Origin of the sequence: uncultured Duncaniella sp. (genome assembly GCF_910577345.1) — a bacterium.
GTDB lineage: Bacteria > Bacteroidota > Bacteroidia > Bacteroidales > Muribaculaceae > Duncaniella.
Window position 1 is genome coordinate 4,757 of sequence record NZ_CAJTMT010000019.1, and the last position, 56,794, is coordinate 61,550.

General features: G+C 51.6%; 36 protein-coding genes. 19 read left to right on the forward strand and 17 right to left on the reverse strand.

Annotated features, from left to right (window positions below):
* Positions 1 to 368 (forward strand): hypothetical protein (locus tag QZ310_RS09140; protein WP_297072199.1); only part of this gene is annotated, 368 nt, incomplete at its 5' end.
* Between the two features lie 297 nt (positions 369 to 665).
* Here the strand turns inward: QZ310_RS09140 and QZ310_RS09145 are convergent.
* Positions 666 to 839, reverse strand: a complete 174-nt coding sequence (locus tag QZ310_RS09145) for a hypothetical protein (RefSeq protein WP_297072200.1) — start codon at positions 837 to 839, stop codon at positions 666 to 668.
* 93 nt (positions 840 to 932) lie between these two features.
* On the opposite strand from QZ310_RS09145, the gene QZ310_RS09150 reads away from it, so the two are divergent.
* On the forward strand, positions 933 to 2,426 hold the full coding sequence (locus QZ310_RS09150; protein ID WP_297072201.1) for a hypothetical protein: 1,494 nt from the start codon (positions 933 to 935) through the stop codon (positions 2,424 to 2,426).
* A gap of 150 nt (positions 2,427 to 2,576) precedes the next feature.
* Here QZ310_RS09150 and QZ310_RS09155 read toward each other — a convergent pair whose 3' ends face one another.
* Positions 2,577 to 2,765, reverse strand: coding sequence for a hypothetical protein (locus QZ310_RS09155; RefSeq protein ID WP_297072202.1), 189 nt, complete (start codon positions 2,763 to 2,765; stop codon positions 2,577 to 2,579).
* A gap of 132 nt (positions 2,766 to 2,897) precedes the next feature.
* Between QZ310_RS09155 and QZ310_RS09160 the strand changes: the two genes are divergently transcribed.
* The 7 genes from QZ310_RS09160 (at position 2,898) to QZ310_RS09190 (ending at position 13,364) form a co-directional block, all read left to right on the forward strand.
* Entirely contained in the window at positions 2,898 to 4,319 is a 1,422-nt protein-coding gene (locus QZ310_RS09160; protein ID WP_297072203.1) for a hypothetical protein, read from the forward strand.
* A 229-nt stretch (positions 4,320 to 4,548) separates the two neighbouring features.
* Positions 4,549 to 4,887, forward strand: a complete 339-nt coding sequence (locus QZ310_RS09165; protein ID WP_297072204.1) for a hypothetical protein — start codon at positions 4,549 to 4,551, stop codon at positions 4,885 to 4,887.
* A gap of 44 nt (positions 4,888 to 4,931) precedes the next feature.
* Positions 4,932 to 5,978 (forward strand): hypothetical protein, encoded by a 1,047-nt coding sequence (locus QZ310_RS09170; RefSeq protein ID WP_297072205.1) that lies wholly within the window; start codon positions 4,932 to 4,934, stop codon positions 5,976 to 5,978.
* Positions 5,979 to 6,541: 563 nt separating this feature from the next.
* On the forward strand, positions 6,542 to 7,948 hold the full coding sequence (locus QZ310_RS09175; protein WP_297072206.1) for an MATE family efflux transporter: 1,407 nt from the start codon (positions 6,542 to 6,544) through the stop codon (positions 7,946 to 7,948).
* Positions 7,949 to 8,218: 270 nt separating this feature from the next.
* Positions 8,219 to 9,877 carry a putative transporter gene (locus tag QZ310_RS09180; RefSeq protein ID WP_297072207.1) on the forward strand — a complete coding sequence of 553 codons (1,659 nt, stop codon included), beginning with the start codon at positions 8,219 to 8,221 and terminating at the stop codon, positions 9,875 to 9,877.
* Positions 9,878 to 9,993: 116 nt separating this feature from the next.
* Positions 9,994 to 10,938, forward strand: a complete 945-nt coding sequence (locus QZ310_RS09185; protein ID WP_297072208.1) for a ribose-phosphate pyrophosphokinase — start codon at positions 9,994 to 9,996, stop codon at positions 10,936 to 10,938.
* Between the two features lie 221 nt (positions 10,939 to 11,159).
* Positions 11,160 to 13,364 (forward strand): S9 family peptidase, encoded by a 2,205-nt coding sequence (locus QZ310_RS09190; RefSeq protein WP_297072209.1) that lies wholly within the window; start codon positions 11,160 to 11,162, stop codon positions 13,362 to 13,364.
* Positions 13,365 to 13,660: 296 nt separating this feature from the next.
* Here the strand turns inward: QZ310_RS09190 and QZ310_RS09195 are convergent, their stop codons facing one another.
* The 4 genes from QZ310_RS09195 to lgt all read right to left on the reverse strand — a co-directional run bounded on the left by QZ310_RS09195 (position 13,661) and on the right by lgt (position 16,965).
* Entirely contained in the window at positions 13,661 to 14,326 is a 666-nt protein-coding gene (locus tag QZ310_RS09195) for a trimeric intracellular cation channel family protein (protein ID WP_297072210.1), read from the reverse strand.
* On the reverse strand, positions 14,319 to 14,957 hold the full coding sequence (gene nth / locus QZ310_RS09200) for an endonuclease III (protein ID WP_297072211.1): 639 nt from the start codon (positions 14,955 to 14,957) through the stop codon (positions 14,319 to 14,321). The genes QZ310_RS09195 and nth overlap by 8 nt, the downstream gene beginning before the upstream one ends.
* Before the next feature lie 63 nt (positions 14,958 to 15,020).
* A complete protein-coding gene (gene pheS / locus QZ310_RS09205; RefSeq protein WP_297072212.1) occupies positions 15,021 to 16,040 on the reverse strand; it encodes a phenylalanine--tRNA ligase subunit alpha in 1,020 nt (339 codons plus the stop codon).
* Between the two features lie 58 nt (positions 16,041 to 16,098).
* Positions 16,099 to 16,965 (reverse strand): prolipoprotein diacylglyceryl transferase, encoded by an 867-nt coding sequence (gene lgt / locus QZ310_RS09210; RefSeq protein WP_297072213.1) that lies wholly within the window; start codon positions 16,963 to 16,965, stop codon positions 16,099 to 16,101.
* A gap of 319 nt (positions 16,966 to 17,284) precedes the next feature.
* Between lgt and QZ310_RS09215 the strand changes: the two genes are divergently transcribed.
* Positions 17,285 to 17,917: a hypothetical protein gene (locus QZ310_RS09215; protein ID WP_297072214.1), complete on the forward strand. Its 633-nt coding sequence runs from the start codon at positions 17,285 to 17,287 to the stop codon at positions 17,915 to 17,917.
* Positions 17,918 to 18,462: 545 nt separating this feature from the next.
* On the opposite strand, the gene QZ310_RS09220 is transcribed toward QZ310_RS09215, so the two are convergent.
* Positions 18,463 to 19,839, reverse strand: a complete 1,377-nt coding sequence (locus QZ310_RS09220) for a chloride channel protein (RefSeq protein WP_297072215.1) — start codon at positions 19,837 to 19,839, stop codon at positions 18,463 to 18,465.
* 326 nt (positions 19,840 to 20,165) lie between these two features.
* Between QZ310_RS09220 and QZ310_RS09225 the strand changes: the two genes are divergently transcribed.
* The 5 genes from QZ310_RS09225 to QZ310_RS09245 are packed head-to-tail and all read left to right on the forward strand — an operon-like array spanning position 20,166 to position 28,465.
* A complete protein-coding gene (locus QZ310_RS09225; protein WP_297072216.1) occupies positions 20,166 to 23,222 on the forward strand; it encodes a SusC/RagA family TonB-linked outer membrane protein in 3,057 nt (1,018 codons plus the stop codon).
* 42 nt (positions 23,223 to 23,264) lie between these two features.
* The gene (locus tag QZ310_RS09230) at positions 23,265 to 24,719 is read left to right on the forward strand and encodes a RagB/SusD family nutrient uptake outer membrane protein (protein WP_297072217.1); all 1,455 of its coding nucleotides are present in this window, start codon (positions 23,265 to 23,267) and stop codon (positions 24,717 to 24,719) included.
* 28 nt (positions 24,720 to 24,747) lie between these two features.
* Positions 24,748 to 25,515: a DUF4843 domain-containing protein gene (locus QZ310_RS09235; RefSeq protein WP_297072218.1), complete on the forward strand. Its 768-nt coding sequence runs from the start codon at positions 24,748 to 24,750 to the stop codon at positions 25,513 to 25,515.
* Between the two features lie 37 nt (positions 25,516 to 25,552).
* Positions 25,553 to 27,112 carry a hypothetical protein gene (locus QZ310_RS09240; RefSeq protein WP_297072219.1) on the forward strand — a complete coding sequence of 520 codons (1,560 nt, stop codon included), beginning with the start codon at positions 25,553 to 25,555 and terminating at the stop codon, positions 27,110 to 27,112.
* A 6-nt stretch (positions 27,113 to 27,118) separates the two neighbouring features.
* The gene (locus tag QZ310_RS09245) at positions 27,119 to 28,465 is read left to right on the forward strand and encodes a TlpA disulfide reductase family protein (protein ID WP_297072220.1); all 1,347 of its coding nucleotides are present in this window, start codon (positions 27,119 to 27,121) and stop codon (positions 28,463 to 28,465) included.
* Between the two features lie 200 nt (positions 28,466 to 28,665).
* On the opposite strand, the gene QZ310_RS09250 is transcribed toward QZ310_RS09245, so the two are convergent.
* The 5 genes from QZ310_RS09250 to QZ310_RS09270 all read right to left on the reverse strand — a co-directional run bounded on the left by QZ310_RS09250 (position 28,666) and on the right by QZ310_RS09270 (position 40,192).
* Positions 28,666 to 30,411 (reverse strand): cellulase family glycosylhydrolase, encoded by a 1,746-nt coding sequence (locus QZ310_RS09250; RefSeq protein WP_297072221.1) that lies wholly within the window; start codon positions 30,409 to 30,411, stop codon positions 28,666 to 28,668.
* Between the two features lie 109 nt (positions 30,412 to 30,520).
* Positions 30,521 to 33,103: a hypothetical protein gene (locus QZ310_RS09255; protein ID WP_297072222.1), complete on the reverse strand. Its 2,583-nt coding sequence runs from the start codon at positions 33,101 to 33,103 to the stop codon at positions 30,521 to 30,523.
* A 26-nt stretch (positions 33,104 to 33,129) separates the two neighbouring features.
* Positions 33,130 to 35,064, reverse strand: coding sequence for a hypothetical protein (locus tag QZ310_RS09260; RefSeq protein ID WP_297072223.1), 1,935 nt, complete (start codon positions 35,062 to 35,064; stop codon positions 33,130 to 33,132).
* Positions 35,065 to 35,305: 241 nt separating this feature from the next.
* The gene (locus QZ310_RS09265) at positions 35,306 to 36,979 is read right to left on the reverse strand and encodes a RagB/SusD family nutrient uptake outer membrane protein (RefSeq protein WP_297072224.1); all 1,674 of its coding nucleotides are present in this window, start codon (positions 36,977 to 36,979) and stop codon (positions 35,306 to 35,308) included.
* A gap of 33 nt (positions 36,980 to 37,012) precedes the next feature.
* On the reverse strand, positions 37,013 to 40,192 hold the full coding sequence (locus QZ310_RS09270; RefSeq protein ID WP_297072225.1) for a TonB-dependent receptor: 3,180 nt from the start codon (positions 40,190 to 40,192) through the stop codon (positions 37,013 to 37,015).
* A gap of 476 nt (positions 40,193 to 40,668) precedes the next feature.
* Here QZ310_RS09270 and QZ310_RS09275 point away from each other — a divergent pair, with 476 nt between their 5' ends.
* The 4 genes from QZ310_RS09275 to QZ310_RS09290 all read left to right on the forward strand — a co-directional run bounded on the left by QZ310_RS09275 (position 40,669) and on the right by QZ310_RS09290 (position 52,954).
* Positions 40,669 to 44,742 carry a hybrid sensor histidine kinase/response regulator transcription factor gene (locus QZ310_RS09275; RefSeq protein WP_297072226.1) on the forward strand — a complete coding sequence of 1,358 codons (4,074 nt, stop codon included), beginning with the start codon at positions 40,669 to 40,671 and terminating at the stop codon, positions 44,740 to 44,742.
* A 184-nt stretch (positions 44,743 to 44,926) separates the two neighbouring features.
* A complete protein-coding gene (locus tag QZ310_RS09280; protein ID WP_297072227.1) occupies positions 44,927 to 47,803 on the forward strand; it encodes a TIM-barrel domain-containing protein in 2,877 nt (958 codons plus the stop codon).
* A gap of 59 nt (positions 47,804 to 47,862) precedes the next feature.
* Positions 47,863 to 50,391 carry a glycoside hydrolase family 2 TIM barrel-domain containing protein gene (locus QZ310_RS09285; RefSeq protein WP_297072228.1) on the forward strand — a complete coding sequence of 843 codons (2,529 nt, stop codon included), beginning with the start codon at positions 47,863 to 47,865 and terminating at the stop codon, positions 50,389 to 50,391.
* A 349-nt stretch (positions 50,392 to 50,740) separates the two neighbouring features.
* Positions 50,741 to 52,954 carry a glycoside hydrolase family 3 C-terminal domain-containing protein gene (locus QZ310_RS09290; protein ID WP_297072229.1) on the forward strand — a complete coding sequence of 738 codons (2,214 nt, stop codon included), beginning with the start codon at positions 50,741 to 50,743 and terminating at the stop codon, positions 52,952 to 52,954.
* A gap of 220 nt (positions 52,955 to 53,174) precedes the next feature.
* Here QZ310_RS09290 and QZ310_RS09295 read toward each other — a convergent pair whose 3' ends face one another.
* From QZ310_RS09295 to QZ310_RS09315, 5 genes are all read right to left on the reverse strand, one after another.
* On the reverse strand, positions 53,175 to 53,501 hold the full coding sequence (locus QZ310_RS09295; RefSeq protein WP_297072230.1) for a hypothetical protein: 327 nt from the start codon (positions 53,499 to 53,501) through the stop codon (positions 53,175 to 53,177).
* A gap of 10 nt (positions 53,502 to 53,511) precedes the next feature.
* Positions 53,512 to 54,219 (reverse strand): hypothetical protein, encoded by a 708-nt coding sequence (locus QZ310_RS09300; protein WP_297072231.1) that lies wholly within the window; start codon positions 54,217 to 54,219, stop codon positions 53,512 to 53,514.
* A gap of 617 nt (positions 54,220 to 54,836) precedes the next feature.
* Complete coding sequence (locus tag QZ310_RS09305; RefSeq protein ID WP_297072232.1) at positions 54,837 to 55,745, reverse strand: site-specific integrase; 909 nt, start codon at positions 55,743 to 55,745, stop codon at positions 54,837 to 54,839.
* Positions 55,746 to 55,818: 73 nt separating this feature from the next.
* Positions 55,819 to 56,100, reverse strand: a complete 282-nt coding sequence (locus QZ310_RS09310; protein ID WP_297072233.1) for a hypothetical protein — start codon at positions 56,098 to 56,100, stop codon at positions 55,819 to 55,821.
* Positions 56,097 to 56,702 carry a DUF4376 domain-containing protein gene (locus QZ310_RS09315; protein ID WP_297072234.1) on the reverse strand — a complete coding sequence of 202 codons (606 nt, stop codon included), beginning with the start codon at positions 56,700 to 56,702 and terminating at the stop codon, positions 56,097 to 56,099. The genes QZ310_RS09310 and QZ310_RS09315 overlap by 4 nt, the downstream gene beginning before the upstream one ends.
* Between the last annotated feature and the right edge of the window lie 92 nt (positions 56,703 to 56,794).

The following is a 56,794-nucleotide window of genomic DNA, read 5'->3' on the forward strand; positions in this document are numbered from 1 at the left end:
ATCCGAACGCACGCCAACAAACTATCCGAATGGCCGTCAACACATATCCGAACGCACACCAACAAACTATCCAAATGGCCGCCAACACATATCCGAACGCACGCCAACAAACTATCCGAATGGCCGTCAACACATATCCGAACGCACGCCAACAAACTATCCAAATAGCCGTCAACGCATATCCGAACGCACACCAACAAACTATCCAAATGGCTGCCAACACATATCCGAACGCACGCCAACAAACTATCCAAATAGCCGTCAACGCATATCCGAACGCACACCAACAAACTATCCAAATAGCCGTCAACGCATATCCGAACGCCCTATCCGCATGGCCGTTAGCAAGCTGCGGAGCAGCGATGTGATGGTAGCCCCACATCGAGCGACAACGCAATGAAGCCCGTAGGGCGAAATTGCGTGGCGCGAAGGTGTGGGGAAAAAGAATAATTACCCAAAAGGGCATCGAAGATGTCCGATAATCCACTTACCCACCTTTTCAACCACAAAAACCTTTTGACCACTCTGCCTTTACATACCCACCCCATCAAATATTACACAATTTTTCGTAATTTTGCACAATAAGCAACAAATCGGTATATTTTATGCATATTTCGTTTAAATTTGCAACAATTATCACAATTATAATATTCATCTTTCAACTTTCAACCGGATGCGGAGGTGGCGACCGCCTCGACACTTACCTTGACCGTGCCGAACGAATCATGGACGAGGCTCCAGACTCGGCCCATGCAATCCTCGCCGACAGCATAACCACTCAGCTCCTTGCCTCCGCATCCGAAAGGCAAGCGGCCCTCCACGCCCTGCTCCTGACACAAAGCGAGTTCAAAATCTACCAGCCTTCCGACAACGACTCCATCATATCAACAGCCGTCGAATATTTCGAAAATGCCGACGACCGGCCTCACCTGATGAAATCACTATACTATAAAGCAAGAATATGCAACAATAATGAAAACTACTCTGATGCAATGAATTCAGCCATGCGAGCACGCGCTATGGCAAAAATGATTGAAGATAACTTTTGGCAAGCAAGATGCGATGATGTAATCGCTAAATTATTCTCATCTTTCTACCATAGTAAAGAAAGCATTAATTACGGAAAAGAAGCTGCTGAATTATATAAAAAATCAGGAAATATCTTATTTTATATCTATACATTATCTGATCAGGCAATCAGATATAACCATTTAAAGCAATATGAAAACTGTCAAGCGGTAATCGACACTATATTAAATTTATTTCAAAATCCGCAAGTTATATGTGATGAGTTTCGACAATCCATTTTAGCTGATATATCAAGTACTGCACAATTAATGTATAGTACATTAGGAGAATACGAAAAAGCCGAGCAAATGGGCGATTCTGTTTTAAAATATGAGGACCATCTACTAAATACAGCAATAGAACATGCAATTATCGCTGATGTAAAAATTAGATTAGGCCGAATTAATGAAGCAAACGAAATATTAAAAAATACATTCCCTAAATTGAGGACAACCCGTGATTCCATTTTTTATTATAATGCACTCTCCCACTATTATGAAAAAAAAGGAGACACCGAAGCTACACTTAAAGCGACTAAAAAATCACTTGAATTATATAGTCAGATATTCGATATTGTTACAACCCAATCTGTAATGTACGCTCAACGTGACTATTACTCCGAAGAGATGATTCGTATAGCTCAGATTGCGACCAGGAATCGTCTACTATTGATTTTAGCTCTCTTCTCTACTATATTTCTGATCATAACTTCCATACTAATATACCGTAATCGGTTAAGTAAGAAAAATATGGATATCAGCAAGAAAATGACGGAAATCATACTCCTTTCCAAAACTCTTCAACAGACAAATTCTGAAAACGAAACACTCAATAAAAAACTTTCCGAGTTCAATCAACTATCATCTATAATTTCAACACAAAACTCAAAAATCGAGGAACTTTCTGAAAATCTCATTTCCAACAGCAACCGAAACGAAAAACTTAGCTCGATGGTCCAAATACTCCTGCAAGGACGCTTCGCCCAACTCAACACTATCATAACGGAGTATGCCGCTCAGGAAGAAAACGAGACAAACTATCTCGCTTTCTACAAAAACATCAAGCATGAAATCGACAAATTCAAACGTCCGGAGAATATTCAAGAAATCGAACGCATGGTAGACGATTGCCTTGACGGAATCATCTCAAAAATCCGCACGCAGATTCCATCCATGAGAGAGAAAGATGTCACTCTTCTTGCCCTAACTCTCGCCGGCCTCAACGCCCGCGCAATCGGACTTTTCCTCGGCATTCATCCCAACTATACCTACCGACGAAAAAAACAGTTAATCAAAATAATCGCCGATTCTTCCGCCCCAAATGCCCCCGAAATAGTCGAAATCCTATCAAGATACTAAATGCCGGTATCTCACACCTCATACACATCCACTTCCCATCATAATATTCTACACAAATACCACAAGTAACAAATTGACATATCCATGCGTACTTTATTCAAACTCGCAACAGTCATCTCCCTCTTAACATCCATATTTCCCATACTCTCCTCATGTGGAGGTGGCGACCGCCTCGACACTTACCTTGACCGTGCCGAACGAATCATGGACCAGGCTCCCGACTCGGCTCATGCAATCCTCGCCGACAGCATAGCCCCTCAGCTCCTTGCCTCCGCATCCGAAAGGCAAGCGGCACTCTACGCCCTGCTCCTGACACAAAGCGAGTTCAAAATCTACCAACCGTCCGACAACGACTCCCTCATATCAACAGCCGTCGAATATTTCGAAAATGCCGACGACCGGCCTCACCTCATGAAATCCCTATACTACCTTGCTCGAATAAAACATATTGTCGGAGATAATTCTACAGCAATGAGTTCAGTAATGAAATGCCATGAAATAGCTAAAAAATTAAATGATCAGTTTTGGCAAGCACGCGCAGCCGATGTCATTTCGTTAGTATTATCACGCTCCTATTATTATGAAGAAAGTATCGAATATTCTAAAGAAGCAGCTAAATTATATAAAAATAATGGATACGATGGATTTTATCTGTATACAATGGGTGATCTGGCCGCAAGATACAATAGCCTTGGACAATATGATAAATGCGAGACAATTTTAGACTCTCTGCAACCAAAAATTGAAGCATTTCCTACTCTTAAGATTTATCTTCTAGGTATAGGACACTTAATGTATGAAAAAAAAGGTGAATATACCAAAGCAGAAGAATATGGAGATACTCTTCTAAAATACAAAGACATCTTAGAATATCCATCAACAGATTTGGCTGATATCGCTTTTGTTAAAATCGCTGTTGGAAAATTAAAAGAAGCCAAATCACTGCTTACATTTTCGGCTGACAAGATGGAAAGCGTTAATGATTCCATATTTTATTACGATGCCATGGTACAACTGAGTAAGAAAGAAGGAAATTTAGCCCAGGCTTTTGAATATCAAGAAATATTATCCAAATTAGACAACAAAATATTCAAAAATGCAGTAAAACAATCTGCAGTTGCCGGTCAGCGGAATTTTTACTCGGCAGAAGCTGCAAACACAGAAAAAATAGCTCAACGGAACAAACTTTTGTTTATATTTTCTACCATTATAGGTTTACTACTCATTATGATAGGTACTCTTTTATATCATATCCGCCTAAACAGAAAAAATACAGCCATAAGTAAGCAGATGACTGAAATCATACTTTTGTCAAAAAAGATTCAAGAAATAGATTTCGAAAAAGAATCTTTAAGTAAGAAGCTTGCAAAACATGGAGAAGACATTGCCAATCTTTCCACCATTCTTTCTAACAAGAATAATGAAATCCAACTTCTTGCAGCAGACCTTACCCAAAATAAGGGACAGAACGAACTACTGAGTAAAAAAATACAACCACTATTACAAGGCAGATTTTCTCAACTTAACATTATCATAAATGAGTATGCCGCTCAGGAAGAAAACGAGACAAACTATCTCGCTTTCTACAAAAACATCAAGCATGAAATCGACAAATTCAAACGTCCGGAGAATATTCAAGAGATCGAACGCATGGTCGATGACTGCCTTGACGGAATCATCTCAAAAATCCGCACGCAGATTCCATCCATGAGAGAGAAAGATGTCACTCTTCTTGCCCTAACTCTCGCCGGCCTCAACGCCCGCGCAATCGGACTTTTCCTCGGCATTCATCCCAACTACACCTACCGACGAAAAAAACAGTTAATCAAAATAATCGCCGATTCCAACGCATCCGATGCACCCGAAATAGTTGAAATCTTATCAAGATACTAATTTTCAATGCTTTAACCACCATATACATATAAGCATTATCAATAAGTAAGTTAGGCTTAGGTTAAATATCCAAATTTTAACCTAAGCCTAATAGTTTTATATACTGCAACTTACACATAAGCAAGTTTAAATTTATCACATCTTGAAATTCGTCATCTGTTTCCTCGTCGGCCTAACTTTGCATCAGAAAACAAAACCACAATGTTTCTAATAAATTTAAATTATGAATATGAAATTATTATCACTGGTTCTTATTTTTAACTTTACAATTATTAATGGATATGCCAATCCTAATAACAAGAATAAGGATGAGCCCACTCGTCTTGAACTCCCCACAACCCAAAACGAAATCACATGCGAGTACGACAACGGCTACCTTGTCATTTCATTCGAGCATGAATCCGGTCGGACACACTTATCTCTGTCAAAAGTCTCCGACAACTCAATCATCAATGAAATCGAGATTTCGTCAACATGCCAGTTCGTGCATTACATCGGTCAAATCGACGAACCAATAATGGTAAATATTACGACTCCCACCTCCTCCCACTCAGAAATCATATATTAAAGCATATTAATCATCACATTTTATCAATCAAATCCTATCTTATTATGAAAAAAATCTTTTCCATCCTCATGCTCTCGATGCTGATTCTTGCCTCATCATGCACAGAAACCAACGCACCGGATATGCCCGACATCAAACCGGCAGAAGACATTCCCTCAACTGACGACACACTTCCGGCAGACATCTACAACCAAGAACTTTCCACAGTCTTCGCCGCTCTCGACAGCCTCAACTCAACCATCCCCGACAAATCAAGCCGTGGATTTTTAAAAAGATTTGGCACCTTCCTGGCCGATCAGGTAGGCAGGGCGGGAGGCACATACTGCGGTGGGCCGCTTGGAGGAAAACTCGGCTGCGCATTAACCTCGGCAGCCGCTGAATATTTTCTGGAAAAAGTGGAATCAAGAGCCACACCCACCAATTGGATACTGAAATATGACATATCCATCAAGCCATCAGAAATGAGAACCAACTCATCCGGAGGGGACGACCGTCTGCCCGTCGACGATAATAAAATCGCAATTGATTCTTGCGGTCCTATCCGTCCATTGCCGGGACGTGCCCCCGATCTGTCGTCCGCCGATGATGCCATACCCGCCTACGAAACCATCACCGTTGACCTCCTCGGTTACCAGCACAACAATGCCATGTGTGAGATCATGAACAACAGGAATTCCTATCTTGATAACAACACACTTGACATGGATCGTCTCACCAATGACCTCGTGGGCCTCATGGATGCCAACTCTTTGTCACTCATCGAAATCAACCGCATCCAATCTCACGCCAAACAGATTGCAATAATTACCAAGGACTCCGACGATTTCGGCCACACCAACCAAGACCTTATAAATACCTACCACACCTATCTGCAGGACTGCCGTCTGAGCAACGATGAACTGCACATATTCACTGACTTCACCTCAGAAATCGCCCTGAAATGTCTCAACCAGTCAGACGATGCCATCCACAGCTACGCAGCAGAACTCAACGAAATGCTCAAACAGCTCAACATCTCCGAGGATCTCAAGGTCGAACTCGCAATCATTGCCCAGTACACCGTCAACAGCGCCCTCTTCTGGCAGCAATAATCGTCCAAATGAATATAGCAACCCATATACAAATAGATTACATTTCATAACACAGAATACACTTTTCGAAACAATAAATCAAAACTATGTGTACGGGTGATTCCCCTGACGCATGGCTTAAAGCTCCGGCTCGTGAGAGTCGGACTTTGACGCAGACATACATCAACCATCCGTTCCCTCAAAGACATAAAAAACTTCCATTCCTTAAAAGGCATAAAAAACCTCCGTACCTTCATAGACACAAGAACGCCTAACTCTCAAAAAAACATAAAAAACTTCTGTTCCTTCTGACCCTCTGTCTTTGTGTACCCTTCCCGCACAAAATCCTCCTCTATAAAAACTTCTGTTCCTTCTGACCTTCTGTCTTTGTGTACCCTTCCCGCACAAAATCCTCCTCTATAAAAAACTTCTGTTCCTTCTGACCCTCTGTCCTTGTGTACCCTTCCCGCAACCCCTATCCGCCTTATTTGGCCTATTTGACTTATTAGCCCTATTTAATACACTGGTATCATTAAAAATGCCTACCTTTGCAGTCCGAAACCGTTTGAGACTCCTATCAACTTATGAAAACCTCTTCACTCACCCGCAAGGCGGGTTTCTGGAAAGCATACAAGACCGAATACAAAAACCTGTGGCGGCTCGGGCTCCCCGTGCTCATCACACAGGTCGGCATCATCGTCGTCAACTTCGCAGACACCATGATGGTCGGTGCCTACGGCACTGACGAACTTGCCGCAGCAGCCTTCGTCAACTCCATCTTCATGATAGCAACCGTCATGCAGATCGGTTTCGCCTCAGGTATGACCCCGCTCATCGGCGCGCTCTACAGCCGCAAGGAGAACACCGAGGTCGGCATCACCCTCCGCGCCGGACTGCAAATCAACGTGATAGTCTCGCTCTGCTTCACGGCCATAATGGGCACTCTCTACTTCTTCCTCGACCGCTTCGGACAGCCCGAAGAACTCCTCCCGCTCATCCGCAGCTACTATCTAATTGTCCTGGCCACCCTCCTCCCAATGGCCATCTTCAACTGCTGCCAGCAGACAGCCAACGGCACTACCGACACCGCCACACCGATGTGGATGATCCTCTGTGCCAACGCCATAAACATTCTCGGAAACTACACCCTCATCTACGGACACTTCGGCGCCCCACAGCTCGGACTCGTCGGCGCAGGTCTCAGCACCCTCACCGCCCGCTATCTCGCCATGACCGGAATCCTCCTCTTCCTCCTCTTCTCGAAGCGCTACAGCCCCTACATCAAGGGACTGCGTGAAGGCTCAGCAAAGTCGGGCAGTGTCCGCATGAAAGTCTGGACCACCTCCTATCCTGTCATGATACAAAGTGGCGTCGAATGTTTCCTCTGGAGCTTCGGAGCCATCGTCTCAGGCTGGTTCGGCAAGATTCAACTTGCGTCCTACCAGGTGGTCAACACCATCGCCCAGCTCGGTTTCATGACATTCATGAGCTTCGGCGTGGCCACATCGATACGCGTCGCCAACTACACCGGCCTGCGCGACATCAACGGAATGCGCCGTATCACCTCCGCAGGACTCCATCTCAACCTCCTCCTCGCCACCATCGCCTCGCTCGTCTTCCTCATCGGCGGCCGCCATCTCATCCATGCCTTCACCCCCGACCCCGAGGTAATCACCGCTGCCCTCGCCCTGATTGTCCCCCTCATCCTCTATCAGTATGGCGATGCCATCCAGCTCACCTACGCCAACGCCCTGCGCGGCACCTCCCACGTCAAGCCACTGCTCTGGATCTCGATTGTCAGCTACATCATCGTCGGCATACCTCTCCTCCTCTTCCTCGCCAAAGTGCTCGACTGGCACAACATCGGTGTCTACTACAGCTTCTCGGGCGCGCTAATCGTCGCTTCCGTGCTGCTCATCCGCGCCTTCGGAGCTACAGTCAGGAAGAAAGAAGCCGAGTTTGCCGCCCATTTCAGCCGCGATATGAACTGACGGTGCAAAAAAATTGGGCGCATCGTGGAAAAAAGTGTTCATTTTTACACACGCGTTTTGTTAAAAAACGCCAAAAAATTTCTACCTTTGCACTCTCAAAAATCAGATGTGTCATCCGCCGCATGTTTTTCTCCGGCAAACTTGCTACGGGTCACATCCGCCACACGAGGCCGGAACGCTGCCAAATCAAAAACACGGTGTCTGCCGACAGACATCCGTCAATAGCTGAAAAAGATTGTTTAAAATTCATATTGTCAACATTTTTAAGTAATGGAATGGTTATTTGACCTGATCGGTCCGGGCCATACGGAGCTTGCGAGCACCCTTGTGCTCTATTCCTTCGTGATAGCCGCCGGTATCTTCCTCGGGAAGCTGAAAATCGGAGGCATCTCACTCGGTGTCACCTTTGTGCTGTTCGTCGGAATCGTCATGGGCCACTTCGGCTACATTGTAAATGCCGAAGTGCTGAAATTCGTGCGCGAGTTCGGCCTTATCCTATTTATCTTCGCTATCGGTATCCAGGTTGGACCCGGTTTCTTCTCGTCGTTCAAGAAGGGCGGAGTGTTGCTCAACGGTCTCGCGGTGCTCATCATCGCCCTCAACGTTGCAATCACACTCGCCATCTTCTACATTGACGGCAACACCTCCATCTCAGCCCTCGTCGGCGTGATGTCGGGTGCCGTGACCAACACCCCCGGTCTCGCCGCCGCCCAGCAGACAGCCGGAAGCACCGAGGCTATCAACATCATGGCAATGGGTTATGCCGCCGCCTACCCCCTCGGCGTCATCGGCATCATCCTCTCAATGCTCATCGTCAAAGCCATCTTCAAGATCCGCACCGAGGACGAGATCCGCGCCATCGAGGAAGAGATTGAAGCCTCTCAGCAGAAACCCCTCGTGGTTTCCTTCGAGGTGACCAACAAGCTCATCGACGGCAAGACCCTCTTCGAACTCCACCAGATTCTCCACTGCGACTTCGTCGTGTCGCGACTGATGGGTGAGGACGGCAAGGTGATCATCCCGACCTCCAAGACCGAACTCCACGTCGGCGACAAGATTTTCGTAGTACTCGCACCCTCCGACGAAGCTAAGTTCCAGGGCGTCATCGGCCATGAGATTGAAATGAACGAAAGCGACTGGGAAGAGGTACAGAGCAAGATCTTCTCCCGCCGCATCGTCATCACCCAGAGCAAATACAACGGCGTGCCCCTCGGCGACCTCCGCCTCCACACCGCCTACTCGCTCAACTGCACCCGCGTCAACCGTGCAGGTGTCGACCTCCTCGCATCGCCCAACCTCCGCCTGCAGATGGGCGACCGCCTCACAGTGGTCGGCGACCTCAACGACATCGAGCGTCTCGGCGTCCGCCTTGGCAACTCGATGAAGCGCCTCAACCACCCGAACCTCATCACCATCTTCGTCGGTATCCTCTTCGGTATCATCGTCGGCTCTATCAACGTCGGATTCGGCATGAAACTCGGTCTCGCCGGCGGTCCCCTCGTGGTGGCCATCCTTCTCAGCCGTTTCGGCTACAAATTCAAGCTCGTCACCTACACCTCGACCTCGGCATCGCTGCTCATGCGCGAACTCGGCATCTGCCTCTTCCTTGCCTCGGTCGGTATCTCGTCGGGCCGTGGATTTGCCGAAACAGTCTTCAACACCACCGGTATGTGGTGGGTAATCTGGGGCTTCATCATCACCTTCATGCCCCTCCTCATTGTCGGCTGCATCGCCCGCGGAGTCTACAAAATCAACTTCCTCACCATCATGGGTCTTGTTTCGGGCGGCTGCACCGATCCCCCCGCACTCGCCTACGCCAACAACTCGACCGGCTCCGACGCCCCCGCCGTGGCCTACTCGACGGTCTATCCTCTGACCATGTTCCTGCGAGTTGTCGCCGCCCAGGCACTCATACTTTGCCTGTTCTGACACTAACCTTGATTCAAGAATATTGAGGACATCATAAAAATTCCCTCGCTTTTAACATAATAGCCGAGGGAATTTTTGTAATTTTGCACCCAAACTCATCATTATCATACATAATCATGATTGATTCCCTTCCACCAATCAAAGTTTTCTCCGGGACAAAATCTCACTACATGGCAGAAGAAATCTGCCGCGACTTAGGCTGTGAACTCGGCAAGATGAACATCCAGTACTTTGCCGACGGCGAGTTTGAAGTATCGTTCGAGGAATCCATCCGTGGCTGCGAGGTCTATCTCGTCCAGTCCACCTTCCCCAACACCGACAACCTCATGGAACTTCTGCTCATGATCGACGCCGCCAAGCGCGCCTCAGCCGCATCGATCATCGCCGTGATGCCCTACTTCGGATGGGCCCGTCAGGACCGCAAGGACAAGCCCCGTGTGTCAATCGCCGCAAAGCTTGTGGCCGACCTTCTCACGACTGCCGGAGTTGACCGAGTGATCACAATGGACCTCCACGCCGACCAGATTCAGGGATTCTTCGACATCCCCGTCGACCATCTCTATGCGTCGTCCGTGTTCATCCCCTACATCCAGACGCTCAAGCTTGAGAACCTCGTCATCGCATCGCCCGACGTCGGTGGAGCCAAGCGCGCCAACAGCTACGCCAAATACCTCAACGTGCCCCTCGTGCTTTGCCACAAGCAGCGCGCCAAGGCCAACGTGGTAGCCCAGATGACCGTCATCGGCGACGTCAAGGACAAGGATGTGATTCTCATTGATGACATGGTCGATACCGCAGGCACAATCACCAAGGCAGCCGACCTCATGATGGCAAGCGGCGCACGCTCTGTCCGCGCTCTCTGCTCACATGCAATCATGTCGGATCCCGCCTCTGAACGCATCGACAACTGCGCGCTGACCGAGATGATGTTTACCAACTCCATCCCCTTCAACAAGAACTGCAAGAAGGCAACAATCCTCTCTGTCGCACGTCTCTTCGCTGATACAATCCGCCGCGTCCACACCCACGAGTCAATCTCGTCGCAATACCTCATTAAATAAAGGTTGCAAGACCTGAGATACAAAAGAACAAAAGGGCAAACGAAACAGAAGTTTTCAGAGATTGTCTTCAACGCAATCTTTCAACCTCTCAATCCACATCTTGGATTATACGATAAAAAACGTTTGTATCTTTTGTTCTTTTGTGCTTCTGTATCTCCCGCCTTACAACCATCATCTTTCTCCATTCATCACTCATTTCCCCTCACATTTAAACAACCGACATGAATCTAAACCACATCATGGCAACAGTCCTCACGGCAGCTTCGCTCACAGCCTGCTCATCAGGGGGCGAAAATGATGCCGAAATCATCGACAAGCCCGATTTCAAGTCGACAACAGGCATCTTCGACATTGACGCGCTCGAAGCCCTCGGCCGCGTTTCGGCTGTCAGTGTCTCTCCCGAGACCCGCAAGGTCCTTTTCGGTATCTCCTACGAAGACCTTGAGAAGAACCGCTCCAACAATGACCTCTATGTCATGGACCCAGACGGTTCGAACCTCGAACGCATCACCCGCACACCCAAATCGGAAGGCAACTTCACCTGGATCAACCAGGGCAAGCAGATTGCATTCACCTACGCTGACGCCGACGGCAAGAGCCAGCTTTGGGTAATGAACGCCGACGGCAGCGGCCGCAAGCAGGTCAGCAAGCTCGAAAAAGGCGTCGAAGGCTTCCTCTTCTCACCCGATGAGAAGAAAGTCATCCTCATCTCGCCCATCAAGTTCACCCGCGAGGCCAAGGACCTCTATCCCGACCTCCCCGAAGCGACAGGACGTGTCATCGACGACATGATGTATAAGCACTGGGACCACTGGGTGACTGAAATTCCCCACCCCTTCGTCGGTGATTTCGACGGCAACGAGGTGACCAACGTCGAGGACATCATGTCCGACGAACCCATGTATGAAGCCCCCATGCTCCCCTTCGGAGGCATCGAATCGTTCGCATGGGCACCCGACGGTCAGTCGCTCATCTATGTTTCCCGCAAAAAGACAGGCCGCGACTACGCCGTCTCGACCAACTCCGACCTCTATCTCTACTCGCTTGCCGACAAGAGCACCCGCAACCTCACAGAAGGCATGATGGGCTACGACACCAACCCCTCCTACTCGCCCGACGGTAAGTATGTAGCGTGGCTCTCTATGGAGCGCGATGGCTATGAGGCCGACAAGAACCGCATCTTCCTCATGGATGTCACCTCAGGCGAGAAGACCGACCTGACCTCTGACTGGGACTATACCGCCGATGCAATCGCTTGGAATCCCAACGGCAAGTCACTCTACTTCCTCGCTGCCAAGGGTGGCGACATCCCCGTTTTCTCGCTCGACATCGCAAGCAAGGAAATCAAGGTCGTTGCCGACGGAGAGTGTGACTATGCAGCTCTCGCTCCGCTTGACGAGGAATCAATCGTGACACTCCGCCACTCAATGCTCGCCCCCAACGAGGTCTGCATCGCTAAGGCAGGTGAGGTCAAGCAGATTTCCAACGTCAACACCGAGCTCCTCTCGTCGCTCAAAATGCCCCGCGTGGAGCGCAACATGGTTCCGACCACCGACGGTAAGGAAATGCTCGTGTGGGCCGTCTATCCTCAGGATTTCGACTCAACCAAGACATATCCCTCACTTCTCTACTGCCAGGGCGGTCCGCAGCAGGCCGTCAGCCAGTTCTGGAGCTACCGCTGGAACCTCGCCCTCATGGCCGCAAACGGCTATATCGTGATTGCTCCCAACCGTCGCGGTCTGCCCGGCTTCGGCACAGAATGGAACGCCCAGATTTCCGGCGACTACCCCGGACAGAACATGCGTGACTACCTCGCTGCTGTCGACTACATGAAGAAGAATTCCTTCATCGATCCCGCCCGCATCGGCTGCACAGGCGCAAGCTATGGCGGTTTCTCGACCTACTGGCTTGCCGGTAACCACGAGAAGCGTTTCGCCGCCTTCCTCGCCCACGCAGGTATCTTCAACATGGAAGCCCAGTATCTCGAAACCGAGGAAATGTGGTTTGCCAACTGGGATATGGGTGGCGGTGCTGACAAGGCTCCCGCCGATGTCACCACAGCTCCTGACTACGGCGCATTCTGGCGCAAGGACAATCCGACAGCTCAGCGCACATTCGCAATGTCGCCCCATCGCTTCGTCGACAAATGGGACACCCCCATCATGATTACCCACGGTGAGTTTGACTACCGCATCCTTTCATCTCAGGGCGAAATGGCCTTCAACGCCGCCAAGCTCCGCGGTATCCCTGCCGAGATGCTTATCTTCCCCGATGAAAACCACTGGATTCTCAAACCCCAGAACGCAGTGATGTGGCAGCGTCTCTTCTTCCGCTGGTTCGACAAATGGCTCAAACCCGCAGCCGACTCCGCAGCCGCAGCTCCCGCCTCAGCAGCAGCCGCCGATTCCGCAGCCGCAGCAGAGTAAACCACCGCATTATTAATCGGAATATAATCTTATTCAATCGGAATATCATCGCATTTTCGTGAGCGGGATGATTCCCGCTCACGAAAATTACCAAATAAACTGCCCGCAGACCTGAAAACCAGGCTGCGGGCAGTTTATTTGCATTCAACAGACTTGTCTGTCGGACTTGTCTGACTTGTCTGACTTGTCCGACAGGTCCGGCCTGTCCGGCCTTCCGGACAATAGCCGGGCTTATGATCTAATGGTGATTTCACCGCTTATGCGAATATAGACCACCAATTCTCTATAGACGATTCTCAATGATATGAACGGCCGTCGGATTTGCGGCTCTGGCGGAGTTCGGAGAGGGTGCGTTCCTTCATTTCGGGGAGATGCCAGCCATAGCGCAGCGCGCCCCAACGGAGGAAAAGGATGGTCACCACACAGAGTGCCTGCTGCACCCACACAGAACCGCCGAGAAGGGCTGTGAGCCAATAGACAACTCCGCCACCGATACAGGCGGTAGCATAGATGTCCTTGCGGAAAAACAGAGGCTCCTCATTGATGAGCACATCGCGGAGAATACCGCCGAAAGACCCCGTAATCATACCCATTATTATCGCCACCCACATGGGATAGCCCTCAGCGAGAGTCTTCTGGATACCAGTGATGACGAAGAGAGTCAGACCGACGGCATCAAACATGAAAAGCGACTTAGAATCCGACGTCAGAATTCTTGTGAAAACGGCAACTATCAGGAATGACACACCGGTCACGGCAAGATAGAGCCATGTCTGCATCCAGAACACGGGAATATCGAGCAGGATGTCGCGCAGCGTTCCTCCGCCGATAGCCGTGATAACTCCGATTGTATAAGCGCCAAACCAGTCGAAATGCTTCTTGGCGGCAAGGCGGACACCGCTGACTCCGAAAGCCAGCGTCCCGAGGATTTCAATGATGAAAATAAAAGTCGATTCAACCATTCTTCTGATAGTAGCGGCACACGGAGGTCAGCCCGCAGTTCAGACAGTCGGGCCGACGCGCCTTGCACACATATCTGCCATGCAAAATGAGCCAGTGATGGGCTTTCGGGACAAGCTCCTCGGGAATATACTTCACGAGTGTCTTCTCCGTAGCGAGGGGAGTCTTGCTGTTGGTGGTCAAGCCGATACGTTCACTAACGCGGAACACATGGGTATCCACCGCCATTGTCGCACGGTTGTAGACAACCGACAGAATCACATTGGCCGTCTTGCGCCCGACACCCGGCAGGCTCATCAGAGCATCAAGATCCGAGGGGACCTCTCCGCCGAACTCCTCAACTAAGCGCCTGGCCATCCCGCTGAGCGACTTGCTCTTGTTGTTGGGATAGGAGCAGCTCTTGATATATTCGAAAATCTCCTCGACCGAAGCCTTGGCCATCGCCTCGGGGGTCGGAAAAGCCTCGAAGAGCGGAGGCGTGATGATGTTGACCCGCTTGTCAGTGCATTGGGCCGAGAGAATCACGGCCACAAGCAACTGATAGGGGTTTTCGTAGTGGAGTTCCGTCTCAGCCACCGGCATGGCAGCCGAGAACCATTCAATCACGCGTGCGTAGCGTTCCTTAACGGTCACGGTTATAGCTTGTTCTATTTGTTTATGGAGAGAATTATGACAGCGGGGACTGCATGAATGAAATCAATGGGCGGCCTCGAACTGCTCAAGGAAGCGGACATCGTTCTCGGAGAACATGCGGAGGTCCTTCACCTGATACTTGAGGTTGGTGATACGCTCCACACCCATACCGAGGGCGAAACCGGTGTATTCCTTCGAGTCTATGCCGCAGGCTTCGAGGACGTTGGGATCCACCATGCCGCAACCGAGGATTTCCACCCAACCGGTGTGCTTGCAGAAAGAGCAGCCCTTGCCACCGCAGAGGTTGCAGGAGATGTCCATCTCAGCCGAGGGTTCAGTGAAGGGGAAGTAGCTCGGACGCAGACGAATCTTGGTCTCAGGACCAAACATTTCCTGAGCGAAGTAGAGAAGGGTCTGACGAAGGTCGGCAAACGAAACGTTCTTGTCGACATAGAGCGCCTCAACCTGATGGAAGAAGCAGTGTGCGCGTGCCGAGATAGCCTCGTTGCGGTAGACGCGTCCCGGGCAGATGATACGGATCGGCGGCTGTGTCTTCTCCATCACGCGGCTCTGCACCGATGAAGTGTGGGTGCGGAGAAGCACGTCGGGGTTACGCTGGATGAAGAAAGTGTCCTGCATGTCGCGCGCGGGGTGGTCCTCAGCGAAGTTGAGCGACGAGAACACATGCCAGTCATCCTCAATCTCAGGACCTTCGGCAATGGTGAAGCCAAGGCGGGAGAAGATTGAGACAATCTCGTTTTTCACAAGCGAGAGCGGATGACGTGTGCCGAGGGGCATGGGAGCGGCTGTGCGGCTGAGATCGAGCTCGGCAGCGCCGGTGTCGACGCTTTCGAGGGCCTCGCGGAGAGCTGCAAGCTTCTCTGTAGCAAGGTTTTTAAGCTCGTTGAGCTTCTGTCCGAGTTCACGTTTCTGCTCGGGAGCCACATTGCGGAAATCTGCCATGAGTTCCGACACTGCACCCTTCTTGCTGAGATATTTGATGCGGAGTGCCTCCACATCCTGCGGAGTCTTGGCTTCAAGAGCCTCTATTTCAGCCTTAAGCTGATTTATCTTGTCTATCATTTCTGATTGGTTTTTTCTTGATGCAAAATTAGTGATTTTTCAGCAATCCACCGTTGCCTCAACGGCCTTTTTTCGTTGCCGGTTCCTCATCGGCGAAACGGTTGGGGAATGTGATATGCTGACGCGGACGGCTCATGGCGTAGATGATAAGCCCTACTCCGAGGAGGATGAAGGGGACACTGAGCCACTGGCCCATGTTGAGCGTCATGGTCTCCTCGAAAGCCACCTGAGGATTCTTGATGAATTCAATGAGGAAGCGCGGGAGGAAGATTCCGATGAAGAACACTCCGAATATCAGGCCGGGACGTTCCTCGGCATTCTTCTTCCAATACATCCACATCAGGATGCCGAAGAGAATGAAATAGCATAGAGCCTCATAAATCTGCGTCGGGTGACAGGCCTGACCGAAATAGAGCTGATGCCACTCGGCTGAGCGGACAAACATGAAGCCCCAGGGGAGGTCGGTCGCGTGGCCGAAAATCTCGGAATTCATGAGGTTGCCGAGGCGGATGAAGCCGCCGACAAGGGCGATGGGAATGACAAGGCGGTCAAATGTCCAGAGCGGACTGCGCTTGGTGGTGAATATCGAATAGAGAATCACGCAGAGGATAATGCCTATGGTGCCGCCGTGGCTTGCAAGTCCCCCCTCCCAGACATAGAGGATGCTGATGGGGTCCTGCTTGTAGACATCCCACTGATAGAAGAACACATGGCCAAGACGCGCGCCGATGATTGTTCCGGCTATGGTCCAGAGCAACAGGAGGCTGAGCCATTTTTCGGGAGCGCCCTCATGCTTGTAGATGCGCGCTTCGATTTCGTAGCCGACAAGGAAACCCACCATGAAGGCGAGGCTATACCAACGTAGTCCGAAGTTTCCGATATGGAAAAGGAAGGGGTCAGCGTTCCAGGTGATGAAATCTAACATTTTATAAGAGTTGAAGTTACTATGACTGAATGGTCGGGAGCATTAGCGATGGTCACGGATTGGCCTGTGGGCGCTCCTGACGAAATTCCTGCAAAATTACGCAGAATCGCCCTGCAAATCAACCGTCCCAACCGTTTTTACAAAAATTAACGCCCTAACGGGGCTTTTTCGCGACATTTCAGCACCGTGCATTTGCATTATCGCACCTTTTCGGGATAATCAGGGCTGTATATTTGCATCATCAATCAGTTTTTTCAACATTCATCATAAAAACAACCATACCATGACTACTCCTCTCGCCATTTTTCACAGAAAGAATATGAATCAGCAAGCTTCGGCAACCGCTCAATGCACCGGGAAGCAGCAGAAAGGTCAGTGGAAATTTCCGGTGTCGAAGGCATTCTACGAGAAAATACGCATCCGTGGCGAGAGAATCATGGATGAGTTGGGCTATGGTGCAGGGTGGATGAAGCATCTGATGCCGCATATAGAGCGCTATATGCTGACCGGGGAGAAGTTGGGGAATCATTATGCCTACGAGTGTATGCAGATTGTGTTCACCTGTCTGCGTTTTGAGGTAGACCTGGCCATAGAGCGTTCGGCCAAAGCCCGTGCACGCGCCGCAGAACGCCGTGCAATGAAAGCCAAATCCAAGCCCGCGACAGAGGATATGGCCGGTGCGGACAGCACCTCCACCGGAAATGATGATGCAGGGAAAGATATGCCCAAGAAGCACGATGGCGAGAATGGCGCGGACAAAAATCGTGATTTCCAAAATGGCACGGAGGAGAATCGCGAGATAGGGACAGTTGGAATTAAGGATAGTGCAATAGAGAATCGGAGTCCAGAAACAGACAATTTCAAGGAGCAAATATGCAAATGCAGAGATGAAAGTCAAAGACGCAAATACGGATACATAGACGAAAGCCAAGACGCAAATACGGATACATAGACGAAAGCCGAGACGCAAACCACGACCTCCGGACGGCATCTGATACGCTGCGAAGTCCAAATGATGATTCCATCACCAGCTTAAATAAAAATAAAAAAAACGGGTAGTTATATAGCAGCAGCGATGCGGTATTAGCCCCGCATCGAGCGGCGACGCAATGAAGCCCGCAGGGCGAAATTGCGTCACCGCGAAGGTGTGTGGGTACATGGATGTCCTCCCCACCAAGGGCATCGAAGATGTCCGATAATAATCACCGATGGTATGTCTTATTAATCTATTCCTGATTAACAACCAATATAAATCGCATCATGGGAATATTATAGGACGTCTTCGACGCCCGCCATGCAAAATCATCCATCTACCCCGCCACGAGCGGACGGCTACGAGCTTTGACCTTCGGTCATCGCTCGCATCCGTCCGCTCGTGGCGGGGCTACCATCACATCGCTGCTGCTATATAACTACCCATCACTTTTGTTATTTTTATTTAAGCTGGTGATGGAATCATCATTTGGACTTCGCAGCTTTTCAGATGCCGGCCGGGAACTATTTGGCGTCATCGGGCTTGTTGATTTGCGAGAGGAGGCCGTTGGGGCGGTCGGCGTGATGGGAGAAGAAACTGTCGGCAGTGAAGAGACGGACGATGCCAAATGATATGGCGGCCGTGATGGTCAAGGGGAGAAAATAGGAATAAGCCGCTCCCATCTCGCATGTGAGGAATATGGCCATGAGCGGAGCGCGTATCGCTCCGGCCATCACTCCGGCCATCGCATAAAATGCGAAATGACCCACCGGAAGCTGGAGGCCGAAAAGTTCGTTGAGAAGCGAGGCAAAGAAGAAACCGACCATACAGCCTGCAAACAGCGTAGGGGCGAAATTACCACTGACACCACCGCTGTTGTTGGTCGCCGACGTAGCAAAACATTTGGCAAGCATAGTCCCTCCCGCCACGAGAATAAGGGTCCACGCCCCACTGCCGTCAGCAAAAAAGAGACTGTCGTTCAGAAGCGAGGAGAAATTACCGTTGATAACCTTGCCAACTGTGCCATATCCCTCACCGTAGAGAGTGGGAAAAAGAAATACAAGCACCGCAAGCAACGCACCGCCCGCCACATTCCTTACCCACGGATTGGCTATTGCCCGCATCAGCGAGGCAATCCTCTTCATTATAAAGCTATAGTAAAGCGAATAGACCCCGCAGAACACTCCGAGGAGAACGACAAAGGGTATCAATCCCGCATCGAAGGCGATGCTCTGGTCAAATGGGATGTCGAGCGTACAACCCGAAAGGACAAAGGCGGTCATGGCAGCCGTGATGGCCGTCACGAGCAGAACGAGGACCGAGAAAGTAGTCATCGGCATACGCAGAACCTCAAGGGTGAAAAGAGCGCCGCCGAGAGGCGACTTGAAAATACCGGCGATTCCGGCTCCCGCTCCGCAACCCACCATCAGCCTCATCATTCCGGGAGTGAGGCGGAAGAGCCGCGCGAGATTGCTTCCGATAGCCGCACCGGTATAGGCAATCGGGCCTTCCGAACCGGCCGAACCACCGAAACCGAGCGTGATGGAGCTTGCAATAATCGGTGTGAAGGTAATTCGGGCTTTCAGACGGTAGACCTTGTTCCGCAAATCATGAATGAGCTGCGACGTTCCGTTGGCAAGCTTCGCCTTGACAATATAACGGCAGAAAATTCCAGTCAGGACAATGCCTATGACCGGAATGAAAAGCAGGGGCCAATTGGCGGACGAGGAATGGAAATGGGAAGTGAGAAGACGGGAAATCAAGGCCACAAGACGCTTCAGGACGAATGCTCCCGTCCCCGCAAGCAGTCCGACAACGGCTGCGAGAATGAAAACAAAAGCCTGTTGCGAAAGCCGTGAGCAACGCCAGTCGTCTATTTTTCTTATGATATTTCTATACATGGTCAAACGTGAGGTTTCATACATATTTTAACAACAATTATGCACAAGTCATGGTTCTTGCGGAAACAGTGTAGTTAAAACATGTTAATACTGTAAAAATTACAATTTCACATATACCATTTATTATCAATATATTAATAAGCAAATAAATTGTTAAAAATTACGATAAATTCACAGAGAGTACCTAAATCAGTTTGGGATTTAAAATATATTAAGTAAGTTTGGGGTTTCATAGCAAATTGTGTGAATCCGTAAGTTAAGATTCACTTTAAGTTAAAATATATTACAATCCGATATTTTTCCAATCATTATTTTATTACTGTGCAATGAAAGTAAGTAACGTTTCCCTCAGCGGGTCACGACGGTTGATAACGATGCTTGCCCTCTGGCTGGGCTGCATGTTTATCGCAGTCGGGACAGCATCCGCACAAAGCTCCAACGGAGGCACCGTCAGCGGTGTCGTTCTCGATGAAACGGAGCACCTGCCGATGCCCGGAGTCACTGTTGCAGTCATGAAAGGCGGCAAAATGGTCACCGGCACCTCTACAAACCTTGACGGAGAATTCACAATCAAAGTTCCTGCCGGAACAAAGCTGAAATTTTCCTACATCGGTTATGCCCCTCAGGAATTGGCCCCGGTCTTCGGGAAGTCAATGGAAGTCGTCATGGCCGAAGATGCTGAAAAGATGGACGAAGTGGTTGTCAACGGCTACTTCACACGCAAAAAGAACACCTACACCGGTGCTGCAAAAAGCCTTTCGGGCGACGAGCTTCTGAGCGTCTCCCCGACCAATATTCTTCAGGCCATCAGCACACTCGACGCGGGTATCAACATCACCCAGAACAATGCAATGGGTTCAAACCCCAACAACATTCCCGACCTCGTCATCCGAAGCACCACATCGCTTGCGACGGACAATGAAGTCGGCCTCAACTCGCCCCTCATTGTCATCGACGGTGTCGAGAGTACCCTTCAGGCCCTCTACGACATGAACATCCAGGACATCGAGCGCGTCGACATCCTCAAGGATGCTTCGGCAACGGCACTCTACGGTGAAAACGCTGCCAACGGCGTTATCATCATTGAACGCAAGCGCGTCACGCAGGCACCCGTGCGCGTGCGTTACACCTTCACTCCGCAGGCAAGCTTTGCCGACCTCAGCAGCTATGACCTCTGCAACGCCCGCCAGAAACTCGAACTCGAACGCCTCGCAGGTCTCTACAAGAGCACATCCGGCGAGCTCGACCAGAGCTATTTCGACAAACTCGCCATCATCAATGGCGGAACCGACATCGACTGGCTCTCAAAGCCTGTGCGCAACAGTTTCTCCCACACCCACTCGCTCTCAGTGTCGGGCCGCGGTTCAAGCCTCGACTACAACTTCACGGCTGACTATTCAAGCGTGAACGGTGTGATGAAGGGTGACGGACGTAACCGCTACGGATTCGACATCTACCTCAGCTACCGTGTGCAGGACAAACTCATCGTGACCCTGCGCGCTGACCATACCAATCTCCAGACCGACACGTCGCCCTACGGTTCGTTTGACGACTACATCACCGCCAACCCCTACGAATCGCCCTACGACATGCACGGCAACCTCCGCAAGACTCTCAGCTACAGCTACAGCAACCCGCTCTATGAAGCTTCACTGAGCAGTTTCAACAAGACAAACACGAGGACACAGAACGTCTCGCTCGACGTGCGCTACAACTTCAAGCCGAACCTCTACATCACCGCACAGGGAGCCTACTCGACCTCGACAGGCCGCAGCGACGTGTTCAAATCACCCGACTCCAACTACTTTCCCGAAACCACTGCCCTCAACCAGCGAGGAACCTACACACTCGGAAACCTCGGAACTGACAACTGGAGCGGTAAAATCATCGGTAACTGGATTCACAGCTTCGACAAGCAGGGCACCATGTTCACCCTCAACCTCGGTTGGGAAGTGAAGCGCAACAAGTCGACCAGCAGCTACCTCACCGGCAGCGGATTCCTCTCGGACGACCTCAACGACATCTCCTACGCCTCGACCTACTCGTCGAACCAGCTCCCAAGCGGTGGTGAGGACCTCTCGACAAGCATCGGTGGATTCGCCGCAGCCAACTTCATCTGGAAGAACCGCTACGTCGTCGACGGCAGCTACCGTCTGTCAGGCTCGTCGAAATTCGGAGCCGACAAGCGCACCGCCCCCTTCTGGTCGGCCGGTCTCGGCTATAACCTCCACAACGAGAGCTTCATGCGCGACCTCGGATGGGTTGACCTCCTCCGCGTCCGTGGCAGCTACGGTTACACCGGTAGCGTGAAGTTCGACTCCTATCAGGCAATGTCGACCTACTTCTACTCGATTAACTATCTCCACTACGCAGGTGTCGGCGCTGTCCCCATCAGCATGGCGAACCCCGACCTCACATGGCAGACCACCAAGAAATTCAACATCGGTCTGACCTCATCGCTCTTCGGCGACAGATTCAACATCAACCTCGACTACTACCGCGAGAACACTGACGACATGCTCATCGACGTGAGCCTCCCGCCGTCGTCGGGCGCGACATCGGTCAAAAACAACTTCGGAAGCCAGGAAAGCTACGGTCTTGAATTCTCGCTCTGGGGCAAGGTGCTCCAGACCCGCGACTGGGGCTGGACACTTTCGGCCAACGGTCTCCACTCCAAGACCACCATCCTCGAAATCTCCGACGCGCTCAAGCGCAAAAACGAGGCGAACGCCGACAAAAACACCGAGACCTCGCCCCGCATCCAGTATCACGAAGGCGAATCACCGACCACAATCTATGCAGTCCGCTCGGCAGGCATCGACCCGGCCTCCGGTCAGGAAATCTTCATCAAGAAGGACGGCACATACACCTTTGACTACGATACTGACGACCAGGTGGGCTGCGGCGACACCAATCCCAAGATTCAGGGAACATTCTCGTCGCTCCTCACATGGAAAAACCTCTCGCTCAACCTCAACTTCTCGTACCGCTTCGGAGGCAAGATGTATAACGCCACCCGTATGGCCAAGGTCGAGAACATCAACCCGCGCGGCAACGTCGACGTGCGCGCCTTCAGCGAACGTTGGAAGCAGCCGGGCGACCGTGTCCCCTATCTCGCCATCAACCTTCTTGACGACGAAACAGACATCATCACCTACGCCTACACCGACCGATTCATCGAAAAGGACAACGAGCTGTGGCTCTCAAGCGTGATGCTGCAATACAACTTCCCGCAGCCGATGATCAAACCCCTCGGTCTGCAGCGCCTCTACCTCAGCGCAGGTGCCGAAGACCTCTTCCGCATCACAAGCGCGAAATACGAGCGCGGAACCTCCTACCCCTACAGCCGCAGCGTGAACTTCTCGCTCAGCGTGACATTCTAAACTTTTCCAAAGACACTATCAATTACTTTTTTTGACGCTACAATGAAAAAAATATATCTTGCCATCATGGCCGTCGCGGCACTCATGGCAACCTCCTGCAGCGATTTCCTTGACGTCCATCCGAAAGGCGAGAAGGTCGAGGATGACCTTTTCGACAGTTCGAAAGGTTTCGAGGACGCTATCTACGGAGTCTACGGCGCAATGGCCTCCAATTCGGTCTACGGCATGGAGATGGTGTGGGGCATTCCCGAACTCCTCTGCCAGAATTTCGAATGCAAGTCAACATCCGGCAAGGACTTCTCAACATACGACTACACGACAAACTCCACAACCCGCGACCGTCTGAAAAGCGTGTGGACAAGAGCATACGAGGCTATCGGCTACGCCAACAACGTGCTCCAGAACCTCGAAAAGAAATCGCCCGACGCACTTCCGCTCTACAACATGTATAAAGGCGAGATGCTTGCGGCGAGAGCCATGCTCCACTTCGACCTTCTGCGCCTCTTCGCGCCGACCGACCCCTCGAAGCGCGGCATCCCCTACGTCAAGACCTACAATTTCTCGGTGAAACCCTTCTCGACCGTAGGGGAATGCGAGCAATTCATCATCGACGACCTCACTGAAGCCGAAGTGCTTATGAAGGACGGCGAGACTATGGTCTATCCCAGAAACAACGAGGAGTATGACCGTTTCAACTGCTGGCGCGAGAACCACCTGAACCTCTATGCCGTTCAGGCACTCCTTGCGCGTGTCTACTGGTATGTCGGCAACAACGCCAAGGCAGCCGAGTATGCCGAAGCCGTCATCAACAGCAATAGATTCCCCCTGGTTGATGTCACCGAAGTCCAGAACTACCTCGCAGGCGTGCTCTCGCCGAAGGAAACCATCTTCGGTCTCTACTCCACACAGTACATGGAATTCGCCAAGTCGTATCTCTATGACTTCGAGTCATACAAGACATACGAACCCTACGACGACATCAGCGGTTCGAGCCACCTCCTCCCCTGGACGGCGCTCTATCAGCTCGACGTCGACGCGACCATGCAGGATTACCGCAAGACCCACTTCCGCCAGAGCACCTACGGCAAATGCCTGAAGATGGTCGACTATCTGACCATCGAGAATACAAAAGGCGAAAACCCGCGCGCCGACCTCCTCTCGGGCATCTCGCTCATCCACAGCTCGGAGATGTATCTGATTGCAGCCGACGCACTTCTCGAAAGCAACTATGCCAAGGCACTTGAATATTTCAACACCGAAATCAACTCGCGCGGTCTCCCCTCACTCCGTTCCAACGAGACGCTGACGGCAAACCGCATCTTCAACGAATATCACAAGGAGATGTTCTGCGAGGGACAGCACTGGTTCAACATGAAGCGCCTTAACGCCGACATCCAGTCCAACGCCGAAACCCGTGTGATTCCCGGCAACGACGACATCTATGTGCTTCCGATTCCGCAGGAAGAATTCGACTACCGCACGGATGAAACAAAGTAGAAAAAATCCACAAAAACATCCTGACAACATGATAAATCTGAAAAAGACAATAAATATAGCGTTGGGCGCAGTGATTCTCATGGCTGCTGGCTCCTGCACCGAAGAGGACTACATGCTCTACGACACTACGCAGAAGGACTCGGTGTTTTTCGCCTACCGCAATGACCGAAACGAGCTTGTCGACAAGATTGAATATGCCTTCAACTTCGACATTGCCACAACCCACACAATCGAAATTCCGGTGACACTCATGGGTATGCCCAAGGACCATGACCGCACCATCGAAATCGTGGCGGTCGCTGACAGCACCACCATGAAGGAGGGTGTCAACTACACCATCACCAACAATATCATTCCCGCCAACGAAGTCAAAGGAAAGGTCCAAATCAACCTCATCCGCGACCTCGACCCCGAAATTCAGGAAATGAGCAAGCGCGTCATGCTGACCATCGGCGAGAACGATGACCTGAAATCGGTCGGCGAAAACTCAATCACAATCACATATTCCGACATCCGCCCGGAAACCCGTCCAGGCTGGTGGCTGACATGGTCTCCGATACCGGTCTATTCGTTTGAGAATGCACAGCTCTTCTTCCAGTATTTCTATGAGTATGCTCCGAAGGCCGACATCAACCTCTACAATGAGATGATTGAGAGATACGGCGACTATTTCGTCAATGCAGGAAATGTCGGAGGCCCGTTCGCATTCTACGACAGCTTCCTCAGAAACTATGTCTGCATTCCTCTTTACCGTGACCATCCCGAACTCGAATGGCAGAACAATCCCGGATGGTAAAGACACATAATCGAAACATAACGCAAACGACAAGAAAATGAATATCAGATATATACTTCCTGCTATGGTGGCAGCAGTCCTCGGGACGGCAGCCATCTCCTGCACGGACGACAACAGCTCATACGGAGGAGGAGCACTGCCGGCACTGTCGGTGGTCGTCCCCGAGAATGACGATATGCCGGTCTACAATTTCAACTACGGCGACAACTGTGTACTGACCCCTGATGTCAGGTATGACGGCACCGGGGAGCTGCAGTATGAATGGAGCGTCGGCACATATATCGACGGACTGAAGGGCCCGCTTGAAGTTGTCAGCAATGAAAAGACCCTCACCTACTTCTTTCCGCAGGGTGGTAGCTACTACGCACATCTGACGGTGACAGACGGCACCGTGGGCATCGTGCAGGACTATGCCATCAGCATCAACCGCACCTTCGAGCAGGGCTATCTCATCGTCTCCAACAACAATGCCGGCGAAGGAAACCTCGCCTTCATCAAGGACCTCACACGCGAGGAAATCGAGGAGGGACTGCCTCAGACACTGATGGAGAACTGCCTTCAGCGCGTCAACAGCAACATAGGCAAGTCGAAACTCTGCGGCTCAATGATTATCCAGTGGTATGCGTGGACAGGAAACACAGTGTCACCTGTCAACCGCCTTGTCATTGTGACAGAAAACGAAGGACTCTATATCGACCCAAACACCTTCGTGCTGTCGTCGGAAATCAACTATGAGGAGGTGATGCCCGGATTCAAGGGTGATGATTTCATGCTTAGAAACACAAATCCCCTCGTGATGGACATGAAACAGAGGAGGTATCTCAGCCTCAACAGCGACTACATGTTCGGATATGAGGACAGCGAGTGGAAGGATCATTTCTTCGACTATGTCTGCAAAAACACACTCATGGTCGGTGAGAATCAGACCCACTACAACTTTTTCATCAACCGCTCACCCCTTGCCGTAGAAGAAAAGACCTACTACGGCTGGACATCGACACAAGAGCTGAAGGATGCCGACGGCAACACGCTGTTCAACAACGAGGAGCTTGTCTGCGCCTTCCTCGGCGACGGTATCCCCAACAGTTCGGGCACGACCTATCCGGGATGTATCATCAGCCGCAACAAATCGAACGGCAATTACTTCGCAACCACGCTCACCGGTTTCGGTGGCTACTCATTCAACCTCGACATCCACTCGCGCGGCAAAATCGCGGTTGACGCAAGCACTGCGATTCCCGATACCGAGGCGCGCATAGTCACATCGCAGACATATCACCGCACATATTATCCGTGTGACAACAACATCTATGTGATGCTCGCCGACGGCGGAACCATGCAACTTCCGTCGAAAGAAAAAGCTGCCATCAACATCCCGGCAGGCGAGGAGCTGACATTCATGGACATCCACACCATCACAAACGGTGAGGAACTTCTCGTGGCAACCGCCGACAAGTCGACCGGACGCGGCAACGTCTACATCTATGATGTCCGCGATGTGCGCACCGACAATCCGAACCCAAGCCCCAAAGCAAGCTACAAGAATTGCGCTGACCGAATCACATCAATCATGTACAAACCACGAATCGCAAACTGATAAACAATGAAATTCTCCAATCTTATATTTCCGGCAGTCGTATGCCTCGGCCTTCAGGCCGGGGCGCAGACGCTCTACATGAACGTCACGTTCCCGTCAGAGGCAAAATATGAGGGCATGAAGGTCTACGTCAAGCCTGTCAACGCTCAGACTCAGGACGACATCGCAGAACTGCAAGCGACACCGGCCGGAGGCTTGAAAGGCTCTGTCGGAGTCAACCCCGACGGAATCTACTACATCTTCTGCTCGACATCATCGGCCCAAAGCTCCATGCCTATCTATGTCCCGTCGGGAAAAACAAGCGAGAGCTTCGAGTTTTCAATAGGCGACGATTTCACGACCTCGACAACGCTCAACGACGGTGCAAACCGCGCACTTGAAGCATATTCGAAAGCCCTGACCGGAAAGGCAATCGCGCTCGGAAGCAGGATGGACGAACTGACCGATGCCCAGGTGAAGGAGATTCTCGCAAGCTTCATGACTGATGCCGACTCCATCGTAAAGAGCAACACTATCCCGCAGCAGGTCGAGGATTTCATCAGACTGTGGGCCTACACCTCAGCCTCGGATGCCTATTCGCTTGCACTCTATCTGGCAAGCCAGAAGGACAGGGTGATTGAATTCCAGCTTTCCGACCTTCTGCCGGAAGCATCTACCGTGCTCGACACTCCGATGGCTGCATCTTTCCCCTCGTCGGCACAGATTATCATGTCATCGCTTCCCAAGGGGACTGTAGAGGAGCGTCTTGAGGCCCTCTACAGCAACTACAAGACACCCGAAATCAGGAAGAACACCACGGCTTCGCTCATCGACTCATTCCTGACATCGTTTGACTACAAGAATGATTTCAAATCGGGCGAGGAACGTCTGAAAGCCATGACTGAAAAGTATGGTCTGCCCGAAAGCTATCTCGACACTTTCCGTGCGCGCCGTGCGACAGTGACCGGAGCGCCTTTCCCTGAGGTCAGTTTGGTTGACATGCAGGGAAATCCTGTCGATTTCAGCAAGTTCAAAGGAAAATATGTCTATGTTGACCTCTGGGCTTCATGGTGTGGCCCGTGTGTGAGGGAAGTCCCCTATCTACAACAGCTCGAAAAGGATATGGAAGGATCGAACGTGGAATTTGTGTCGATTTCAATCGATTCGACCAAGGCTCCGTGGCTCAAAAAGGCGGAACAGCTCAAACTGCATGGTAATCAGCTCTGGAACAGTGACGAGAATCTGCCGAAGCGACTGAATGTGCGCGGTATCCCGCACTTCATGATTTACGGTCCTGACGGAACTCTCCACACCTATAAGGCAACCCGCCCGAGCGACCCCGCAACCAAAGAACTGCTCCAATCCTTGAAATAAAGATTACCTCAGCATAACCAAGGGCCGGAAAGGTACATAACCAACGGTTGGAAAGGTACATAAAGACAGAAGGTCAGAAGTGACGTGACATAAGTTATTTTCGCTTAGAAAATTAAAAATAAAAACTTATGTTTCTTCTGACCTTCTGTCTTTATGTACCCTTCCTGGCTTTTTTGTGAGCATGGAAGGGTTATTTGGGATTAGAAGGGATATTTGCCTTCGGTTGCGCCTTTGAAGAGGGATTCGAGGACGTAGGCGTTTTTGGATGTACCGTTGGCGCGGTTGATGTCAGAGCCGGTTTCCCAATAGAAGGGTACACAGCCGTGGTTCTTTGCCGAGCGGGTGATGTATTCGGTCCAGTATGCACGGCTTGCCTTCCAAGCATCTACATCGAGGTCGGAGAAGGAGGATGTGGAACGGATCTCAGCACAGTATTCACCCACAATCACCGGAACGCCCTTGGCAACATAGGCATCCTGCATCTTCTTGAACTGGGCATCGACATAGCTTTCCTCGCCCCAAGTGCAGTTGCGGTCAGAACCGGCGATGTGGTTGGCGGCGCCCCAGTAGAATTTCACCTTTGAACCTGCACCCCACTCACCGTCCTTACCCATGAGGGTGAAGTCGGAGGGGTCATAGAAATGGACTTCGACGAGCGCGCGGTCCTTGACGGCATCGTTGGGGAGGGAGTAGTTGGAACTTACGCCCTTGTCGATATTGGTGTAGGGGGTCTGATGGATGAGGCAGCGGGTGGAGTTGTTGCCACCGGTAGCGCGGACGGCATCCACGAAGGTCTGCTGATAAGCCTTGATGGCATCAATCGAAGTATTGTTGACACCACCCTGGTCCTGCTGACCGGGTTCGTTCATACCTGCGAAGAGGAGATGCTCGTCATAGTGGTTGAGTTTGGAAGCTATCTGAGTCCAGTAGTCGCGCTGCTTCTTGTCGACAGCGGCATCGTAGCCTTTCACACATGATTCCTCAAGCCAACCGCCATCCCAATGGATATTGACGATAGCATACATATCCTCACCGACGATATAGCCAACAACTTCATCCACGCGGTCGAGCCATGCGGGATCAATAGTGTTGGTCGAAGCGTCGCTGACATGGCTATCCCATGCGCAGGGGACGCGGACAGCGTTGAAGCCAAGTTGCTTGAGGCCACGGACATATTCCTGAGTGACTTTCGCAGCGCCCCATGTTCCTTCGCCGGACGGCGGCTCCATTGTGTTGCCGATATTGACACCGGCAAACATCTTTGCAGCAAGTTCCTTGGCAGTGCTGTTCATATTGGAAGCCTCGGCATTGGCCTGCGAGACGGTCACTACGACCGAAATGGAGGGATTAGAGGCAAGAGCGATGACGATGTCGCCACCACGGGCCTCACCGCTGTAATTGGCGGAGTAGCGGAACTCCACGCTATTGGTTTCGAGCGAACGGGAGGTGACGGTCGATAGCCACTGCGGAGCGGTCACATTGACATCGCCGGTCGCAGAGTAGGTGACGGTAAGAGTGCCGCCATACTCGTCGAGAGTTTCAGAGGGGGAAACGGAAACGAGCTGCACCGTCTCGGCACCGTATTGGGTGACAGCGACAGTCTTTGTCTCATTGCCGGCCTTTACAGTAAGAGTGGCAGTGCGCGGTTCATAGGCAGAATTCTCATCAGCAGACACCACGCAAGTATAGATAGAAGCGGAAACCGAGCGCTCGATTTCGCTCACACGGAGCCATGCGGCATCGGAAGTCACTACGGGAGTAACAGGCGATTTGATGGTCAATGTCTGTGGCTGAGTGCCGGCAAGAGCCATTGCACTCTTGCTGACTACAAAATCACCGGATACAAATTCAATGTTGGAAACGTCATCATCATCGTTGCAGGAAGTTGCAAAACCGCAAACTCCCAACAGCAACACTGATGCAAAAACAGAATTAAGTATTTTCATTGATTGAACAGAGATAAGATTTTTTGGAGGTTATGAAAGAGGGCCTGTGCCTGCAATCCGGCCAAGAGAACCGAAAACTGCAAACGCAGGCCCTACAATTATTTATAGTTTACCATTCAACAGCAGAGAAGAGACTGCGGAAAGTGAACTGCGCACGCATTGACTGCGAGAACGCAAGACCGGCCACAGTACCGTCGACAGCCTGACCGAAAGCACATCCGGAATTGGCAGTGGTTCCATACTGGTTCCACAGTTCCAGACGATAAGCAGCTCCGTCCATAGCATCGATGACCTTTGAGGAATCGAATGACACACTTGTGCCGTCGAGATAGAGAGCATCAAGGGTGGAATGAGTCTGCGGGAAGTAGTTGTAGAGGTTGTCCACCTGAGCGAAGGTCATGATTGAACCGGCGTTGTAGTCAAGTCCGGCGGTGTTGTTGAGAGTGATGTCGAAAGCAGGATTGTCGAAAGCGAGCTTGGAATTCTCATCGACAACGATGCCGAAGGATGCACCCTGAGTGTAGGCCCAGTCACCGGCCCAGGAGGGAGTGATGGTGATCCATGTCGGAGTGAAGCGGGGCTGAGTGAGAATCACGCAGTCAAACTCAACTTTAGATGCGAAGGCAAAAGCCGGATCGGTATCGGAAGTGACAGCGCTGAAGGGAGAATCGACCTTACCGCCGACAGAACCCTTGCCCCAAATGTTGAAGAGTTCGACACGGAAGTTGCCGTTGTTCTCAATGTCGCCATAGAAGAACTTGTTGGCATCGAACTTTATTGCCTGACCGTCGCAACGAATCTCCTTGATGGAAACAATAGCCTCGGGATAGGCGGCACGGAGACCGGCAATGTCAAGAGTGAAGACCATCGCAGCATTGCAGGAGCCTTCGTAGGTGAATGTGTGGATACCGTCAAGGTCAGCAGGCATAAGGGAAGCCATCTCGCTACCCCATGTACCGTTCCAGTCGCCACCGACACAGAGAAGGTTGACAGCGAAACCATATTTCTTCGACTTCGGAATCATGTTGACCGAAAGGGTGGCAGGTTCGGAGTCGCGGTAGTAGCCGAGCTGAAGTTTATCGGCGTTGAGGGCGAGAATCTTGATGGACGACTTGCGGTTTTCAATCATAGGCGAAACGAAGTTGTCGGGAGCAAGGAGGTCGATGTCGGCCGTGATGGTCTTGTTGGCCTCGTCGATGGTATATTTGCCGGTCTTTTCCTCACCGTTCTGGTTCTTGACAACCACAGTACCATCGGAGTTGAAGGTCATGTAGCCGGTGCAATCACCGAAGGCCCAGGTGTTGGACGCGTCGGCATCCCAAAGCCATGAGTCACCTACAACGGGCTCACCGTTAGAGACGGTGCGCCAAGAGTCGTCAGTTCCATAGAACCATACGGGACCGTTGAACATCACGCATTTTCCGTCATTGTAGTCAATCTCCCAAGTCTTGAAGAGAAGCTCCTTGTCGAAGGCGACATTGCGGGCGGTGGAGACGGGACGGATTGAAAGAGCCTGATAGAGAGGAGTGGTCGTGCGTGAAGAGCCGGAGGCATCGAAGCGGAAAGAGATTGCAAACTCACCGTTGGTGGGATTGATTGAACCGGTGGCGTATTCGCCTGCAAGTCCGGCGTTCTCAACGGAGTTGATTGTACGCGAACCGGCAGCGGGAAGGAAGATAGAGTTGCCGTTGGGACCGGTGAGACGGTAGCCGGAAACGCCGTCGACAACTGTCCATTCCTTTGAACAGAGAGCGAAGAGCTCTTCGAAATCAGCCGCAGTCGGGAGGGTTACGGAACCGCTCCAAGCACTGTTGGCAACGTCGTTGGCAGTACGGTAGATGTCGCCCGAAGCATAGTCCGACATATTGATGGAGTTGCTGACACCTGACTTGTCGCCATAGCCGAAACGTCCGCCGAAATCACTCTCGGCAACCGCACCGACATTGAAACGCGCCCACTTGACGGAGAGACCGAGGTCAACGAGATCATTGTCGAGGTCGATATTCACGCCGGAAGTTGTGAACTGCTCGATATTACCATAGACGATACCGCTGCCGAGGTCGGCGTAGGCGGCATAGTAGTAGTTGGTGTTGGGAGCAAGTCCTGCACAGTCAAGAGAGAAGGAAGATGCTCCTCCCTCGGCAGGAACGATGAGACCGGCACGGACAGCCTCCTCGTCAGGAACTGCTGCGATGACGACACCAAAAACAGCATCGGCAGGAGCACCGCTTGCACTACCGCCGAGAGTAGCACTCTGGGCGGTGACGGCAGTGGGAGCGACCGTGGAAACCACGGTGTTGGTTGTCACAAGGCTCTTCACGTCGCCGGAGAAGGTCACCTTGCCCTGAAGAGTGACGAAAGCCTGATAGTAGAGGACAGTGTTCTCGGTGAGACCGGTGAGCTCACCGGTGAGAGCAGTGCCGTCGAGGACAGCCGAAACTGTCTCGGTCAGAGAGTTCTCGGAGAAGCCGTAGCGGAAACCAAGGGTATAGGAGGAGGCTGAGGAGTTCTGAATGCCGTCGACAGTACCGTGGAGGATGGCTGTGGTGGCAGTGACATCAGCCGAACCGGTGACTACGGAATCCTCGGTGAGAATCGGGGTATTGATTATTGTGTAGTCATCGTCATCGTTACATGAGGCGAGAATCAGCCCCATGAACAACGACATGAATAAAAATATTTTTGTCTTCATTTTCTGTGATAAGGTTGGAGTTGTGATTACTCGATTGTAACAGATGTGATATTGACAACCGCGTTGGTGAGGTCGGTGCTTGATGCAGTGCCGTCCATGTCAATAGAGATTTCAATGGCATCGTTGCCGTAGAAATTGTAGGTCGAACCGGTCTCGTTGGTGAAAGTCAGCTCAGTCTCGCCGGAGGTGTTGAGATCCTTCACGAAGGGAGAAGCCGAGTAGGCCGCTGCATCCCATCCGTAGGTGTTGGCATTCTGCGCGCAGATGACAGCCTTGGGAGTGGAGGTCCAGTCAATACCGGTGATTGTGAACTTCACCGTGATGGTCTGGTTCTTCTTGAGCTTGAGCATAGTGGGGTCAACGGCAAAAGCGCTGTCCTCCTTGCCTGCCCAGGGATTGTAGAGCATGACGCGGATATACTTGTCATCATTGAGATAGAAGAGGTTGTTGGCAGGGATATTGTCATTGTTGACCTTAAGCACTGTCGGGCCTGTCTGACCGCCGGAGATGGGCTTGATGGTCATCTTGGCGCAGAGATACTTGTTGGCTGCACCGGTGGCATCCTTCTCGACAGGGATACCGAACACAACCTCATTGTCGTCAGCCGAACACTTCATCACCATAAATTCCTTGCCCTTGACGGCCACGTCGCCGGAAGAAAGGAGGGTGATTTCATCGGCGAAGACAATCTTGTTGCCTTCGATTGTAAATGTGGTCGAAGCACCGCCTTCGGCATTTTCAAGTTCAGCCTTACCATTCTTGTTGAGTGTGAGGGCGAAATCACCTGCGGCATCGTAGGCGGGAGCCCAAGAAGAGCCGTAGCCGTTGATCCACTCCCATGCACCGGCAGCGGGATTCCACCACATAAGGTCGTAGGGGGTCTCCTCATCGAGCAGGAAGGTGGTCTGAGTAGCGATGTAGGAAGCATTGTCGCCGGAGATGGTGAAGAGTTCTGTGGCGAGGTCGGCATATTCAGGCTCAACGACGGGATAGGTTTCAACCAAATCGGGACCTTCCGAGGGGAGAATCGAGGGGTCGTTCTTCAAATCTTCGGAAATGAAGTTCCAGACGAGCCACCAGGGACCTTCGTCGTTTGTACGCATTGTTGCAATCTGGAGGAGGTAGGGTGTACACTCGATGATGCGGATGTCGTTGGTGTAGTTGGAGCAAGTTCCGTCCATAGCGACATTGTGGAGCGAATAAGCACCGTTGAGGAAGGTGATCATCGGATGTTTCGGATCAGAAACATTGAGGTTGAAGTTGCCTGTGATTTTCTCCTCACCGGAATCGGATTTGCGCATCATCTCCACGACGCAACCTTTGACGGGGTCAAGAGAGAGGGTCATGTAGGAATCCATGTAGGGGTCATCGGCCGGAATAAGCCATGACTGGAAACCGGGGTCCCAGTTAGGAAGCCAGTTGCCGTAGCCGAAAACGGGGTCGGGATAGTCGTCGGGACTCATGTACATCACAGGAGCCGAGCAACCACCGATGCCATAGTTGTTGTTGCAGGGAACCCACTTCTTGGGATTGCCCTGACCGTTCTCGTCGACACCGCCTGCGAGGTTTGTCCAGATGGGGTCGGAAAGCATGGCGAAGTTGTTGGAAGTGACGTTGATGACGTAGGGTTCGCCCCATACGGTTCCGGCCTTGGTCATCACGCCGAAGGTAAGCTCATAGTCACCGGCGAAGGGGAACTGAAGGTCGAGCTCCGCGTTCTGCGAAAGACCGTTGGGAGTCTTCCAGACGGGAGTTGCACCCTTGACAAGCGATTTGAGATGGATGGTGTTCGGGTCGGAAGCGTCAGGAGTTACCGAGAAGGCTATACCCTCGACAAGTTCATCGGACGAGACAACCGGGGCTGAGAGTTCGTGGTCGTCAGGCGTGCAAGAGGTAGCGCCTGTCAGCATTACCACCGCGCTCAATGACAACGAAAATAGATATTTAAAATGTTTTTTCATTGTTAAAAAATCTGATAAGAGAGATTTTTGATAAATTGTTTAATGGACCGGAATTAAGATGGCAATATCGCCGTAGAGTCGGCAGTGAGGTCTGCAGGGTGCGTTTTCAGATATGTAATGTTTAGTACCGTATGGATGGTGTGTGCCATTACATAACGCGGTTTTCCTGCAAAAATTATCATAGCGCTCTATATTCTAATTATTTAAGAATATTGATATGGCCATCAGTCCGGTCGCCGTGTTATCTTGTCCAACCCGGATTCTGCTTAAGCACACCGTTGGAAAGTGTAATCTGATCCTCGGGAATCTGGCTGAGACCCTTGGTGGCGATGATGAGCGAGCGGTCGTAGGAAACGGTTGATTCCACACCTCCGTTGAAGACTTTGGCGGAGCTTGCGGCAATAGCATCAGCAGCGACATCGACACCCTGACGGAGAAGGTCCCAGTAGCGGTGTCCTTCGAAGGCGAGTTCGCGGGCGCGTTCGTCCATTATGTTCTGCTGAGTGACAGCAATGTCGTCGAGACCGGCGCGTGAACGCACGAGGTGCATGTAGGTCGACGCATTCGACGAGCCAAGTTCGGCAGCCATGAGGAGGACATCGGCATAGCGCATGATGACCCACTGGTTGGCGTTACATTCCTGAAATCCGGCGGTACCGTCGGAGTTGGTGCCGGGAAGACCGTTACCGTAGACGAGGGGTGAATATTTCTTGATGGTGTAGCCGGTGTATTCGCGCCAGTCAACGAAGGAGCTGTTGAAATCGTTGCCCTGAGCGAGACCCTCGCCGACCAAATCAATAACGGAGGGAGTGAAACGCGGGTCGCCATCGAGATATTTTTCAATAAAGACAGGAGAGATGGTGCAGGCACCCCAACCCTTGCCGTAGGGAGTGGCATTGAGTTGGCGCATTCCCATCATGACAAGCCAACGGTTTGAATCGTTGTTGCCGTCGTAGTCCTGCGTCGGGGTGAAACGCTGAGCGAGGATGATTTCGGAATTCTGGTCGCCAGCGTAGGTCGACTTCTCGGTGTCCCAACCGACACTGTTGGGGATGGGGACGAGCGAGGATGCGGGCCAAAGGTTCTTGAAGTCATCCACGAGGCTGTATTTGCCTGAAGAAATGACATCCTCGACAGCAGCGAGGGCATCGGCCTTAGTGACGACACCTGTGGTCTCGCCTGCCTCGTTGGTGAAACCGGGATCCTTGCCATAGTACCCGCTGTAGAAGAGGTAGGCGCGGGCGAGGAGGGCTTCGGCGGCATAACGGTTGATATATCCGCTGTCGCCGTCGGCAAACTTGGCATCCTCGGGGATGTTGGCGATCGCATATTTCAGGTCCTCGAATATTGCGGCATAGACCTCGGCGGGATCAACCTGCGCGCGGTTTTCGTTGACCGGTTCAAGGAAGAGGGGAATGTTGCCCCACAGACGCACCATGTCGAAATAGAGAATGGCTCTGAGCGCGCGGGCCTGACCCATGTAGAGTCCACGGGTGGCTTCGCTCGTCCACTGAATCTGCTCCTCGTGGGCCATCAGCTCATTGCAGCGGTAGACACCGGCATAGTAGACCTTCCAGTCAGTGGTGTAGAGAGTCATGTCGCTCGGTGATTTCGAGGTGTTGAACGCGTCGATTACCTGATATTTAAAATCATCACCGTTGCCGGTACCTCCGAATGTCTCGTCGGACATCACGGTCGACGCTACATAGAAACCGATACCGGGATTGGACGAAATCTGACGCCAACCGTCGTAGCAACCGATGAGCGCGCGCATTGCGTCGGTCTCGGACTTATAGAAGTTTTCAGTGTTGGACTCGGTCTTCGACGAAACGTCGAGGAAGCTGTCGGCGCAGGAAGTCATGCCAAGCGCACCGATAAGTCCAAGGGAAAGTATGTTGAATTTAAACTTGTTCATTTGTCTTTTTCTAAACTTTGAGGTTCATGATGGTTAGAAAGCCAGATTCACACCGAAGAGGAAGGTGCGCGGACGGGGATAGTAACCGAGGTCGACACCCGACACCCATGCCTGAGTACCATAACCGATTTCAGGATCCATACCGTCATATTTCGTGAAGGTCAGGAGATTCTGGGCCTGGAAATAGAGTCGGCACTGGCTGCACCATTTCTGATTCATCAGGGGTGCGAAATTGTAGCCGAAGGTGAGGTTGGAGATGCGGAGATAGTCGCCATCCTGAGTGTAGAGGTCGGAGAACTGCCAGTTGATGTTCTCGTTAGTCACGCGTGGCATACGGTTTGAGGTGCCTTCGCCTGTCCAGCGGTCGAGGATGGCAGTTGTGTAGTTGGCCTGCTTGACATTGGGGTTGCGGTAGCTCTGGACAATCTGATAACCGGCAGCACCGTTGGCTGTGATTCCGAGGTCAAAGTTCTTGTAGTAGAGGTTGATGTTGAAACCGTAGGTGAACTTGGGCATACCGTTGCCGAGGTCGACTTTGTCGTCATCGTTGATGACACCGTCGTGGTTGACATCGACATAGATGACATCGCCGGGCTGGACAGTGCTGCCCTGGAGGACACCGTTGCCTGCGGCAATCCAGTTGTTGATCTGCTCCTTGTTCTGGAAGATACCGGCGGTCTTGTAGCCCCAGAAATAACCGATGGGCTTATCGTTTTCAGCGCGATAGAATTCGAGGGCGTTCTCGTAGAGCTGGTTGGTCTCACCGTGGATGATACCGTCCTCACTCGGGATTGAACCTACCTTGTTATGGTTGTAGGCACCGTTGAGGCTGACACTGTAGGAGAAATCCTTACCGATGACATCGGTCCAACTGAGGCCGAGCTCGACACCGGTGTTCTTCACGTCGCCACCGTTGATGAAGGGAGCGTCAGTACCGGCTGTTGCAAGAATCGGGGCTACGACGAGCCAATCCTTGTTGGTCTTGATATAGTAGTCGAAGTTGACGGAGAGACGGCTGTTGAAGAGGCGCGCGTCAAAACCGATGTTGGTCTGTTCGGAGGTCTCCCAAGTGACATCGAGGTTACCGAGACGCGAGGGATAGGCACCCCAGTTGTTGGCGAGGATGGTAGAATAGTCCATCAACTGACCGTTCGGGCCGAGGTACTGGCCAAAGTAGTAGTGGGTGTTCTGATTCTTGATGGGAGCGAGATACTGGTAGGCATCAATGTTCTGGTTGCCGACACGACCCCAGCTCGCACGGATTTTGAGGAAATCAAGCCATGAGGAGGCGGATTCCATGAATTTCTCGTTTGAGATGTTCCAACCTGCAGAAACAGAGGGGAAAGAGCCGAAGCGGTGACCGCTTGCGAAGTTCGAGGAACCGTCGCGGCGGATGGTGGCGTTTATCATATATTTCTCCTGCCAGTTCCAACCGATACGCCCGAAGTAGCTGACGGTGCGGGATTCGTCGTGGGGGCTGCCTGCCACGCTGACGCCGTTCTCGCCGAGAGTGGAGCCTGTACCGTTGCTGATCCATGCGTGGGTCCAGTCATCGAAACCTTCCTTGAGCTTGCCCTGACCGCCGCCGAGGTAGGTGCCGCTGTAGCGCGAGCTTTCCATACCGACGAGGACGTTGAATTCATGGTCCTTGATGGCGAAATCGTAGGTTGCGGTGTTGGTCCATGTGAGGCAGAGGGAGTGGTTCATGTTCTGGCTGACGCGGGTCTCAGTGCTGTAGACGTAGGGTGAGAACTGATAGATAGGGGTATAGCTGCGGTATTCGCTTGAACCGTAGACAGCACCGAAGACAGTGCGGACGCGGAGATTCTTGATGGGTTCGAGCTGAGCGTAGACGTTGCCGTTGAAAGTGGCCGACTTGGTCTCGTTGTTGGTGTTGACCATCATGCTGCCGTAGGGGTTGCCGTCGTTGGCATACCAGTCGCTGCCGGTGGTGTCGTTGTAGTCGCCCTTTTCATTATATACAGGGGAAAGAGGAGTAGCGGAGAATGCACCGCGGAGGGTGTTGTTGTACTGGTTTCCGACACCGATGCCACGGCTCTTGACGTAGACGAAGCTTGCCTGCTCACCGACAGTGAGAAGGTTGCCGAGGAGCTTGTGGTCGGAGTTGATGCGGAAATTATAGCGGGAATAGTTGGAAACTGCGGGACCGCCGACGATACCTTCCTGATTGAGGTAGCCGAGCGACATGGCGTAGGTCGATGTTGCCGAACCGCCGGTCACACCGATGGTGTAGCTCTGGGTTGTCGCATTGTCCTTGAACATGGAGTCGACCCAATCGGTGTCGATGAGCGAACGTTCGCCGTTGGCATCCGTGCGCCAGATGGAGTTCATGGAGTTCCAGTCGTAGGGAGCGAGGCCGCTGTTGAGCTGCGACTCGTCCATGATGGTCATGTATTCCTGCGAGTTGAGCATCTTCATCTTGCGGGGAGCGCTCTGCCAGCCATAGTAGCCGTCGAAAGTAACTTTCGCACGACCTTCCTTACCCTGCTTGGTTGTGATGAGGACCACGCCGTTGGCAGCCTGCGCACCATAGATTGCAGCCGAAGCTGCATCCTTGAGCACGTCGATGCTCTCGATGTCAGCGGGATTAAGGGTAGAGATGTCGCCACCGATACCGTCAATGAGGTAGAGGGGCGAAGCGTTACCGATGGTACCGAGACCGCGGATGGTCACCTTCATGCCTGAACCGGGCTGACCGGACTCGCTTGCGATGCTGACACCGGGGAGCTGGCCCTGCATTGCCTGGAGGGGTGAAGTGGTGTTGAGTTTGGCGATGTCGTCACCCTTGATTTGTGCGGTAGCGCCGGTGACGAGTTTCTTTTTCTGGACACCGTAGCCGACAACGACAACTTCGTCGAGGACCTCGGTATCTTCAAGAAGAGCCACATCAAGACGGTCGGATGTGACCTTGATTTCACGGGTGGTAAAGCCGACGTAGGAGAACTGCAGGATTGCACCCTCATCGACTTTCAAGGTATAGTTTCCATCAATGTCGGTCGTGGTTCCCTGTGAGGTACCTTTGATAAGGATGCTCACACCCACCAACGGTTCGCCGTCGGAGGCCTGGGTGACCGTACCGGAGACAGTCAGAGGAGCTGCCGAGAGTGTCATTCCCGCCAGAAGGCAGAGCGACAGGAGGGCAACCCGGAAGAGATGCAACGGTGTGCATCGTCCCAATAGTTTCTTTCCCATTAATAATAGATTTAGTTTTTACAGGTTAGTGATTGATTTGTTTTTTATCTCGTGTTTTGAAGGTAAGTTGTCGGAATATATATAATAGGTGAGGTAAGAAGCGGAAAATCGGGTGCGAACAGTGGCGGAAGGTCTGCAGACGTGTTTGATTCAACAATTTTAAGGTAAAAAAATGTAGACAGGCTGTTCCCGTGCGCGTACAGTTTATTAATAAACGTGAACAAATGTAACCACACCTTTCTTACCGACCAAATTTTCGGACGGTTTATATGTGTTTCAAATTTATCTTCAAAGGGGTGGAAATGTTATATTTGAGAGGTTTAATTGTTTCGGATAATCTATTCAATATATTGGTTACCAACGGAATAAAAATTAAACTCAAATGTTATAAAAGATTAATCGCACCAAGGTGTTGCATATTCGCTCCACATTGATTTACTTTGCGGATGGAAAAACCTACCTTAAATGTTAACACCATGCGAATTCTTCTGCTAATACTGACTCTTCTGACCATCAGCAGCATATCCTCAAAAGAATTGCCGCTGAAACATATCGACACCGTCAACCGGCTGTCGAACAACAAGATAAACGTCTTGCACCGCGACGCCGACGGCTTCCTTTGGATAGGAACATCCGCAGGACTGTTCCGCTACGACGGTCACAACTTCAAGAACTATGCCCCGCTGGATTCGGCCAAGCAAAATTCCTTTGCGTATTACATCGAGAGGATACAGGAGGATGCCCACGGCAGACTCTGGATTTACTCCGGACTGAAATATTCCGTCTATGACCCGGTGACCGACGAGATTACGACCCGTTCGGACTCGATACTGCATGAAATAGGCATTGAAGAGACTCCCAACCAGATATTTATCGACCAGAGCAAGGGGCTGTGGGTGCAGACTTTGGGCAAAGGTCTCTCACATCTTGAGCCAAAGGGCAATCAACTGCGGGCTGTAAGTGAAAAAGCCTTTGCCGACACTGAAATAACCGACCTCATATCGACGCCACGCGGCGTGATGACCATTGACAATCAGGGAACTATCAGATTCATAGACCCGGCAGACCGGAAAGTCATCCTGACCGACAGTTCAATCAGGGGGGAAATCAACGACGGAAGCACCTTCGTGTTCACGCTAATCTATGACCGCGACGGACTCTGCTGGATTTTCAGCAACGAGCGTCTGTGGCTCTACGACATCAACAACGCGAAATGGCTCAACCATCTTCTTCCTGAAGGTGGCCGTGGAGAAATCATCAAGATACTCACGCAGGACCGTTCGGGCAAACTTTGGATCGGACGAGACCATTACGGCCTGGAAGAAATCGTGAAGGGTAATGACAAAATAAGTTTCCAGAAGATTTCCACCAATTCCGGGCAGGACATTATCAACACTGTCACAGCCCTTTATGAAGACAACGAGGGGACACTTTGGGTAGGCACATACAAGAAGGGACTATATTACCACAACCCGAGTCTCAACAAATTTGCCCTGCGCAGTCTGCCGGATGTCAACTGCATAGTGCCTTCGCGAAGGGACGGGACAGTCTGGATCGGGACGGATGCAGCCGGAGTCATGAAGTGGAATCCCGCCACCGACGAGACAACCACACTGACATCCAACAACTTCGGAGCCGTCACAAGCCTCTTTGAAGCTGCCGACGGGACACTCTACATCGGATCTTTCTCGGGAGGATTGAAGCGCTACCGCAACGGAGTGCTTGAAACAATTGTCAGCCACTCACGGCTCGACGAGGGCTACACATGGAGCATAGCCGATGCAGGTGGCGGAAACCTCTGGATAGGCACACTCGGCTCCGGCCTGTTCCATTTCAATCCCACAACCCTTGCAACCCGACAATACACGGCCGGAAATTCCGACCTCAGATCAGACTACATACTGAAAACCGTGGCCGACGACAACCATGAGCTATACATAGCCACTTCACTTGGTGTCAACATCTTCAATCCTGCCGACGGATCTTTCATGCCCCTCTCGGAACTCGACGGTATCAGCATCAATGACCTCATAGTCGATTCGCGCGGGCTTCTCTGGATAGCATCCTCCAACGGACTTAAGGTCTACGATACTTATCGCAAGACACTGTCGGCCGTGGATATAGGCGGCCGGAACCTTCATCCCAACCTCATCCTCGGGCTGAAAGAGGACAAGCGCGGCGACATCTGGGTTGCGGAGGGCGGCAAGCTCATCTGCCTGAAAGTGAAATTCGATGACAAGACCGGAGCATTGTCATATACATCAAACCATTACGACACGTCAGACGGTCTGCAAAACAGCGATTTCAACCAGCGGTCGTTCGGCCTGCTCCCTGACGGCGAGATGCTTGTCGGGGGTCTATACGGTATCAACCGTTTTTATCCCGACCGGATTGTCCACAACCGCCATCTGCCAAAAGTCATGTTCTCCGACATTTATATCGGCCCACACAGACTCCGCGTCGGGGAGAAAATCAACGGACATGTCCCTCTCAAAGTATCCCCCAACCACGGTGCTACACTCGAACTTTGGCCTTCCGACCAGTCATTCATGGTCAGTTTCGCCTCCGACAACTATGTCCTGCCGGAGAAAAACACATATCAATACATGCTCGAAGGGCTTGACAATGAGTGGATTTCGGCACCTCGCGGGGTTAACTACGTCGCTTATACGAATCTTGCCCCCGGAAACTATAAATTGCTTGTAAGAGCCATCAACGGCGACGGTTACGAAAGCACAGCGGCTGCCGAACTCCCCATCATCATCCATCCGCCATTCTTGCTGTCACCTTTGGCCAAGGTCCTGTATGCAGTGCTAATCATTGCCGGTATTTATTTGATATACCGTCTGATACGCAGCCATGAGCGCCGACGTTTCAACGAGAAGCGCAAGGAGGATGCCATCAGGAAGCAGGAGGAAATCAACCAATTGAAATTCAAGTTCTACACCAATGTCAGCCACGAGCTGCGCACTCCTCTCACCCTCATCGTGTCGCCACTTGAAAGTATGCTGAAAGAGACAAAGGATGAAGGTCAGCGCCGACGGCTCACACTCATGCGCAACAATGCAATGCGACTGTTGACGCTTGTCAACCAGCTTCTTGACTTCAGGAAAAATGAAGTGGCAGGTCTGACACTTCACTTGGCCGAGGGGGAGATTGTCGGGTTTGTCCGCAATGTCTGCCATGCCTTCGCCGGAATGTCGGAACGCAAGAACATCAGACTTAATTTCACTTCCGACATGCAGGAACTCAACGTGATGTTCGATGAGGACAAACTCAACAAGGCCATCATGAACCTTCTTGCGAATGCCTTCAAGTTCACCCCCGAAGGTGGCGAGGTGACGGTGGGCATATCAACCTCGCAGTCGACAATCACAATAAGTGTCGCCGACAACGGAATCGGCATCAGCGACAACGACAAGACCCACATATTCGAACGCTTCTTCCAGACCGGCAACGTCCCGACCGACAACACCATGACAGGCAGTGGTATAGGTCTGAGCATGGTGAGCGAATATGTGAAACTTCACGATGGAAATATCCGTGTGACCGACAATCCCGGCGGTGGTAGCATCTTCATCATCGAACTTCCAATAGTAAAAGGAAAGAGCCGCCCCGAAGCTACCCCGGCAGTCAGCGAAACTGTTTCTGAAATAGAATCGCAAGGAAATGAGGTGGAAACTACTGAAGGTGAGAAAATTGCCGAGAAAACAGACATGCCGGAGGAAGCAGAGGGCAGCGAAATCGCTACCACATCCCTGAATCCCGATGACAATACTGACAAACCAACGGTACTCGTCGTCGACGACAGCCGTGACATGATTGATTTTCTCCGTGACGGCCTGGGCGCGGAATTCCACGTCATCACGGCCCCCGACGGTGCATCGGCCCTCAAACTGCTGTCGTCCATCCGCCCGGCCATCATCCTGACCGACCTGATGATGCCCGGAATGGACGGAATCGAGCTGTGCAGACGCATAAAGGCTGACCCGAATCTTGCGACCACACCGATTATAATCCTCACAGCCAAACATGACGTCGATGCAAAGGTGGAGGGTATGACCGTAGGGGCTGACGACTACATCACCAAACCCTTCAACATCGACCTTCTCATACTGAAAATGAAGAAGCTTGTCAGCCTCACGCGCAGCAGTGGCCGGGCGCTCATCAATCCGGAGCCTGACTCAATACAAATCACGCCGCTTGACGAGAAGATGGTCGAGAAGGCAGTGAAATATGTCGTCACGAATATCAAGCGTCCGGAACTCTCAGTCGAGGAACTCAGCAGCCATCTCGGCATGAGCCGTGTCCATCTCTACAAGAAGCTGAAAGCGACGACAGGCAAATCGCCCGTGGAGTTCATACGTCTGATTCGTCTGAAACGCGGTGCGCAGATGTTGCGCGAAAGCCAGCTCAACGTGTCGGAAATCGCCTATCAGATCGGCTACAACAACCCGAAATATTTCAGCAAATATTTCAAGGAAGAATTCGGCGTACTCCCCTCAGTTTACCAGAACAAAGAGGAGAAAGCAACAAATTATCCCGTATAAGTTAACATTTCATCCCCCGGACAAATCATTTACATCCCGCCGTGTCAACATTGTCCCCTCGCGGTCACACAGGTAATTTATAACTTTGCATAACAACGGAAAAGCATCCCTGCCCACCGTCAGGGCTTCCGACTCATCACAACGTTATACCTAATTTAACAACATCTATACCAAATCTCACCCTATGAAACTACGAGCATTATCGGCTTCGGTTCTTGCAGGCTTGATGACTTTGGCCTGTTCGCCCGGAAAATATGAGAAAACAGACCGCGGCGTGACTGTCAACGTCGAATCGACCGGTGAAAATTCAGTCAGGAAAGTACGTCTGCAGGTTCTCGGCGAAAAAATCATACGCGTGTCGGCAACCCCGGACAAAAAATTTGCCGAGGACAACAGCCTTGTCACCGTCCCTCAGAAAGAGAAAGTTGACTATACCGTCACCGAAACCGACTCGACCATCTCTGTCACGACCTCAGCCGTCACCGCCACAGTGGCGCTGAAGACAGGCGACGTGAAATTCTACGACAAAGACGGCAAACTGATTGTTGCCGAAGCTGACGGCGGCCGTTCATTCTCACCCATAGAGGTAGAAGGGACAAAAGGCTACACCGTCCGTCAGGTCTTCGAATCGCTCAACGACGAAGAGGGCATCTATGGACTCGGACAGCATCAGAGCGACGAGTTCAACTACAAGGGCCTGAACGAGGAACTTTTCCAATACAACACCAAGGTCTCCGTGCCGTTTGTCGTCTCGACCGACAACTACGGTATCCTCTGGGACAGCTACTCACTCTGCCGCTTCGGCAATCCTGAGCCATACAAACAGCTCGGACAGGTGTTCAAGCTCTACGACAAGGATGGCAAGGAGGGTGCGTTGACCGGAACATACGTTCCTGCCAAACCCGAGGAGGAGACAATCGTGCAGCGCGAGGACTCCATCTACTTCGAACACCTCATCCGCAAGGAACTGAAACATGTGGTGAATCTCCCGCAGGATTTCCACTATTACGGCTCACATGTGACCTACGAGGGTGAAATCGAGCCTGAGGAGAGCGGTGAGTTCAAATTCATCCTCTACTACTCCGGCTACATGTCGGTCTACATCGACGGCAAGGAAGTGGTTCCCGAGCGCTGGCGCACGGCATGGAATCCCAATTCCTACAAATTTTCCGTAGACCTTGAAAAAGGCAAGCGTGTGCCCATCAAAATCGAATGGCAGCCCAACGGCTCGGTTGCCTACTGCGGTCTGCGCGTCTATTCTCCGGTCGACGACAAGGAGCAGCTCGACATGAGCTGGTGGGGCGAGATGCAGGACCAGATTGACTACTATTTCATCTATGGCGATGACATGGACGACGTCATCAGCGGCTACCGCACACTCACCGGCAAGGCTCCTATCATGGCGAAGTGGGTCATGGGCTACTGGCAGAGCCGCGAGAAATACAACACTCAGGAAGAAGTGTTGTCGACCCTCGCTGAATTCCGCAAGCGCAACATTCCTATCGATAACATCGTCATCGACTGGCTCCACTGGAGGCAGGATGCCTGGGGCAGCCACGAATTTGACCTTGACCGCTTCCCTGACCCGAAAGGTATGGTGGACACCATCCACGACATGCACGGACGCGTGATGATTTCGGTATGGCCGAAATTCTATGTGACCACCGAACACTATAAGGAATTTGATAAGAACGGTTGGATGTATAAACTCCCCGTTCAGGACAGCATCCGCGACTGGGTAGGCCCCGGCTATCTCAGCTCCTTCTACGATGCTTACAGCGCGGACGCCCGCAAACTGTTCTGGAACCAGATGAAAGACCATTATGTGCCCCTCGGCTTCGACGCATGGTGGATGGACGCTTCCGAGCCCAACATCCGCGACTGCACCGACATCCAGTATCGCAAAGACCTCATCACACCGACCGCACTCGGTCCGTCGACAAAATATTTCAACGCCTACGGCCTCATGAACGCCGAAGCCATCTATGACGGTCAGCGAGAGACAAACGACGACCGCGTCTTCCTCCTCACCCGCTCAGGTTTTGCCGGACAGCAGCGCTATTCGACCGCCACATGGAGCGGCGACATCGCCACACGCTGGGAGGACATGAAGGCTCAGATTTCAGCCGGCCTCAACTTCGCCGCCTCCGGAATTCCCTGGTGGAGCATGGACATCGGTGGATTCTGCGTCGAGGACCGCTATGTGGCCGCAGCAAAGGAATATCAGAAAACAGGCAAGGAGAACGCCGACCTCAAGGAGTGGCGTGAGCTCAACACCCGTTGGTATCAGTTCGGAGCCTTCGCCCCGATGTTCCGCGCCCACGGCCAGTGGCCCTACCGCGAGATTTTCAACATCGCCCCCGACAACCACCCGGCCTACAAGTCGGTTGTCTACTACACCAACCTCCGCTACGACCTCATGCCCTACCTCTACTCTCTTGCAGGCATGACCCACTTCAATGACTATACCATCATGCGCCCGATGGTCATGGACTTCACCGCCGACAAGGCCACACGCAACATCGGCGACCAATACATGTTCGGTCCCGCCTTCCTCGTGGCTCCCGTCTACACCTACGGTACAAAATCGCGCGAAGTCTACTTCCCCGCCGGTTCCGACTGGTATGACTTCTATACCGGCAAAGAAATCAACGGCGGACAGACCCTCAACGTCGCCGCGCCCTACGAACGCATCCCCCTCTTCGTCCGCTCAGGCTCGATCATCCCCTTCGGCCCCGCCATCCAGTGGAGCGACGAAAAACCTGCCGACATCATCAATCTCTATGTCTATGCCGGTCAGGACGGAGAATTCCTTCTCTATGAGGATGAGAACGTCAACTATAACTACGAGCAGGGCAAGTATGCAGTGATTCCCTTCAAGTGGAACGACGAGAAGCAGACACTGACAATCGGCGAACGTGCCGGACAGTTCCCCGGAATGCTCCGCAACCGCCGCTTCAACATCATCAAGGTATCGAAGGATCATCCCGTCGGCTACGGACGTGACAACAAGGGCGTGGAAGTGGCCTACAACGGCTCTGCCAAGACCATCAAGCTCTGATTCTTTTCACCATTACACATAAGTTTGATTCAAAACCCGAATTTTCTGACTTTTAGGTCATGCTTTCTAAGGTAAATCTGATAATTATGGCTTGCCTCGTCTGGATAGGCGGGGCGGCCATTTTTTCCGCATCCGCAGCTGATTCCCGTGCCGTGAAGTTCAACGACGGCTGGCGTTTCATACTTGCCGATTCTCCCGATATGTCGGCGCCCGGTTTCGACGACTCGTCATGGCGTCAACTCTCCCTGCCCCACGACTGGGCCATCGAGGGCGATTTCAGCAAGGACAATCCCTCCGGGACAGGAGGCGGCGCGCTCCCAGGCGGTATCGGGTGGTATCGCAAGACCTTCACCCTCACTCCTGAGCAACGCGGAAAGAATATATTCATCGACTTCGACGGTGCCTATATGAATTCCACCGTCTACATCAACGGCCACGAACTCGGCACCCGCCCCTACGGCTATGCCTCGTTCAGCTACGACATCACTCCCTGGCTGAATCAGACAGGCGAGAATGTGATTGCCGTGCGTGTCGACAACGCCGAGCAGCCAAACTCGCGCTGGTATAGCGGCTGCGGCATATACCGCAACGTCTGGCTGCGCTCGCTCTCCGACATCCATATCCCTCTTTGGGGACAGCATGTCACCACTCCTCTTGTCACCGACACCGAGGCACGGATTGACATAGCCACTGAAATCATCAGCAAGGCTAAAAAAAGTGCATCGGTCAGCGTCTACTCGTCGCTCATGGACGCCAACGGTAAAATGATAGGCAAAACGGCCACTCAAGTAGTGAAACTCGACAAAAAGCATCCCGACATTGAAGTCGCAGGCACAATCAATGTGGAGAATCCACATCTCTGGAGCACCGAAGACCCCTATCTCTACACCGTAGCCACCTTTGTCTCCGATGCGAAGACGGGTGAGCTTCTTGACAGCTACATGACCACTACGGGACTGCGCTATTTCAACTTTGACCCGAAAACAGGCTTCTCGCTCAATGGAAAACCGATGAAAATCAACGGTGTCTGTATGCACCACGACCTCGGTGCCCTCGGTGCGGCAGTCAATACCCGTGGAATTGAGCGCCAGCTTGAAATTTTAAAAGAGATGGGTGCGAATGCCTACCGTGCATCACACAACCCTCCTGCACCCGAAGTGCTCGAACTCTGCGACCGCATGGGCATACTCGTCATGGACGAGACCTTCGACATGTGGCGCAAGAAAAAAACTTCCCACGACTATGCCCGCTACTTCCCGGAGTGGCATGAGCGCGATCTCAGCGACCTTGTGCGCCGCGACCGCAACCATCCGTCCGTAATTATGTGGAGCATCGGTAATGAAGTGCTCGAACAGTGGAGCGATGCCAAGGCCGATACCCTGTCGCTCGAACAGGCCAACCTCATCCTTAATTTCGGCCACAGCAAGGATATGCTTGCCGCGGAGACAGACAGCATGAGCGTAAACTCGCTCCTCACGAAGAAACTCGCCGACATGGTGCGCAGTCTCGACGGCTCGCGCCCGGTGACCGCAGGATGCAACGAGCCTAATCCCGGAAACCACCTCTTCCGCTCGGGTGCGCTCGATGTCATCGGCTACAATTACCATGACAACTGGTTCGATTCCGTCCCGAAATGGTTCCCCGACAAACCATTCATAATCTCCGAAAGCGTATCCGGACTCATGACACGTGGCTACTACCGTATGCCCTCAGACTCAATATTCATCTGGCCAAAGCGCTGGGACATAGCCTTTGAAGACCCCTCGTTCTCCTGCTCCTCATACGATAATTGCCATGTCCCCTGGGGTAATTCCCACGAGGGTACCCTCCGCCACGTCGACGAGAAGGATTTCATTGCCGGACAGTTCATCTGGACAGGTTTTGACTACCTCGGCGAACCTACACCCTTCGGCTGGCCGGCCCGAAGCTCATATTTCGGAATTGTCGACCTCGCCGGTATTCCGAAGGACATATATTATATGTATCAGTCGCAATGGAGGCCTGACAAAAATGTGCTCCACCTCTTCCCGCATTGGAACTGGGAGGATGGACAGGAAATCGATATGTGGGCCTACTACAACAATGCCGATGAAGTCGAGCTATTCATCAACGGCGAGTCGCAGGGTGTGCGCAAACCTGAAGCTGGGAAATATCACGCTTCATGGCGCGTCAACTTCACCCCCGGAACGGTCAAGGCTGTCAGCCGAAAGGACGGACGGATTGTGGCCACAGATGAAATCCGCACAGCCGGTGATCCTGCCCGTATACACCTCACCCCCGACCGCTCCTCTATCAAGGCCGACGGCTCAGACCTCAGCTATGTGCTTGTTGAAATCCTTGACAAAGATGGAAATCTCTGCCCTTGGGCGGAAGATGAGGTGACATTCGAAGTTACCGGTGCCGGACGCAACGAGGGTGTTGACAACGGTTCGCCCATTTCGCTCGAACGCTTCAAATCGGACAAGCGCAAGGCTTTCTACGGCAAAGCCATGCTCATTGTCCGCAACGATGGCACCCAAGGCCCCATCACCGTCCGCGCCACCTCCCCCAACCTCGCCCCATTCACAACGACTATTAATGCTTTTTGAGTTGGGAGTTGGGAGTTTTGAGTTGTGAGTTTTAAGTTGTGAGTTGTCAGTTGGAAGTTGGAAGTTGTGAGTTTTGAGTTGTGAGTTTTAAGTTGGTAGTTGCCGATTGGCAACTTTGACATACTCAACAAAGAGCTCCCCCTTTCAACCCCATAACTCCCCCTCCAACAGCGCAACTGCACGACAGCACCAACAGCACCAAGCCTGCAACTAAAAGCTAAAAGCTAAAAACTAAAAACTCACAACCCAAAACTACCAACTCACAACTCAAAACTCAAAACTCAAAACTCAAAACTCAAAACTCAAAACTCAAAACTACTTTACCCTTACTACTTAATACTTAAACCCCATGTCGTTCCGCCTACTCACCATCCCTCTTCTCCTCTCGGGAATGAGCCTTTTTGCGGCTAAAGATATTCCTGCCTACATGAATGAATCGCTCCAGATGGATCAGCGTGTCGAAGATGCCCTCTCACGCATGACCACTCAGGAAAAAATCAACATGATACACGCCCAAGGCAAGTTTTCATCGCCCGGTGTGCCGCGTCTCGGCATACCCGACCTCTGGATGAGCGACGGACCTCACGGCGTGCGCGCGGAAATCAACTGGAACGACTGGGGTTATGCCGGTCGCACCAACGATTCCATCACCGCCTTCCCCGCACTGACAGCCCTCGCAGCCACATGGAACCCGACACTTTCCTACGAATATGGCAATGCCCTCGGCGAAGAAGCCCTCTACAGGGAAAAGGACGTGATGCTCGGCCCCGGAGTGAACATCTACCGCACACCGCTCAACGGCCGCAACTTCGAATACATGGGCGAGGATCCCTATCTCGCCTCCATCCTCGTTGTGCCCTACATCAAAGGTATGCAGCAGAATGGCGTCGCTGCCAGTGTCAAGCACTTCGCCCTCAACAATCAGGAATTGTGGCGCGGGCACATCAATGTAGAGCTAAGCGACCGCGCGCTCCACGAAATCTATCTCCCCGCATTCAAGAGTGCTGTCGTTGACGGCGACAGTTGGACCATCATGGGTTCCTACAATAAAATCCGTGGCCAACATGCCTGCCACAACGAAATGCTCCTCAACAAAATCCTGAAAGGTGACTGGGGATATAAGGGGGTGGTGGTAACCGACTGGGGCGGCGCACACGACACCAAGGAAGCAGCCCTCTACGGACTCGACCTCGAAATGGGTTCCTACACCAACGGTCTGACCTCCGAATCGGAGTTCACCACCGATGACTACTATATGGCCCGTCCCTACCTCGAAATGCTTGAAAAAGGTGAGGTTCCGATGTCGACCCTCGACGACAAGGCACGCCGTATGCTCCGCCTCAACTTCCTCACAGCCATGAAGCGCGACAAGCCCCTCGGCTCAATCGCTTCGCCCGAACACTATGCCGTGGCAGAGGAGATAGGCAATGAGGCCATCGTGCTTCTCAAAAACGCACCGGTCAGCAAGGGAGCTTCTCCCCTCCTCCCCCTCTCGCCCGACGTGAAGTCAATCCTCGTGGTTGGCGACAATGCCACCCGCGATCTCATGAAGGGTGGCGGCTCATCGGAACTTAAGGTCAAGGACAATGTTACTCCCCTCAAAGGTCTGCAGGCAATCTACGGCGACAGGGTGAAATATGCGCATGGCTACCGTGCCGGTCGCCCGATGTATTCCCACGTCGAGGAGATTCCCGCTTCCGTTCAGGACTCGCTGCGCGCCGAGGCCGTAGGCATGGCCAAGGATGCCGATGTGGTCATCTTCATGGGAGGTCTCAACAAGAATCACCTGCAGGACTGCGAGGCAGGGGACCGCGAGAGCTATGCCCTCCCCTACGGCCAGTCTGAACTCATCGAGGCACTTCAGGCAGCCAACCCCAACCTCATCGTCATGCTCCTCAGCGGTAACGCCGTCGAGATGCCCTGGGCTTCGAAGGTTCCTGCCATCGCTCAGGCATGGTATCTCGGCTCGATGGCCGGAAAGTCAATCGGCAATGTGGTGAGCGGCAAGGTCAATCCCTCCGGCAAGCTTCCCTTCTCCTTCCCCGTGAAACTGGAGGACAACGGTGCCCACAGTTTCGGCGCAATCTCCTATCCCGGCGATTCAATCAACGAGGAGTATAAGGAGGACATTCTTGTCGGCTACCGCTGGCACGACACCAAGAAGATTCCCGCCCTCTACCCCTTCGGCCACGGTCTGAGCTACACGTCGTTCGACTATGGCAAGCCCGTCGCATCGGCCAAAACCATCGGACAGGGCGAGTCGCTGACCATCACCATCCCCGTCAGAAACACCGGTGACCGCGAGGGTAAGGAGACTGTGCAGCTTTACATTGGCGACGACAAGGCTTCAGTGCTACGTCCCGTCAAGGAGCTTAAGGGCTTCGAGAAAATCGACCTCGCTCCGGGTGAGGAGAAGACGGTCAATTTCACCGTCAGCCCCGATGCTCTCAAATTCTACGACCCCGAAAGCGCCTCATGGGTGGCCGAACCCGGCAAATTCCGCGCCTATATCGGCTCATCCTCAACCGACATCCGCGCCATTGTGCCTTTCGAGTTGAAGTAAGAGGTGGAAGGGCACAGAAGGACATAAGGTCAGAAATGACATAATCAATTACCTCTGTACCATCACTCTAAAATCAGGTACAAAAATTCAGAAATTACAAAAATTACAGATTTTATAGATTTTGACTGTCGGAATTTTTTTCAACCGGCAATCAACCGCCTATAAAGTTTGTAATTTTTGTAATTTCTGAATTTTTGTACCCCTTATTTAATTTAAAGGGCTATTCCTTTAATTTCAGACCAAGCTCATTCATTTTGCCGACAACAACGACGGCATCGTCATACGTTTCCTTGGATATACCCAAGGAAATGGCATCCGGCTCCGAGAGGTCGAGGATATATTTGCCGGTATTGTCATCAAATACGATGTGCGATGTCAGGATAGAGCCTTTATCGGATTGCTGTTGGTAGATATGTTCATTATCGCTGTTGTCAACCTCCTCCGGCGGAGTGGGTGTTGGCTCATCGGGTCCGGTCGTTCTATCCGAATGATCCTTACATGAAGCAAATGCCAATACACAGAAAATTCCTATAAATATTTTTTTCATAATTCCTTTTTTAAATTGTTTGTTTATAAGTGAACATCAACGGAAGATACTGTAGCAGTTCATCCCTTAAGTTAATAAACATAAGCATATAAAAACGCACTTCTCCCTCGCGCAAATTCCCTTTCAGATAGCTGTATTGATCAGATGGCAAAATCTTAGAAACCGGAAATCCGCTACTGATACTAATCCGAATCAATTCAGTCTTGACAGATTGGAACGGACTTATGACGTGTGCCGCGAAAGGAGCCCATTCCCTGACATAATATTTCTCTTTCATCCCGACAAAATAACCATAACGTACCATACCATTTTTGTAATACATATAAGCGCCATTCGACAGGTAAATTTTTTCAGAATCGGAAAGAGTCAGCAGATTTCCCTTGTATCGATAAAATATTATCCTTTCATCCGTTGCAAGGGTCTGGACGGGGCTTTCCGTGCCCTCATCGTCGACAGTCTTGAAATAGACCCATATCCGCGAAGAGGGGGATTCGTCAGCGACAAACATACCGGGAGACTCAGACTTCCGCCACTCGATATTTCCACCCGGACGCTTCACGCCCCAGAGATAGTCCAACGAACGGCCTGAACCCATCAAATCCTCCAGCGCTTCCGCATCAATGCACTCCGCCGTGAACCGGTAACCACCATCGACCGGCGCATACTTCAGGATAAAACGTGGCGGATCCACTATGCCACTACGGCTTCCACGGTCCATAGTATTGGCCCGATGATTCAGCGAATAGCAATATGAGGAGCCTGTCAGTAGACTAAATACGACACAAATCCTCAATAGCGTATTATAAATGCTTCCGGTAAACATATCTTTCAATTTTAATGATGTCATATATGAGTGGAATAAGTAAATGTCAGAGGTGAATATTGAATCAATTCGCCATAGTGATTGAGCATGAGAAGCAGATAGAACCGAGTCGTGCCTTCATTTGAGTTGTTTTTTATATGTTCATATTCATCACTTGGAAGAATATCGCATATTCTAAACCCCATATTATCCGAATCTATCTTACTGACAGGAGATAAGGGACTTATGACATGGCCTCCATATATCGCCCAATCGCGGGTCCGATATTTATCATCAATTCCGGGCGCATAATTAAAATATATCTTACCATTATCATAGTACATGTATACAACTTTGGAAATATATAATCCTCAAAACGAAACGGAGGATCGAAACAAAACGAAACGGTCCATGCCAAGCCTTGTTCGATAAAACGAAACGGCCTCTGATTCACGTTTTCAGTCCATTTAATAGAACGGTCTTCAAATTATTTTCGAAGGCCGTTCTATCATTATTGGTCCGATTAGTCCGATTTACTCTTCAGATCCATAGTCGCCAAACACATACTTTATCACCTTGCGGTTGGCTTTGTGGACTATGCGGTTGTCGCGGTCGAGGTAGATTTCCGTTACCTTGCTTCCATGTGAATGGCCGAGTGCTTGGCTTATCACATCTTTGCTGATGCCGCAACGGTTATAGGCTATGCTCGCCCATGTGTGCCGCGCCCAGTAGGATGTTATCGGGGGCATTCCCGGTATCTTGGCCGCAATATTCTGTAGGTTGGCATTAAGACGTGCGGTGTATTGGCGGTAATCGTTGATGCGGTCGAGGGGATAAAGCAACTGCCCTTTGCCACGCAACCGGCGGATGATCGCCAATGCCTCCGGCTCAACCTTTACCTCAAGCAACGCTCCTGTCTTGCTACGACGATAGCGGATGTAGCTGCCCTCCATTGCTTTTATGTGACAAAAATCAACGAGATTGATGCCCCGAAGCATAAAGATTAGCAGGAAGGCATCGCGGTATTTGGCTTGCCATTCGGGCAAGTCTATTGCCGCTAATTTGCGCAACTGTGTTATGGTTAGCGACCGCTTGCGAGTTGCCTCCGGACGGATCTTGAAGCGCCTGAAAGGGTTGCGTGTCACCAATTCATCGTCGAGGGCTACATAGTAGACCGTGCGCACATTGCGCAGATGCACATTGCGTGAGTTGCGGCTCGGCATAGTCTGAGCCATCCACGCCTCGAAGGCGTTTAGCCACTCAACGGTCACACCATCAATAGGGAATCGTTCGAAGTCGGCTTGAAACCGCTCCACTTTCCTTAACGTTTGCTGATAGAGTTCTTTTGTACGCCCTTTTTTGCTCTCCACCACACTACGGAACAGGGGAGCGAGCATAGGCAGTTGTTCGGATTTTCCGAACAGATTCTTTAAAATTGCCATATTGATTATTTTTAGATGTCTTTGCAATATAGCAAAACGCCCTTCGCATTGAGTGCGAAAGGCGTTCAATTTATCAGACATGCCGGAAATAAGTCCGGCCGAAGATCCTTACCGAGGCGTAGTAGAGCAACGCAATCGTAGTCAACCATGTTGCCTTGTATGGTGAGAACTGCAAGCCGGTGGCTATCTTCATACAATTGCGGAATAGACGGCGGTCAGCCGTTTTCCTTGCGACCTTGTCGCCTCCACGGTCATAATCATCATCGTGGATGCAACATGCTGGGTAGAACAACCTCGCGTATGGTGGCTTTACATATCTCAGCAGTCCTCGCTCACATCCGCAGCCCCGGCTCATGACTGAGTACTTACTGTGAGTTTTTCGGGATAGCCTGCCGTGTGGTCATAAGCCTCGATTGCCTCGCGGGTGTCAAGGGCCTCCACGGCGGCTTTGTGGGCTGAGGTGACGTCAAAGCAGTCGGCCGCATAAAGTTCAACCATGGCAAGCAATGCCGAGGCAAGCGTCACGGGCAGAGTGAAGGAATGAGTGCCAAGCCATAGAGTCGTGGTATTACGCCCTGCTGCCTCTTCCACGGGCAGACGAGAACGCAACTTGCTTCTCAGCTCGAAGTCGAGCCACACTGCCATGCCGTCGAGATTGAACGAGTTGACTGCGGGGCTGGAGTCGTATGCTTCAATTTCCCTCAGTTTCACCTCACGCATTAGGTTGACGATATGCGTCTCGACAAGCGCGCGATCAAGGGTCTGCATGATTTGCGCCGTGTACTGGTCGGTCATCACTATTCCCTTATCAACGTACTGGCCTTCAAGCAGAGTGGTAAGCCCATCAATCGTTGGTTGCACATCTGGCGGCAAAGTGGTTTGTTGTCCATTGCTGGCGATGATGGCATAGACTTTCATACCTCCATAACTATTTGATTGTTTTGCTGTTGTTTTCATTTTTTTAATAGAGTGTTAATAATGTTTTTTCAAATATTACCGGAGAGAATGGTGGACGATGCTACAAGGTCAGTTTGGCAGATCGAGCTGTT

What these genes read in the sequence shown, in the direction of transcription:
- QZ310_RS09150 (WP_297072201.1), top strand. Translation starts at nt 933, where the DNA reads ATGAAATCACTATACTATAAAGCAAGAATATGCAACAATAATGAAAAC.
- QZ310_RS09160 (WP_297072203.1), top strand. Translation starts at nt 2,898, where the DNA reads ATGAGTTCAGTAATGAAATGCCATGAAATAGCTAAAAAATTAAATGAT.
- QZ310_RS09165 (WP_297072204.1), top strand. Translation starts at nt 4,549, where the DNA reads ATGAAATTATTATCACTGGTTCTTATTTTTAACTTTACAATTATTAAT.
- QZ310_RS09170 (WP_297072205.1), top strand. Translation starts at nt 4,932, where the DNA reads ATGAAAAAAATCTTTTCCATCCTCATGCTCTCGATGCTGATTCTTGCC.
- QZ310_RS09175 (WP_297072206.1), top strand. Translation starts at nt 6,542, where the DNA reads ATGAAAACCTCTTCACTCACCCGCAAGGCGGGTTTCTGGAAAGCATAC.
- QZ310_RS09180 (WP_297072207.1), top strand. Translation starts at nt 8,219, where the DNA reads ATGGAATGGTTATTTGACCTGATCGGTCCGGGCCATACGGAGCTTGCG.
- QZ310_RS09185 (WP_297072208.1), top strand. Translation starts at nt 9,994, where the DNA reads ATGATTGATTCCCTTCCACCAATCAAAGTTTTCTCCGGGACAAAATCT.
- QZ310_RS09190 (WP_297072209.1), top strand. Translation starts at nt 11,160, where the DNA reads ATGAATCTAAACCACATCATGGCAACAGTCCTCACGGCAGCTTCGCTC.
- QZ310_RS09195 (WP_297072210.1), bottom strand. Translation starts at nt 14,326, where the DNA reads ATGGTTGAATCGACTTTTATTTTCATCATTGAAATCCTCGGGACGCTG.
- pheS (WP_297072212.1), bottom strand. Translation starts at nt 16,040, where the DNA reads ATGATAGACAAGATAAATCAGCTTAAGGCTGAAATAGAGGCTCTTGAA.
- lgt (WP_297072213.1), bottom strand. Translation starts at nt 16,965, where the DNA reads ATGTTAGATTTCATCACCTGGAACGCTGACCCCTTCCTTTTCCATATC.
- QZ310_RS09215 (WP_297072214.1), top strand. Translation starts at nt 17,285, where the DNA reads ATGAATCAGCAAGCTTCGGCAACCGCTCAATGCACCGGGAAGCAGCAG.
- QZ310_RS09220 (WP_297072215.1), bottom strand. Translation starts at nt 19,839, where the DNA reads ATGTATAGAAATATCATAAGAAAAATAGACGACTGGCGTTGCTCACGG.
- QZ310_RS09225 (WP_297072216.1), top strand. Translation starts at nt 20,166, where the DNA reads ATGAAAGTAAGTAACGTTTCCCTCAGCGGGTCACGACGGTTGATAACG.
- QZ310_RS09230 (WP_297072217.1), top strand. Translation starts at nt 23,265, where the DNA reads ATGAAAAAAATATATCTTGCCATCATGGCCGTCGCGGCACTCATGGCA.
- QZ310_RS09235 (WP_297072218.1), top strand. Translation starts at nt 24,748, where the DNA reads ATGATAAATCTGAAAAAGACAATAAATATAGCGTTGGGCGCAGTGATT.
- QZ310_RS09240 (WP_297072219.1), top strand. Translation starts at nt 25,553, where the DNA reads ATGAATATCAGATATATACTTCCTGCTATGGTGGCAGCAGTCCTCGGG.
- QZ310_RS09245 (WP_297072220.1), top strand. Translation starts at nt 27,119, where the DNA reads ATGAAATTCTCCAATCTTATATTTCCGGCAGTCGTATGCCTCGGCCTT.
- QZ310_RS09250 (WP_297072221.1), bottom strand. Translation starts at nt 30,411, where the DNA reads ATGAAAATACTTAATTCTGTTTTTGCATCAGTGTTGCTGTTGGGAGTT.
- QZ310_RS09255 (WP_297072222.1), bottom strand. Translation starts at nt 33,103, where the DNA reads ATGAAGACAAAAATATTTTTATTCATGTCGTTGTTCATGGGGCTGATT.
- QZ310_RS09260 (WP_297072223.1), bottom strand. Translation starts at nt 35,064, where the DNA reads ATGAAAAAACATTTTAAATATCTATTTTCGTTGTCATTGAGCGCGGTG.
- QZ310_RS09265 (WP_297072224.1), bottom strand. Translation starts at nt 36,979, where the DNA reads ATGAACAAGTTTAAATTCAACATACTTTCCCTTGGACTTATCGGTGCG.
- QZ310_RS09270 (WP_297072225.1), bottom strand. Translation starts at nt 40,192, where the DNA reads ATGGGAAAGAAACTATTGGGACGATGCACACCGTTGCATCTCTTCCGG.
- QZ310_RS09275 (WP_297072226.1), top strand. Translation starts at nt 40,669, where the DNA reads ATGCGAATTCTTCTGCTAATACTGACTCTTCTGACCATCAGCAGCATA.
- QZ310_RS09280 (WP_297072227.1), top strand. Translation starts at nt 44,927, where the DNA reads ATGAAACTACGAGCATTATCGGCTTCGGTTCTTGCAGGCTTGATGACT.
- QZ310_RS09285 (WP_297072228.1), top strand. Translation starts at nt 47,863, where the DNA reads ATGCTTTCTAAGGTAAATCTGATAATTATGGCTTGCCTCGTCTGGATA.
- QZ310_RS09290 (WP_297072229.1), top strand. Translation starts at nt 50,741, where the DNA reads ATGTCGTTCCGCCTACTCACCATCCCTCTTCTCCTCTCGGGAATGAGC.
- QZ310_RS09295 (WP_297072230.1), bottom strand. Translation starts at nt 53,501, where the DNA reads ATGAAAAAAATATTTATAGGAATTTTCTGTGTATTGGCATTTGCTTCA.
- QZ310_RS09300 (WP_297072231.1), bottom strand. Translation starts at nt 54,219, where the DNA reads ATGGACCGTGGAAGCCGTAGTGGCATAGTGGATCCGCCACGTTTTATC.
- QZ310_RS09305 (WP_297072232.1), bottom strand. Translation starts at nt 55,745, where the DNA reads ATGGCAATTTTAAAGAATCTGTTCGGAAAATCCGAACAACTGCCTATG.
- QZ310_RS09310 (WP_297072233.1), bottom strand. Translation starts at nt 56,100, where the DNA reads ATGAGCCGGGGCTGCGGATGTGAGCGAGGACTGCTGAGATATGTAAAG.
- QZ310_RS09315 (WP_297072234.1), bottom strand. Translation starts at nt 56,702, where the DNA reads ATGAAAACAACAGCAAAACAATCAAATAGTTATGGAGGTATGAAAGTC.